Source organism: Petrotoga sp. 9PW.55.5.1, assembly GCF_003265365.1.
GTDB lineage: Bacteria > Thermotogota > Thermotogae > Petrotogales > Petrotogaceae > Petrotoga.
On the sequence record NZ_AUPM01000003.1, the window covers coordinates 57,672 to 115,342 of the forward strand.

The following is a 57,671-nucleotide window of genomic DNA, read 5'->3' on the forward strand; positions in this document are numbered from 1 at the left end:
CTTCATAATCACGAGGTTGCAAATAAAGAAAATCCCTTAAACTGTGAACACCTATCTTATTGAGAAGCAAAGATCTTTTGTTGCCAACGTACTTTATATATTTTATATCTGTGAACAAAGACATTCTTTTTTCAGGTTCTTCGGTTATTTCATCTATCAAATATTTTTCCTTAAGTATTATGAGAGATTTCTTTAATCCATCTAATCTTTGCTGCTTTCTAGATTCTGGTAAAATCTTTAAAGGTTTTATATATGCTAGGATCTTTTTTATATCCTCTAATAACTCTTTATCTTTTATTTCTTTAACGTGAGTTTTGGTAATTTTATAAAAACTTGGGAAGATATCTTCCCAAGTTTTTATTTCCTTTTCTTTAAGTAAAATAACATTTTCAAAAGAATCAATCATTTCTTCAATCATCTATAAAACGCCCACCTATTTAATTTTATCTATTATTATTTTATCACTTTCTTTATAAATTTTATAACCATTAAGCTTTATTTCTTTAATATCGCCATTTTTAATAAACGGCTTAACCTTTATTATTGAAGAGTTTTCAACATAAAACTCTTTAAAACTACCTTCAAGATTTTTTCCATAATATACTACTTTAATATATATGGAAAAAACTATCAAAAACCAACTCAAAGAAAAAAACAAAAGAAAAATCATGACTCTATTCACTAATTAAGTAACCTTCTTGTAAAAAATTCATATTCACTAAAAAAGGTTTCAACACGTGATTCATAATTTAAGTATTTGGGTGAACCGATTTCTTTCATTTCTTTATAGTATTCATAAACTTCCTTGTAATTCTCAACAACGATTTCAGCAAGCTGCTTTTTTAACTCATTGTTCTGCAATAATGAATAAATCTCATTTAATAATTTTAAAGAATTATCAGGTATTCCTCTAAATTTCAAAGCCATGTAGTAATCTGCTTGTCCTTCTTTTTGAGTAATATAATCTATTCTCTTTATAATTTCTTGGAAGGGATAAATGTTCATTAATCTAGCTGTTAAAAGAAGATATTCATGATAAACATCTTCCCACTCTGGAAATCTATTCCATCCACCAGGTAATATATATATAGCTTGTTGTTCCCAATGATGAAAGTTAAGATAAGCATCATTTTGTAATTTTTTGACTTGTTCAATCATGTCTGAAGGAACATAATCTTTGAGTTGCTCGTATAGTATAACAATGTTGTAATAAATTCTTCCTATTAAGCGATAGGCGTTTTTTTCATTGAAAGAAATATAGGCATATTCTAATTGGTTTATTCCATCGTAAAGTGTCTGAATTTTTAGAAGGATCTCTTTTGCATCGTCATTCAAGCTATCAGAATATATTGTTTCTACCGTATCTCTTAAGTATTTATCCGGGAATGGCATTAGATCTATCGCACCTTCGAACTCATCAACCATAAAATTGTATCCATTAATATTTTTATTAAAAATTTTCTCCAAGTCTCCATAATTCAAAGAATTTTGTCTAATATTAGATGTAAGTAATTGTGCCATATAAAATGAGGATTTCCCGAAATTAGGGTTATAATTTAGAGATTTTTCAAAATAATTAAAGGCATTATCATACTTTTGTTTTGCTTGACTAGAATAATCTATTTTGAGATTTTCATATCTATTTATTTCAGATTGTATCTGATCGATTTGTCTACTGATGTTTTGAAAATTTTCACTTCCAGGTGTGTAATTAAAAAGTTGATTTTGAAGAATGTTTTTTTGAGATTCAAGTTGTCTTATTATGTTTGGTATTTGAATATCTGAAGCATTTAACAATGAAACCATGGCATTATATTCACTGTTACCTTTGACAAAAAAAGCTTCTGAACCACTTTCTTTTATTTTGTAAAAAGAGGACCAAATCCCTATGATTATTAAAGGTATAATAATAAAATAACCTTTATTGATTTTAAACTGCTTCACTTTAGGATTAAATTGTTGAGATACAGCGCTCGATAATATGAAAACGCTTAAAATAAGGTTTGGATGCATATGAAATGCAAATTCAGTAAAAGCATGTACAACCATCACAACAGCACTCCATCCAAGTAAGGGAAATAAAATAGTTTTATTATCATCTTTTTCATTTCTTAATGTTCTAAAAAAGATAATTACTAAACTCAAAAGCATTAATATTATCGATAAAAAACCAATTATTCCTGTTTCTCCTAAAGCTTGAAGATAGTCATTATGTGCTCGTTTAAAGTTATTCCAAGCATAAAGAAATCTCTCAGGATTCTTAGCTTGAACTTCTGCTAAATAATGGACCGCATATACAGGATAAGTGTTTATCCCACTTCCGAAGATTAAATGATTCCTATGATTTTCATCTTTAAATTGCTCAACAGCAGATAACCAAGATAAAGTTCTTTCATCCCAAGATGAAACTGACGCCATAGCTGCAAAACGATCGCTAGCCAATACTTCTCCGCCTCTATTGAAAGGGGTTTCAAAATTAAATACTACAAATAAAAAGGTTAGAACCGATAGAACTAATACAAACCATAATTTAAATTCTTTGGTTTTTATGTAAGACTTCAAACTTTCTTTTTTACGAGAAAGTGCAAAACAAATTAAGAAAAATCCCAATCCCAAAAAAGTGGCTAAGTATATCGAGCGCGTTTGGGCTAGTAAAATAACCCAAAACATAATGAAAACATTTGTAAGAGAATAAATTCTTACATAATTATTGGTATTTTTTCTTAAAGTAAAATAAATTGAAATTGGTAACAATTGTGCCAAATAATCTGAAACGAAGTTTGGATTACCAATGGTTGTTCTTAAAGCGATTCTTTGAGAAGGATCTCCATATTTTCCAAAAAATAAATCAAAACCCAGGAATTTATTTAAAAGCCCATCGAAAGCAATAATTGTACCTGTTATCATGAAAACGAAAAGTCCATATTCAATAAATTTGAAATCTCTCCCAAAACGCGTTGTTACAAGATATGAAAAAGTCACTATCAATACTATGTAAAGTGCAACAGATAATGAGGAAGGGAAATAATGCTTATTTTCTATATAAACCGATATTAAAGATAAAAAAGAAGCAATACTAAAAAATGTCAGGAAAATGTGAGACGAAGTATAATTAACAAAGATTGTTTTTTGAGAATACTTGATTAGATAATAAAATAATATTATTACTATAAATAAAGCAAAAACCAGATGTTTTTGAGTAGAATATTCGTAAACAAGGTTTGGAATCATTAAAAAAGGGATTAGAGCAAATAAGGCAAGAAAAATAAATATATCTTTTGGAATTTTTGAATTTGCTTCCACTAATTTTCCTCCTAACGCCTTAGATTATTTTAGATCAAAAAACTCTATAACTGCATTTTTAATAATTTCAGCAAACATATCAACATAACTCTCATCTTTAAACTTTTTAACAACATTAGGATTACTTATAAACTCCATCTCTAATAAAACAGCGGGACTTCTAGTATAGGCTAAAACAGCAAATTCTGCAGTATGTACCCCTCTAAATTTAATACCATTGACATTAAGATGAGTTCCTAAAATATTTGCGAAATTTTCACTTTCGTTCAGACTATTTTCTTTGTCATTAACCCATGTTTCGATTAAGTTCTTATCCTTATTAAAATCCAAATTTTCTCTGTAAGCTATTCTTCTAGCATAAGCACTTTCTGAGAAGTCAAAATAAAATACTTCTGATCCATATACCGTTGAATCAGAAGGGAAATCATTCATATGCAAACTTATGAATAAATCCGCTCCTTTTTCATTAGAAAAAACGGCTCTATCATGTAAATCGATATATCTGTCTTCTGTTCTAGTTAAAAAAACATTTATACTATATGGTTCAAGCAGTTGTTTCGTTCTTTTAGCTACTGCTAAAGTTATGTCTTTTTCAAAAGTACTATTTATACCAACTGCTCCAGGGTCTATTCCACCATGTCCAGGGTCTATAACTAAAACAGGTAAAGTTACTGTATTTTCAAAAGAAAGATCCAAAATTATCCGATTTTCTTCGATAATTTCATTTATATCTGCAGAGTTATTTAATTTTATTTGTATCCACACCTCAGTAGGTGAATAATGATAAGCTTTTATATAATTAATTTTGTTATTATACTCTTCATAATAATAAGAATCAGGGATCTCAGCACCTTTTATTTTAATTAGGTAACCTGATTTATTAACTAGAGGATAGATCCCAACATCTTCCATAGAGGACGAAAGTTCTACCATGATTCGGGCATTTGTTTTTTGGATAATGGTTCTTATTGAGGTAATTTTGGCGAGGGGCAAATTTAAATAAACATTATTATTATTGGAAATTAACTCAAGGTTCAGGAGTTTAGCAATTAGTTCTGGTGTTAAGTAAGCTTCTTTATCGATTATTTTTAAATCATTTGGATTAAAATGAACTGATTCAGAACTATTTATTATTGCTAAACTATTTTCGGGGAAGATAAACAAACTCCATTTATTGCTTTTCACATATATTAATGTTTCGTTATATACATCCAAAGATCTTCCACTTTTTTCAGAAATTATCTTTAAATTTATATACATATTCCCATTTTCTTCAAAATAATAAGATGGGTCTACTTCTCTCCATTGAAAATATAAACCTTTTGAAAAGGTTGTTAAAGAAATGAAAATGAAAAAAAATGTCAAAAAATAATTTGAAAAAATTAGAATAGTTACTTCTCATTTTTCCCCCTCCAATTTGATGAAGACAATATTTCGATAACTTTGTCAGCAATTTCATAATTTGGTAAAATATAATCTGCGTATCCTTCTTGAGCCACAATTTTTGGCATTCCATAAACCACACATGTTTCTTTAGACTCAGAAATCACTTTACCACCGTAATGTTTTACTTTGAAAGCACCTTTGGCTCCATCTCTTCCCATTCCCGTGAGTATAATGGCCAAAGAATTGTTTCTAAAGACTTCAGCTGCCATATCGAAGGTAAAATCAGCCGAAGGCCTAACGTTATTTACTTTTTCACTTTTATCAAGAAAAAGATTCACTTTATGATCATTTTGTTTTAAACCTAAATGAAAATCTCCAGGAGCAATATAAACAGTATTTTCTTGTAAAAATTCTCCGTCCTCCGCTTCTTTTACTTTTAAATTTGAAATTTTATCCAGTCTTAATGCTAAAGAAGTTGTGAAACCTGCGGGCATATGTTGAACAACAATTAATGGAACGTTTATATTTTCAGGTAATTGAGGTATTATTGCATCTAAAGAACGAGGTCCTCCTGTAGAACTAGCTATTAAAACAACCTTTTTTCCAAAAATGTTTGCCTTGGTTTTTTTTCCTGTTTTTCTGAATTCAGCGAAATGAATACTTTTAAGTTTTTCAACTGGGACTATCATGCTGCCTCGTATTTTTTTTAACAAATCATCTTGAACATCTCTTATAGTCCAAGAAGTGCTCCCAGCTGGTTTTTCAATAAAATCAAAAGCACCTTTTTCCAAACATTCTATTGTAATAGAAGCTTCTTTTGATGTTAAACTACTAACCATAATAACTCTTGTTGGAGATTTTGACATTATTTCAGTCAATGCTTGAAGACCATTCTTTTTAGGCATTTCTATATCAAGTGTAATAACGTCAGGTTTTAAAGCAATAGCTTTTTCAACTGCTTCATTACCATCCTTAGCCAAGGCAATAACTTTCATATCCGGTTCTTTGTCTATTATATCTTTTAATACCATTCTCATGAAAGGAGAATCATCTACTACTAAAACTTTTATCAGTTCCAAAAAAGTTACCTCCTCATATTTCAGCCTATTTTCTTTTAAATATAAATCCTGATAAGTTTATAAACAAGAGGAATATAACCCCTAGAATTATACCATACTTTGCAGGCATATTGAAAAAGGCTCTTCCAAAGATGATAGTTCCAATGCTGGCTGCAAAAATTGAAGCTATAAGAACAGCAGCTGCGGAAACGTCTTTTATAATTTTTATCGAAGAACTGTAAAAAGGGTGAAGAAAGTCAATTAATTTTTCTATAACAGTATTTACTGTTTCCATAATTAAAACAGCCATCACAGTTAATACAAGAATTATAAACTCTTGATCTGATAAATTGGCAAATAAAGCAGCTATTAAAACAATTAAACCTATTAAACTTTGTATTCTAAAATTTCGCTGAGTTTTATATATCTCAGCCAGACCTTGGAAAGCGTAAGAAAAGCTTTGCTTTAAAGTTCTATTTTCTTTTTTATTCATAACCTTTTCCTAGCTTTTTGTAAATTTTGGAGCGTTTTAAAGGATAATGTTTTTTGAAAAGAGAGTAACCTATTTTTATAGCTTTTTCGTCAACTTCTTGGTAATTTTTTGCAACGTTTTCTTTTACTATTTCTAACAAATTTTCCAAACTTACTATTTGGGTAACTGAGCATAAAACTCCTAATCCAATCATATTAGCGACATTCAAATTAGAAAGTTCCTCAATTGCTATCTTAGTTGCAGGTACTTTTATAATCTTCTTTGTAATTCTTTCTACGTATTGTGGTATATTATCAACAAGCTTTTCGTCATATAAAAGGATTCCATTTTTCTTTAATTTGCTTATATGATCCAAAGCAACATTATGCATTAAATATAAAATATCAAAATTCTGAGCTTCTGGATAATCGATAGGTTCATTGTCAAAAAGGACATCGCAGTATGAAAGACCACCCCTAACTTGGGCCCCGTAATGTTGAGATTGAATAACCCAATATTGTTCTTTTACCAATGTTTTAGCAAAAACAATTCCCATCAATATATTTCCTTGACCTGCTTCGCCGCTAAATCTAACTGAATATGGTGTAGATAGTAGCACGCTCATTGATTAGTCATCTCCTCTGAAACTAAACTTTTTCTCAACTTTGCGTATTTATCAGCGTAACCTTCCTTTTCTACGTTTAAGAATTCTCCAATTATTATTTTATCTTTCAATTCATTGTCATCCATTTTTTTTGCTTTGTTCTGCATAACAGAATTTTCTTTGAAATATTGTAACATCTGTGTGGGTTTAGGCATTTTATTATATCTTCCGAAATATGTATGACAATTTGTTACTACTTCCACTACTGACATACCCTTATGCTTTATAGCATTTTCAATATATTTAACTGTAAGCATATAATGAAAAACAGTGGATCTGGCGACGTAAGTTGCTCCAGCGGAAATTGCTAATTGTACTGGGTCAAACGTATCTTCTAAATTTCCATATGGTGATGTAGTTGCATAGGTTTTTGAAGGAGTTTCTGGAGAATATTGACCTCCCGTCATGCCATAGATAGAATTATTGAAGATTACAACAGTTAAATCCATGTTTCTTCGACATGCATGAATAAAATGATTCCCTCCAATTGCTAATATATCGCCATCTCCACCCATTACAACTACTTGAAATTCAGGTTTTGCTAGTTTTACTCCTGTGGCAAAAGCAATAGCTCTACCATGTAAAGTGTGCATGGTGTTGAAATCCAGATATCCTGTAACTCTTGAAGAACATCCAATACCAGATACAACAGCCACCTTATTTTTATCCATGTTTAGATTACTAACTGCTTCTAGAAAACTTTTCATAATGATACCATTTCCACAGCCCGGGCACCAAACATGAGTCATTCTATCTTTTCTAAGATACTGAAAATACTTATTTATAGACATACTAACCCGCCTTTCATATCGACTGTATTTTTAATTTCCTATTATTTTCGTTTTTATATTACATGTTTCAAAAAACATTTTAGTTAAACTATCAGGATAACTTTTTGTATAATATACTTCTTTTATTCCAGCATTAATTATTAATCGTGCACATACAGAGCAAGGTTGGTGAGTGACATACATACTTGCATTATCTGTACTAATACCAAATTTAGCTGCTTGCATTAAAGCATTTTGCTCTGCGTGAAGACCATAACAAATTTCTTGGTATTCACCACTTTTTATTTTTAGATCATCTCTTATGCATCCTATCACATCGCAATGAGGAAATCCAGATGGAGGTTGATTATAACCGGTAGCTAATATTCTTTTTTCTTTCACTATTATTGCTCCAACCTGTCTGTGTGAACAAGTAGATCTTTTGCTGACTAAAATAGCTACTTCCATAAAATAATTATCCCAATCTTCTCTTTTAGTGAAAAATTCAGGATTTTTAAAATTTCTAACTCTCAAATAATTTTCAACCTCATTTTTCTTTTCCAAAGAAATTCCTCCTTCAACTATTTGTTTGAGCAATATCTAGAAGATTTTCAAATACAAATCTTGAGAAATCCATTCCTTTTTTTGTTAATTTTATGGATCCATTTAAAGATAAATAATCTGATAAATTATCTTTTAAAGGAGTCAAAACTTTATTTAAAAGTTCGTCAGAAAATCTTTGCTTTAAATAATCGTATTTTAACCCCTCAGAAAGTCTTAATCCCATGAATAAAGTTTCAATTAACTCTTGAAAATCATCGTTTTTATTTGTAAATTCTTGAGGTTGCAATCCTGTTTTTATTTTTTCCAAATATGTTGGAAGTTCAGATGTATTTACAGTTCTTAGATTACCTATATGACTTCCTGCAGACACACCAAAACCGATGTATTCATAGTTTTTCCAATAATATTTATTGTGAATACACTCTTTGCGAGGTAAACTCCAACTTGAAATCTCGTATCTATTATAGCCAAAATTATCTAATTGGTCATAAATTAAGTCGAGAAGTTCGGATATTTGATCTTCTTCTGGGAGGTTAATTTTTTTGGTCTCTAGAAGGAATTTTAGAGGAGTATCGTGCGAGTAATCCAATAAATAATAAGATACGTGAGAAGGTTTCATTATTTTTATAAACTCTAAGTTATTGTTGACTGTCTCTTTGTCTTCAAAAGGTAAACCTAAAATAAAATCAACATTTATATTATCAAAAAAATCTGACAAAATTTTAAACGCTTTTAGGCCTTCGTTATATGTATGTATTCTTCCAACACTTTTAAGAATTTTGTCAGAAGTACTTTGAAATCCCATGGATATTCTATTAACACCTATCATTTTATAAAAATCGGCTTTTTCTTTTGTAATACTTTCAGGATTTACTTCTATGGTAAATTCCTCTAAAAAAGATAAATTAAAATTACTATCGAGAGTTTTAAATATTTGTTCAATGTATACTTCATTCATTAAAGATGGTGTACCGCCTCCAAAGTATATTGTTCTTACTCTCTTATTTTTCATTTTTTTTGAGATCATTTTTATCTCTTCTTTTAAAGAATACAAGTACTCATTCTTCAAAGATTGATCAATAGTCGAAGTATAATCGCAATAAATGCATCTTTTTTTACAGAAAGGTATATGAACATAAACAGCTAAATCATTAGAATTCAAAAAACAAACCTCCTCCTTTTTCATTAAAGGTGAAGATTAAAGGTACTTGTGAATTTTGATTGTATAAGTAAAATTGATAATGAAAATCATTTCCAAACGTTATCCTGCTACCAAAATGTAATTTTTGTTCTAAAATATTAATGGGAAAAGAAAAACCAAGATTTGGATAAATCTTTCCCTCAATAAATGAAACTCCAAAATCAAGTGTATCTACATAATATCTATCTAAACTAACCAAAGGGTAATTTATGTAAAAACCTTGAGAATACCCTAATAAAATAGGAATATTCACGGGTCTATACAAAAGAGAGGTTATTTCAAATATAGATAAATTGGCCATGGATAAAAATTCTAAATTACCTATTGCATAAGAAGGGATATTAAAAGTCGCCATTGTAAAATTATAAAAATTATGAGAATAGTTTTTAGCTTCCATTCTTTGAAAATGATTAATAGATAATACCCCTAAAATGGAGTTTTCAAATCTGTGTTCATAACCTAAACCAAAATCTTCATTGTATAAGGGTAGGGAAAAGAAAACTTTAAAAAAGCTTTCTCCACTTTTAAGCCTTATCGTTCTATTAAATACTTTATTTTCAATGTAAATTGGCTTGTAATCATAATACTCCACTTCTAACCCCACACCTTCTAATGAAGAAGTAAAAATAGAAAATGAAGCACTATTGTTGTCTAGCACGGGTTCAAAGGGAGTATAATTTATATATGAAAAAGAAACGACTGAAAAAATTATTATAAAAAATAAAGATAATAACTTATTCATTTAAAATCGCCCACTTTAATTAATTTTCTAATTCTCGTCTAGCAATTCTTTTATAATCTGATTCGTTTTTTGAGGATTGGCTTTTCCACGAGTTTTTTTCATGACTTCTCCAACAAAGAAACCAAGGAGTTTTTTCTTTCCGTTTTTATACTTTTCAACACTGTCAGGATTGTTATTTAACACTTCTTCTATAATCCTTCTCAAAGTATCCTCATTTTCTATTTGTTCTAAGCCTTTCTTTTTTACTATCTCCTTTGGACTAATTCCAGTTTTATACATTTCTGGGAAAATGTCTTTTACAATTTTAATAGAAATTTTATTGGTATCCAAAAGTTCTTTTAGTTCTCCAAAATATTCAGGTTTTATCTTCACTTTTTCTATACTGTCTTCGTTTTCTTTCATTTCTCTTAGTAATTCAGTCATAATCAAATTGCTTACAAATTTGGCATCTTTAGCTGATTCTACACATTTTTCATAATAATTTGCCAACTCTTTGTCTGAACTTAATATTTCAGCGTCATATTGTGGAATTTTATATTGTTGAACGAACCTACTTGCCTTTTCTTCAGGCATTTCAGGTATAAGTTTTTTAACTTCCTCAATGAATTCATCGTTCAAAATAAGGGGGGGTAAATCCGGCTCAGGGAAGTATCTATAATCCATTTCTTCTTCTTTAGTCCTCATTGGGAAAGTACATCTTTTGTTTGAATCCCAACCCCTTGTTTCCTGAATTAACTCTTGGCCTTTTTTTAGAATTTCTACAATGCGTTCTTCTTCGTATTCCAGTGCCTTTTCAACAAATTTAAATGAATTAATATTTTTCACTTCAACCCTTTTACTTATTTCTTGGGTTTTTTCATCAAGAACAGAAATATTTGCATCACATCTTAATGCCCCATTTTCCATATCGCCTGTTGAAACATCAGCGTACCTTAATAAATTACGAAGTTTTTCCATAAAAAGCCTTGCCTGTTTCGGAGTTTCAATATCTGGTTCTGTAACTATTTCTATAAGAGGTATTCCAGATCTATTGTAATCTATTAAACTATCCTTGGCCGAAGATATTTGATCCCCAGAATGAAGCATCTTTGCGGTGTCTTCTTCTAGATGTATTCTTCTTAATCTTATTTTTTTTCCATCAATTTCTATGTATCCACCACTAATTATAGGATGAAAATATTGGGTTATCTGGTATCCCTTTGGAAGATCAGGATAAAAGTAATTCTTTCTATCGAAACGAGAAACTTTATTTATTTTTCCATTAAGTATGAGACCAGCTTTAATAGCAAGTTTTACAGAATTTTCGTTTAATACTGGTAGTGTACCAGGTTGACCTGTACAAATTGGACAAATATGAACATTTGGTTCAGAGTCGAAATGATTCGTACTGCATGAACAAAAAGCTTTTGTTTCAGTAAGTAGCTGAACATGTATTTCTAATCCTATTATTGTTTTAAACAATCTACTTCAACCCCTTTACTGTTTGCTCATAGAAGCGATTAACTATCGTCAATAACTCTTCATCTTTCATGTATTTGCCAATGAAATGTATTCCAAAAGGTAAGCCATTTATATTTCCAAAAGGTATACTAATTGCAGGGAGTCCGACTAAGTTTGCTGGTATGGTGAATATATCCATAAGATAGTAATCAAGTGGTGTAAGTTTTTCGCCGATTTTTGGTGGTAAAACGGGTGATGTGGGGGTTAATATCAGGTCATAATTGTTTAAAATAGTAGATAGTTTATTTTTTAAAATTCTTCTAACTTTGGTGGCTTTAGAGAAATATTGATCGATGTATAAGGAAGAAAGGTTGAAAGTCCCCATCATTATTCTTCTTTTAACTTCTATGCCAAACCCCTCTTCTCGAGTTGACCTATACATTTTATTCAATCCTGAAGATTCTTTTCTTGTTCCATAACGAACTCCATCAAACCTAGAAAGATTAGATGATGCTTCAGATGGAGCAATAATATAGTAAACAGCAACTGAGTACTCTAATTCTGGAATATCTACTATATCAACTTTTGCACCTTTTTGTTTTAGATAGCTCACGGCTTTTTCAAACTGAACTTTTATTTCTTCATTTAGATTTTTATTATAAACTATTTTAGGTATACATATTCGAACTTGATTCAAATCCATGTCTAAATCTTTTGTTAAATCAATCTTATGATCCATAGTCGTCGGATCTTTTTCATCCTTTCCTTTCATTATTTGCGTAACTGTTCTGACATCTTTTACGTTGTTGGCTAAAACACCAATTTGATCTAAAGAAGATGAAAAAGCTGTTAATCCATATCTTGATATCATACCGTAAGAAGGTTTGTATCCCACTACACCGCAAAATGAAGCCGGTTGTCTAACTGAACCTCCTGTATCAGAACCTAATGCAAATGGAACGTATTCTGCAGCTACAGAGGCAGCAGAGCCTCCACTACTTCCACCTGGTACCCTACTCAAATCTCTAGGATTTTTTACGGGGCCAAAAGCTGAATGTTCATTGGTGTTTCCCATCGCAAACTCATCCATATTTGTTTTTCCTACCACGGAAAAACCTAATTCTAAAAGTTTTTCTACAGCTGTAGCCGTGTATGGAGACTCATAATTCTCAAGTATTTTGGAACCATTTGTAGTTTTGGTACCTTTTATTAAAATATTATCTTTCACTAAAAATGGAATTCCATAATATTTTCCTTTTTTGTTCCCTTCTACTTTTTCAATTCTTAAAACAGAATTAATTTCTTTGTCTCTTTCTTCAATCATATGAATACTTTGACTTATTGTGTTTTTATCTAGTAATTCGTCGATAGTCAAATAAATCACCTCAGGATATTTTATTTTAATTAAAGTCTAGAAAAATAGATAAAACCTAAAATCAAAAATTAAAAGTAAAATAAAACTTATTGCTATTAATCCAAAAGATACATAAGAAATTGATTTCCATATTTGATAACTTCTTTTGGTGAACCTTATAGAAGTAAGCCAACCAAATGTAAAACCCATTGCTAGTCCACCCAAATGTGCGAAATTATTGATATTTGCTCCAGGTAAAAATCCCCAGATTATATTTATTAAAATTATTGGGAGCAAAGCAGTACCTGTTACCGGTCTTAAAATGCTAGGGGTATCATGTCTAAACCCGGCGCCAAAAAGTAAACCAATTAGGCCAAAAATTGCTCCTGAAGCACCTACAGATATAGCTCCTGGCATAAAAAGATGCGTCAAAAGGTTTCCAAAAAGTCCGGTTATCAAATAAATAGAAATAAACCTTTCTTTTCCATATGTTCGTTCAACTAAATTCCCAACATAAAATAAAGCAAACATATTAAAAAATATGTGAAAAAGTCCTCCATGAACAAACATTGAAGTTATCATTCTAAACCATTCACCAGCTTTGATCAAATTTCCCAATTGTGCACCAAAAAGGATATATATACGTGGGTTGGAAAAAGCACTGAATCCACCAAACAAAAACATGAGAATAAAAATCAAACCATTAATTGCAATTAAACTGTTAGTGATATTTCTTTGCATATTTAACTCCTTTCTTATCTTAATTTATTAGTTTTCCCTCAATTTGATTTCTTTATTTTTCAATTGTTCTAAAATGTTTTTTTCTACTTTATTGACCTCTTCTTCTGTAAGTGTTTTAATTTGAGATCTATAAACGATAGAAACAGTAATGCTGATCTTGTTTTTATCAAGATGTTTTCCTTTAAAAACGTCGAAAATCTTAAAACTCTCGATAATATCGCCAGCGTTTTCTATAATATTTTGAATTTCTTTAAATTCTATACCAATAGGAACGACTAAAGAATATTCCCTCTTAATTGATGGAAAGTCTTTTTTTCTGAATTCCCTATTTGATTCCCGTTTGTTGTGGAAGAGCTCATCTAAATTAATTTCACATATATAGACAGGTTCTTTAATTTCATAATTTTCATCAGCAATTTGGGGATCAAGAAGTCCCAAAAATCCTATTAAACGTTCATTTAAAAACAGTTCACTGCTTTGAGCATACATTAATCCTTTTCTATTACTTCTTCTGTAATCTAAATTTATATTAAATTCATTTAATATATTTTCCAAAGCACCTTTTATAGTGTAAAAGCTAACATCGCGTTTATCAGTATAGTCATCTTCGTTTTCTCTACCTATAGCTATAAAGGATAAATTAGTAAGTTCTTTAGCCCCAGTCTCGGAATTTTTATCTTCAAGAAAAACTTTGTCTATTTCAAATAATTTTACGTTTCTTCTTTGATTTCTATAATTAAATGAAGCAGAGTCTAAGAGACCATAAATTAATTTAGGGGACATGTATTCCATTTCATTCGAAATCGGATTTATAATTTTCAAGTTCACTGTTTCTTCTTTTTCCATCCACATTTTACTGATATTGTTTAAAGGAAATGTTTTAGCTTCGTGATAGCCATTTGCTAGCATTAATTCGGAAACTTTTTCTTTAAAATAAACAAAGTCACCCTTAGATCCGAAGAATCCTTTTAATGAAGGGAAATTTGCAGCAATTTTTGAATATCCATAAATCCTTCCAACTTCTTCCACAAGATCTATTTCTTGAGTAATATCTGGTCTTCTTGTTGGGACAGAGACTTCCCATCCAGTATCTTTTGAAGAAAAATTAAATTCTAATCTGCTTAAAATGTCTTCTACTATTTCTCTTGGTAAGTTTTTTCCTAATCTTTCATTAAGATAATTTTCTCTAAGAAAAATAGTTTTGTTTTTTATTGAATTGGGGTACACATCTGTTGTGTATGCTTCTGGTACTCCTCCTGAAAGTTCTTTTATTAGTTTGACTAGTCTTCCCATAACCATTTCAGAATCATTAGGGTCTACGCCTCTTTCGAATCGATAGGAAGATTCGGAAGTTATTTTGTGGTAACTGGAAGTCCTTCTTATATTCACAGGATCAAAATGAGCTACTTCTAATAGTAAATCTGTTGTATTTTCATTAATACCACTCAGCTCTCCCCCCATTATTCCCCCTAATGCTAATATATTTTTTCCGTCAGTTATGAGGGTTTCTTCACCGTTCATTTCATATTCTTTTCCATCTAAAAGAAGAACCTTTTCACCTTTATTTGCCTTTCTAACAACTATTTGATCTCCAATTAGATTTAAATCAAAGGCATGTATGGGATGCCCTGTTTCTAGCATAACTAAATTTGTTATATCAACAACATTGTTAATACTTCTAACTCCTGATCTTCCGAGCTTTTTAACAAGCCAAGTGGGAGATGGGCCAACTTTCACATTCTTTACTACTGAAGCCATATATCGGTTACACTTATCGTATTCTATTTTAACAGGGAAACCATTACCTTTAGTTATTTCAATATATTGAGGAATAGAAAAATCTTCTCCACATCCAATTGTTTTTAACTCTCTAGCTATACCCAAATAAGAAAGTAAATCAGGCCTATTTGGTAAAATTTCTACTTCTAAAATCTCATCGCAAATACCAAAAAAATCTATAAAATTTGTCCCCACCCGTACATCGTCAACTATTCTGTATATTCTATCAGCATCGCTAGAAATACCTAATTCTTTTAAAGAACACATCATTCCTTCCGAGAGAATTCCTTTGAAAATTCTTTCATTAATTTCCACACCTTCTTTTAAGGTAGCTCCTGGTAGAGCAACGGGAACTTTCTCCCCAACTTTTACGGTAAGGTCACCAGTTACAATTGTTTTAATTTCATTTCCCACATCTATTTTACAAATTACTAAATTATCCACATTTTGAAGGGGGAGTATTTCTTTTATTTCTCCAACAACCACATTATTAATTTCGTATCCGCCCTTTTCGACACTTTCGACATCTGTAGAATGAAGTTTGATCTCTTTTACTAATTCTTCAGTTTTTTTTGTAATTTTTATATAATCGTTTAGCCAATTTAATGATACTTTCATTGGTACCTCCTTAGAAGTAGTTTTCAATAGATAAGATTTTAGACTATAAATTTTCAATAAAACTTATATCGTTTTTATAAAATTCTCTGATATCAGGAATATTATTTTTTAGCATAGCTATTCTCTCAATACCCATCCCAAAAGCAAAACCCTGCCATTTTTCTGGATCATAATCAACGCTTTTAAAGACATTTGGATGAACCAATCCTGCTCCTAATATTTCAATCCAACCTGAATTTTTACAAACTTTACAACCTTTTCCACCACAGAATATACAACTTATATCTACTTCAAAGCTTGGTTCTGTGAACGGGAAATAACTTGGCCTTAAAAGAACAGACACCTTATTGCCAAATAATTTTTGAGCGAAAACTTCTAAATACATCTTTAAATGTGAAACAGAAACATTTTTATCAACATACAATCCTTCAACCTGATGAAAAACGGGCGAATGTGTGGCATCTAACTCGTCTTTTCTATAAACTCTTCCAGGTGAAATTATAGCCAAGGGAGGAGAATTTTTTAACATCGTTCTTACTTGAACAGGTGATGTATGAGTTCTAAGAAGCTTACTTTTATCTGTGGATAGATAAAAAGTATCCTGCATTTCTCTTGCAGGATGCCATTGTGGAGTATTTAATGCATCAAAATTATACCAAGAATTTTCTATTTCAGGTCCTTCTGCTACTGAAAAGCCTAATCCTAAAAATATTTTTTCAATTTCTTTTCTTGTATTTGTTATTAGGCTTTCTTTTCCAAGCTTTCTATGTGCTCCAGGAATTGTGACATCGATCCATTTTTCTTTTTCTTTTTCTTCTCTTTCTTTCTCTATTAATTTTGTAAATTTTTCGTTAAAAATTATACCTATTTCGTTTTTTAGTTCATTTACGGATTGTCCATATTCTTTTTTTGAGTTTTCATCTAAGTTTTTCAAGTTATTCATTAAAGATTTAATTTTACCTTTTTTTCCAAGATATTGAGATTTAAGGTTTTGAAATTCTTGCAAATCGTTTATTCTTTCCAATTCTTTTTTTAAATCGTCTATAATCTTTTCTTTGTCAGTTATTAAATCCATGGAAATCCTCCTAAAAATTATTTGGAAAATTAAATCTTAGTTTGTCTGAAAAGATAATGTTTTCCCCCGTGTCATCCATTACCTCATTAACAGTTGCTTTCAAAAGTTCTATAGAATCACTAATAACAAGTATACTGCATTCACTCTTATATGAAGATATAATTTTTGAAATATAAGGTAACTCATCATGATAAACGTTACTTTTTTTTGCTCCTATAAATATTAAATCTCTTCTCTTAGGTTTCTTCTTTAGCAGATTTAATATGGTGTCTTGGCAAATATGAGGTATTACTATATGTGTATAAACCCTTCCGATCCAGTTTATTCCGTTTGCTATTGAACCATTTATCTTAACTTCTTTAGCATATTTTTCAGGCTCAGTTATAAGTTTATAAAAATTCATACTCATTAATTCAGCATGATATGTATATAATCCTAATGATTTTCCTTTTTCTAACTTTATTTCTGGGAATGTAAGTGAAGGCCCTATAATGTCTAGTATCAAAGAGTTTGAAGGTTCTTCATTTATCACTTTGCCCACCTCTACTAAATTTTTTTCGCATTTCTTCTAGTATTGTTCTTGCTTCAAACTTTTTGATTCTAGTTTTATCGACAGTTGAAAAAGTATCTTTCCCTAAGTATATCGCAGGTTGAGAGTTTGCTAAAGATTCGTTGTTCTTATGAACGTATAAAATCTCTCCCACAATAAATTCATGATCCCCAGTTGTAAAAGAATCTTCCAAAGAACACTCCATAGAATAATATCCTTCCTCAATATATGGAGTGCTTATAAATTCAGCATCCTTTAATTTAACCTCACAAATTTTTAATTTATCGCCCTCTCTTCCAGAGATTCTTCCTAATTTAACAGCTAACTCAGCTTGTTCATAAGGCAAAAAAGTTACAGTAAATTCTTTAGATTTCATAAGGATCTCATAAGTAAATCTTTGCTTTCTTATAGCAAAACCCCACAAAGGAGGATTAGATGATAAAGGTGTACTCCAAGCAACGGTCATTGAATTGATGATAGAATCGCTTTTCACTGTAATTAAACAGACCGGCATTGCGATATTATCACTAAAAGGCATATAACTCATTTTAATCCCTCCAATCAAAAATTATACCATAATATAGTATAAAATAAATAGTTTAATTGACAATTTCTTATAAAGTTATATAATATGATATCGAATTACGATATCGAAATTAGATGCAACATCAAAGGAGGATCAGTTATGATTGAATTTAAAAACATTTCAAAAAAATTCAAAGATAAATACATTTTGAATAACTTTAATTTAAAAGTTCCTCAAGGTAGTAAAACGTTATTATATGGAAAATCTGGTATAGGTAAAACTACGATTTTCAGAATTTTGTTAGGGTTTACCCAGCCTGACGAAGGTGAAATCTTTTTTAAAGAAGAAAAAATAAACGCTAAAAATATATGGGATTTGAGAAAAGAAACTGCATATCTTGGGCAAGAATTAGATGTATTAGATGGAACCGTTCAGGATATAATTAACAATATATTGAGTTACAAAGTCAACGAAAATATTTCTTTTGATAAGAATAAAATCATAAAGTTGATGAATTATTTTCAACTAGAAGAAAATGTCTTAGAGAAAGATTATCAAACACTTTCGGGAGGAGAAAAACAAAGAATATTAATAAGTATATTTTCTTTTTTGAACAAGAAAATATATCTCTTAGACGAAATAACATCTTCTTTAGATAAAGATATGAAAAACAAGGTGATAGATTTTTTTTTTGAACAAAAAAGAATGGACTGTAATTTCAATATCTCACGATCACGAATGGTTAAATAAAGATAGTTTGAATATAATAGAAATGGGGGGGAATAACAATGAGCTCAACAACTGATATCTCGCTATTATCTTTATTGACAGCCTTATTTGCTTGCTTTTTGTTGCCAATTATCTACTTAGTTATTTATTTTTTAATTTGAAAAATTTAAACTAAAGTAAAACAATAATATCTACAATTAGAATGACCGTGCAGCTTTTTATAATGTCTATTATACTAGTTTATTTGTTTAGGTTTGATAACAGATGGATAAATATGGGTTGGCTTACATTTATGATCTCTTTTGCTGCTTTTAGGGTCGTAGGTAGTAGTGATTTAAATGTTAGAAGATTTATAAGGCCAATATTTCTATCGTTATTCATCTCTAATTTTTTAGCAATTTTTTATTTTAATTTTGTCATACTGCGATTAGATAATGTTTTTACAGTTAGATACTTTGTAATAATTGGTGGAATGTTGTTGGGAAATGCTTTAAATGGAAATATAATAGGAATAAGGAATTTTTATAAAGATATTCTTAGAAACAAAGAAAGATATCTTTTTGCTCTTGGTAACGGGGCTACGGTGTATGAAGCAACACTCCCATATTTTCGTAATGCATTGATAACTGCTCTCAAACCTACAATCGCTTCTATGGCTACAATAGGTATAGTATCTTTACCTGGAATGATGACTGGACAGATCCTCGGAGGTTCTCCTCCTCAAACAGCCATAAAATATCAGATTGCAATAATGATTGCCATTTTGATGTCGGTTTCTCTTTCAGTTACTCTAACAATATTTTTTACTATGAGAAGTAGCTTTAATGAATACGGTATATTAAAAGAAGATGTCTTTAAATCCTAATATAATATGATTTTGACAAAAGGGGATAAAAAGTGAAAAAAACAGCTATGGGTTTTATACTAGTAATGGGGATTGTTAGTTTGTTTGCAGATATTACCCACGAAGGGGCACGGAGTCTAATAGGTCCATATTTAGGATTATTAGGAGCTAGTGCAACGGTTGTTGGTTTTGTTTCGGGATTGGGGGAGTTTATAGGATACAGTTTAAGATTACTAACCGGATATCTGAGTGATAAAACTAGAAGATATTGGCTTTTCACTTTTCTAGGATATACAATGGATTTATTTGCTGTTCCTTTACTAGCATTAGCAGGAAGATGGGAAGTAGCAGCTATTTTAATAATCATGGAAAGAACAGGAAAAGCGATTAGGAAACCCTCAAAAGACACTCTAATTTCCTATGCGGCAAAAAACGTAGGAACTGGTAAAGGTTTCGCAATAGCAGAGGTTCTAGATCAAATAGGCGCGGTTTCTGGGCCCTTGATTTTGAGTTTAATCTTATTATTTAGACCGGCAGAAGAATTAGGGAATTATAAATTTGCATTTGGTGTGTTATTAATACCTGCTTTGATAACATTAATATTATTAGCTATAAGCAGATTAAATTTCCCACAACCAGAAAAATTTGAGATAAAAGAAGAAAAGGTTTCGACTCAAGGATTAACCAAATCATATTGGTTATATTTAGTAGCTATTTCTTTAATTGCCGCTGGATTTGCTGACTTTCCATTGTTGGCATTTCATTTTCAAAAAATGAATATCTTAAGTTCTTCTGTTATTCCTTTTCTATATGCAATAGCTATGGGAGTAGATGCCATTTCATCTCTAATATTTGGTTTTTTCTATGACAAAGTAGGCATTTTAAGCCTTATACTAGCATCAAGTTTATCCTTATTGTTTTCACCATTTTCCTTCTTATCAAACTCTGTTTTAATAATTACATTAGGAGTCGTTCTATGGGGCATTGGGATGGGCGCGCAAGAGTCAATTTTAAAATCAGTAGTAGCAGATTTGGTTAATAAAGAAAAAAGAGGAACAGCATATGGTTTTTTCAATGCAATATTCGGACTTTTTTGGTTTGTAGGAAGTGCTACAATGGGAATATTATATGACTATTCAGTTGTTAGTTTGGTAGTGTTTTCTATTATATTGGAAGGATCAGCAGTTATCACTCTCCTGATTCTAAAAACAAAATTGCAAAAAGCATAATGAAAGGAGAGGGTAGATATAAGTATGCCAGAAATAAATAAAAAAATACAAAAATATTTAAACAAAATTCTTAACGGTTTAATACAAATACACATACTTCACCATGCCAAACAAGAACCTATCTATGGAAGTTGGATGATAGAAGAATTAAAAAAACATGGTTACAATGTTAGCCCAGGAACGGTTTATCCTTTATTACACAAAATGGAGGCAGAAAAACTATTAACTAAAAAGATTGAATTTATAGAGGGAAAGAGAAGGGTTTATTACGAAACTTCAAAACAGGGAGAAATTTTATTAAGAGAGCTAAAAGATAAAGTTCAAGAACTTTTTCATGAGATATTATAAATATTTTCTTTAATAATTTCAAATCCTTAAAAGTAAAACCACATTAGTTTATATTGTATATGTTTAATTAACTTTTTGAAGGGTTAATATAATAGAATTCTCCTCTTGAGAGTTCAATTGTTTTTTATTCCCCTTTTTGAAGGGGAATTTGGCTTTAATTCCCCTCTTGAGAGGGGTGTCAGACTGAAAGTCTGACGGGGTGTGGTACATATAATTTGCTAAAAGCAAATTNAAGAGAGACTACCCCGTCTGCANCACAAAACGCTGCATCCACCCCTTCAGGGAAGGGGAATAGAACCGACTACCCCGTCTGCAACACAAAACGCTGCATCCACCCCTTCAAGGAAGGGGAATTAAACCGCTAAAACATACATATAATGATGAATCTTGTTTGATTTTTCCTTCTTTAAACAAATATTTCTTCTTACGTCTTTCAAACCTCTTAACAGCAGTAGCTCTTTTACATGAGTTAATTCACAATACTGAATTATCTTCTGACTCTTTTGTTTCTTACTTGATTTTAAATACTTCTCAATCATTCTATTAGTTAGTTTCTCCATATCAAATGCCTCTGATTTTCCTTGTCCCCTTTAAAAAGAGTCAAGGATATGATATTGTTTCAAAGACATCTAATTATGATCTAGCCAATTTTTTTCACGGACATTTAATATGATCTAATCCATCTTCTTGACATTTATAATAAAAAGTATTATAATAAAAGCGAAGTTAGCAATTAATAGTTAAGAGTGATAAAATAAAATATTACGTAAAGATATACGGAGGTGAAATAATGAGATTTAATCCAAATGATTTTACTGAAAAATCTTTAAAGAGTTTCCAAGAAGCTCAAAATGTATTAGGATACTTTGGCGGAAATATATTAAAACCAGAACATTTATTGTTGGCAATTTTAAATATTAAAGACGAGAATATTGAACAATTGTTTGAAAGTTCAAACATTATTACTTTAAAAAACAAATTAGAGGAAGCTTTATCTCAAGAAATGGGAGTTTATTATTCTATGCCATATAGTGGTCAGCAAGGCATCTATTTATCAAATAGTATGGCAAATTGTTTACAAATAGCTAAATCTGAATCAAAAAAGATGGGTTTTAAAAAAGTTCCTTTACTTGCTCTGTTGCTAGGAATTTTGTTAGAAGGAAGTTCTCCAGCATCAAAATTACTGGCTACCTTTACTTCTGAAGCTTTAATAAGAGAACAACTTCAGGAATTAACTGAACAAGGTGATGAAGAAGTCGAAGGAGAAATGGGGAATCCTTTGAAAAAATTCACTATTGATTTAACTAAAGAAGCAAAGAAAGGAAAACTGACTCCAGTCATTGGCAGGGAAAAAGAGATTAATAGAATTATAGAAATATTATCAAGAAAATCAAAAAATAATCCTGTTTTAGTAGGAGATGCAGGCGTGGGTAAAACGGCTGTTGTTGAAGGTTTAGCTCAATTGATAGTTGAAGAAAATCCTCCCGAACATTTAAAAAATAAAACTATTCTTCAATTAGATATGGCTGGACTTTTAGCGGGTTCAAAGTTTAGAGGAGAGTTTGAAGAAAGATTAAAATCTGTGATTGATACTGTAAAGAAAAAAAACGAAGAGATTATTCTATTTATTGATGAATTGCACAACATTATTGGAGCTGGTGTTTCAGAAGGGAACGCAATGGATGCAGCAAACATTTTAAAACCAGCATTAGCCAGAGGAGAAATCAAGGTCATAGGTGCAACAACTTACGAAGAGTTTAAAAAATATATAGAAAAAGACAAGGCATTAGCAAGAAGGTTTCAACCAGTTTACGTTCAAGAGCCTTCAGTTAATGATGCAATAGAGATATTAAAAGGTATAAAAGCTACTTATGAAAAACATCATGGTGTTGAAATACTCGATGAAGCAATAGTGGGTGCTGTTAAACTTTCTCATAGATACATTAACGACAGGTATTTACCAGATAAAGCTATTGATTTAATAGATGAAGCGTGTGCTAGAGTCAAGTTAAGAAATTCTGCTAAACCTGAGAAAATTAGAGAAATAGAAGCAAAAATGGGAATTCTTGAAGAAGAGATTAATAAGCTCACATTAGAAGAAAAATACGAGGAAGCTTCCAAAAAAAAGGCAGAGTATTTTGACCTACAAAAAGAATTAGAAAAAACTCAAAAAGCTGTGCAAAGAGTTCAAAGTGAGATTGGTAATGTTGTTGATGAAGATATTATAGCTTCTTTAATTCAAGAATGGACTGGTATTCCTGTTACAAGAATGGTTGAAGATGAGAAAAAGAAACTTGCTAATCTCGAAAATGAGATACATCAGCGACTTATTGATCAGGAAGAAGCAGTAAAAACTGTTACAGAACACATTAAAAAAGCAAGAGCTGGGTTAAAAGACCCAAAAAAACCTGTAGGTTCTTTCTTATTCTTAGGTCCAACAGGTGTGGGAAAAACAGAATTAGCAAGAACTTTGGCAGAAATCTTATTTGGTACAGAAGATGCTCTTGTTAGGATAGATATGAGTGAATATATGGAAAAGTTCAATGTTTCAAGATTAATTGGTTCGGCACCTGGATACGTTGGTTACGAAGAAGGAGGACAATTAACAGAAATTATTAGAAGAAGACCTTATTCTGTTGTACTTTTCGATGAAATTGAGAAAGCTCATCCAGATGTTTTTAATATTTTACTTCAGATTTTAGATGATGGAAGATTAACAGATTCTCAAGGCAGAACAGTTAATTTTAGTAATACAATAATTATATTAACATCTAACTTAGGTTCTGAATTTATCAACAAGTCCAAAAAAAGTATGGGCTTTGTAGAAGAGAGTGAAGAAGAAACATTTAGAGATATAAAAGAAGAAGTGCTTGGACAAGTAAAAACCCTATTTAGGCCAGAATTTATTAATAGGTTAGATGATATTATTGTATTCAAACCATTAAGCCTTGCTCATGTAAAAGAAATTGTTAATATAATGGTTTCTAGGTTAGAAGAAAGATTAAAAGAAAAAGAAATAAAAATTGAAATTACAGAATCTGCGAAAGAAATTTTAGCCAAAGAAGGATTTGATCCAGTATATGGGGCAAGGCCTTTAAGAAGAGTTATAGAAAGAAAGATTGAATCACCTTTAGCAAACATGATTATAGAAGATACAATTAAAGAAGGAGATACTGTTATAGTAGATTCAAAAGATGGCGAAAATTTAGACATAAGAAAAGCTGCTGGGGAAATAGCAAAAAAGCGGGATTAAGTCCCGCTTTTTTTTAAATTATGTTTCTTAATCATCAAGAAGTTCAAAATCTTCCTTGCCTGCTCCACAAACAGGGCAAGTCCAATCTTCTGGCAAATCTTCAAAAGATGTTCCAGGTTCTATTCCGTTATCTGGATCTCCAGCTTCTGGATCGTAAATATAACCACAAATAGTGCATCTGTATTTTTTCATTTTCTATCAGCTCCTATAATTAATTTGAATTACCTATTTACTCAACTACAATTTTTTTAGTATTTTCCCATAATCCATGAATATTACAGTGAGAAAGAGCTATTAAAGTACCACTTTTTGATAAATTTAACTTTGATTTTATATGAGGCTCACTAACAACTGCCCCAAAGATATATCTTCCAAGATGAACAGTATTTGGATCATCATCATATTGAATAAATAGATCGATCCATTCAATATGGTGTTCTACGGTATTAGGATGTTTTATCTCTTTTCCTACTTGAATATCTACTTCAAATTCTTCATTTGCCTTAACCTTATCTACGCAATCAATAGTAGGAACATGTTTTTCTTCTTTAAAATCCTTAATTTTTATTACATCACCTAGCAAAATAACACCCCCCAGTTGTTTAAAATTTGAACCTTAAAAGATTTAAACACGGTTACTAAAATTCTATAAATTTACTTTTTGGGGCTCCACAAACTGGACATTTTTCTGGAGCTTCTCCCTCTACTGTGTAACCACAAACATCGCATATAAATATCTTACCAACCTCTACATCCTTACCTTGTTCAACAACTTTTTTAGCGTTTTTATACCATTCTGCGTGGATTTTTTCCGCTTCTAATGCGAAGTAAGTTGTTCTTACTGCTTCATTTTCTTCTTGGAAGTTAGCTGCGTTATTATATACCGGATACATCTCTTCTACTTCAAAATTCTCTCCATCAATACATTGTTGCAAATTATCATCTGTTGAGCCAATGTATCCCAATGCTCTATAATGGTTTCTTGCATGTACAAACTCAGCATGGGCTATAGCTTTCCACATTCTAGAAAGATTCTTTAAGCCTTTTTCTTCAGCTTCAGCAGAAAAGATAAGATATTTCATATGAGCTTTTGATTCTCCACAAAATGCATCTTCTAAGAATTGCCTTGTCATCTCTCTTTCAACCACTTTATCTACCTCCTTTTTTAAATTTTGATAATCTTTTTTACGTTTGGATTATTATATAGTCCGATGTAAATTATAGCATAGAAATTTAAAGATAAAATAAAAAACAAATAAATTAAATTTTACTTACTGATTCCTTTGTGAAAATGTGCCCTTTAGATCTGCAATGAAATTTTCAATTTCTACTAAATCTTCAAGTATATCTCTGATATTGTTTACAAAAGTTTTAACTGATGAGGAAATTTCCTCTGCGGTTGCAGAACCTTCTTCGGAAATTGCTAGTAAGTTTTGAGTGTTTTTTGTTAAGTCCTCTAGTTTTGTTCCTTCAGCACTAAGAGCGTTCAAGATGTGTCTAATATCGTTTGTTATTTTTTCAATATTATCAGCGGATTCTCTGTTGTCTTTTGAGCTAACTCTTAAATTGTTTGCTCCTTCTTTCATGGAAGTATATTCTTTTTCTACTGTTTGCGTGAATAAAGTTATTCCTGATGAAATTCTATTTAGTATTTTGTCTATCTGTGAAGCCGCTGTTTTACTTTCTTCAGCTAACGATCTTATTTCATCAGCAACAACAGCAAATCCTCTTCCTGCTTCTCCGGCTCTTGAAGCTTCTATTGCTGCATTAAGAGCCAAAAGATTTGTTTGTTCTGCTATACCTTTTACTGTATCTACTACTTTTAATATTTCCTTGGTATCTTCTTCCAATTTGTCGCTTTCCTTTACTAAACTGCTAAACCGTTCACTCATCTCTTCTATTTCATTTGAAGAGTTTTCAACTTTTATAGAAGAATTGTTAATTTTCTTAACAGCATCTTCTAAGGATTCTACCATGTGAGTTTCTTGATTAATAATATCTTGAATTGTATTAACATTTGTATCTATTACGTTAGAAATAGACTCTGCATCGGTAGCAATTTGCTCTGAACTTATGGCTACTTGTTCTACTAACTCACTAATAGAATCGCTAACATCTCGCATTTCTTTGGCTCTTTCCCCTACTCTTGAAGTGAATGTTTCTATCTCCTCTATATCTCCTGATAATTCAATAAATAAACCGTTTAATTCATTTCTAATTTTATCTATTTCTCTGGTATGTTTTTCCAATAATGATTCTCCTTTAAGTAAAAATGGTTCGTCATAATTCTGATTGGATAGACTTTTTAAACCCTCATTTGAATAATTGAAAATTCTCTTAAAATAGCCGCCCATAAAGAATATGAATAAACCCGACAAGACTCCGGTTAATAAAGAACTGTACCAATTAGTTCCTAAAAGAAAATTAAAAAGCCAAGACAAAACAAAAATTACAACTATAGAATAAAAGGTTAATGAAGTAAAGAAAGACTTTATTACACTAAAACCAATTGCTAAAAGAAAAGTAGTTTTCTTTACTTTAGCGTATGGTTTTTCACTTTTGAGTTTTATTTTTATAAAACTACCTTTTTCAGTGGTTCCTTGATCTAGAATTTCATATTCTATTTTTTCGTCAAAAACTTCAGCGCTACCCTCTAATAGTCCTAAAAAATAATATCTCATATCCCTAAAGGATCGATAAGTTAAAAAAGCAGAATTGCTATCGATAATTTCGAATTCTATTGCTGGAGGTCTAGCCCCTTGAATCCTTCTTGTTAGAGATTTATGAACGTCATTCATAGAAGATAAAAAAGATAAAAGCCCTTTCTTTTTAAAAAAATTAGGATAATATTTTTTAAAAGTATATATATTTTTGTTTCCAAGTTCTTTCATTATCTCATCTTTAGATTTTTTTGATTTTTTTGTCATTAGATCCAATAAACTATTTACTTTTTCTTCTTCTAGATCTTCAAAAGGAGAAAAGTGTTTGTTCCTTGGAATTCCTACATTATCCATCATTTCGTTAACAAAATCATTTCCATAAGTATTTCTCCATGTTTCAAGCCATGTTTCAATTAGCATACCTTTCATAAGAAGTTTCCCCCTTTTAACTAAGACTTTTTCTTAATATTTAATTGTATTGAAATTATACCACAAACATTGCTCTTTGAAATTATATTATAAATGTTATAATATAAGGGATAGTTCAATATTTCAAAAAGGGGAGTGAGATTAAATGTCCCAAAACGAAAAAATTAAAGACGTTAAAGAGTTAGAAATTAGGATTGAGAAATTAGAAGCTGAGAATAGTGAAAATAAAGCAGCCATAAGTGATTTAGAATATCAAAATGCTCAAATGAAAAAAAAGTTAAATAATTTGTGGCATAAATTAAAAGTTTTGTTTTTTTTAAGCTTAGCTTTATTGGTTATGATTGTATTAATGTTTACTACTACTCCCCCAATTGTTGTGGGACTGTGGATAATATTTGGCACGGTGTTTTTAACTATTGCTTTGTTTGTTTTCTTTGCTAGATTTACTTTCACAAAATTTGATTGAGGAGTGATTTTTTTGAATAGGGAAGAAGCTTTAGAACTGTTGAATGAAAATTTAAAAACCGAGAATCTTGTTACACATAGTTTAGCTGTAGGGGCAATAATGAAAGAACTGGCAATTAGATTGAATCAAGATAAAGAAAAATGGGAAATAACAGGGTTGCTCCATGATTTAGATTATGAAATAACAAAAAACGATCCTGAGAATCATGCAGTGAAAACAGTGGAAATGCTTAATGATAAAGTTGATGATGAAACTAAAAACGCAATATTGGCTCACAATGAAAAAAAGGAGCTAGAAACTAATATAGAAATAGCTTTATACGCTGCGGACCAACTTTCTGGGCTTATAGTAGCTGCCGTATTAGTTAGACCAACAAAAGATATAAACGAATTAACTGTAAAATCTTTAAAGAAAAAATTCAAGGACAAGGCTTTTGCAAGGGGAGCAGACAGGGATAAGATAAAAGAAATTTCAAAGTTAAATATAGAGTTGAACGAATTCTTTGAGATAGGCATTAGAGGAATGGCGAATATTAAAGATGAACTTAGATTGGATGGATAACCTAACTAATCCCTATCATCATTATCATCATTATTTTCTTTAGATTTTTTTTCTAATTCTTGTATTCTTAGGTTAGTAAATGTAAAGAAGGAAACTGCTACAACTCCAAAAGTGGCTAAAATCCATATAAATAATAAAAACCAAAAAAACTTAGGAAGGAAAAAATAAAAAATAAGAAGTATAGCTATAGAAATAACAAAATAATACATTAAAAAAAAGACTATTCTTTTTTTATCTTGATCCATAATTTATCCTCCTAGAAAAAAGGTGATTAAAAAATGCAAGCCCTCTTAAGTATTTTACCTCAGCCATTTTACGATAGAATAACAAAATTGTGGGAAGAGTTAGAAAATGAATTTAATATAAAATGGGTAAAAGATAACATACCCTTTCCACATATAACATGGAGTGTGGCAGAGCAATATAAAAATATAGATATAAAAGGTGCGATAAAAAAAGCCACAAAAGAATTAGATTCAATTGCTATAAAAACTGAAGGACTTGCCTTATTTACTGGTAAAAAAATGACTTTATATATTCCAATAAAACCAACCAAGGAACTGCTCGATTTTCACGGGCACCTATGGGATATCGTAAATGTTAACGAAACGAAACTTAATGTATACTATTCTCCAAAAAATTGGTTCCCCCATATTACTTTAGCAGTTGAAGATATTAACAAACAAAACATCGGTAACGTAATAAGTTATCTTTCTGAAAGAAAATTTAAGTACCAGATAAAATTAGAGTCTATCTCAATGGTATATAGAGAAGTCGGTAAAGATGTAAAAATCGATGAAACTTTTGGAATTCCTAAAAAACCGAAAAAGAAAAGAAAAAATTCTAGGTAGATTTATGTCCCAACCGTTCAATAGAAACTATAGTAACAATCCCGACAACACTGAATATAATAAATGGGATAAAACTATCTATTTTTAATAAAGGTGCCCTTAATCCTCCGATCATTAGGCCTATCATAAAAAACATAGTAGGAAGGTAATATTTGTCAAGGACCCATTTTAAGAATCTGCTCATAACTCCTAAACCAACAATTGCTCCAATAATAAATATTAGAAGAACTTGTAAATTCAGTTCATTTACTGCTTTTACTATATAGGAATACTGGTTTAAAATTAAAAGCACAAAAGCTCCAGATATTCCAGGAACTATCATGGCAGAAATTGCTAAAAAACCAGACAAAAAAGTTATTAAAGAAGAATTTTCTAAAAGAAGAAATTTAGCTCCCGAAACATAAAATGCAAGCATGAATCCTAAAATAGTAAAAACAAGGGGAATTATGACATTTCTGCTTTTAGAATTTATAATGAATTTGTTTTTTAAAAGGTCAGAACCAACAAAAAATATACTCCCTATTATCAAACCAAAGAAAAAAGAAAAAACTGCGTTTTGATAATTATTGATAAGGAAATCTATAAATCCCAAAGAAGCGAATATACCAATTAAAACACCTATATAAAGTATTAGTAAAAAGCGTAGTTCTTTGCTTTTTACCAAAATTTTCAAATTAAAGAGATTAGAAAAAACATAAGACCAAGAAGAAATGAAAGTTTCATATATCCCTAATATTAGAGCAATAGTGGCACCTGAAACTCCAGGAATAGAATCAGAAATTCCCATCAAAAAACCATAAACTGGTGTTAGAACTTTCTTATCCTTCATGAATACCTCCTTATTAAAAAAACCCCGCATAAAGCGGGATAACTTGGGGATTTTATTGGGGGTTATTAATTTCTAAAACTATTATAGGTTAAAAAACTTAAAACCGCCTTAAAATATCTAAAAATGGTCTAATTTCTTCTTCTTTTATCTCTATTCCCAATTTTATATCCTTTTTATTATCCCCATGGTAGTCTGATCCCGCTGTAGTCACCAAATCATATTTTTTAGCAAGCTTTTGGTACTTTTCAGTCATTTTTTGAGTATGTTTTGAATAATATGCTTCAATGCCATCTAAACCATAATTTTTTAGTTTTTTCACTAATTCTTCTAATTCTTTTTCGTCTAAGTTAGTTTGATATGGATGAGCTAAAACTACTACCCCACGTGCCTCTTTTATTAAAGAAATTGCATCATTTGGATTAAGCCTTTTTTTATCTAAATAAAGTGGGGCACCTTTTTTTAAATACTTATCGAATGCTTCTTGTTTACTATTTACATAGCGTTTTTTTAACATCAAACTTGCAAAGTGTGGTCTACCTATAAGATCCCCTTTAGCTTCTTCATTTAACTCTTGCAAAGTTATTTGAAATCCTAATCTTTGCATATTTTCAATCATTAGAAAGTTTCTTTTTTTTCGACATTCTTGTAATTGATTTAAAACCGAGTTTAATTTTTCATTCTGTAAGTCAAAACCGTATCCTAATAAATGCAAGGTGCTTGGAAACTCAGCGCTTATTTCTACTCCCACAATAAAATTTATTTCGTTAAAACTTTTGCCTTCTTGGATCATTTTTACTCCGTCTAAAGTATCATGATCGGTTATAGAAAGAAATTTAATTCCTGCATTTAAAGCTAAATGAATTATTTCAAAAGGTGTATTTGTTCCGTCTGATCCTGTTGAGTGTACATGAAAATCAACCTTCAATTTGTCCTCCCTCGTATAATAGTAAATTGCAAAAAAACTAATTAATTAGTTCTTTTCCAAATTGTTTTGTTTTTCCAATCATCATAGATTTCATTAATATCTTCAGGTAAATCCAAATCCTCTGAATTTTTAGAAATAGATTCTTTTATCAAATCTATCGGAAGCGACGTAATAAACCAAAGATCGCTTAAGTAAATTCTATTATTATCTCGTAAAGGCGCTTTAAATATAGCCCCCTCAACAGCCTTTGCAAATATGGATATAGGCACTTCTTTAACAAATCCCTTACCTGAATCTTCGCCATATATATTGTTCATAAAATTAAACACACCTCCTTAAAAAGGTTTTAGGGGCTAAAAGTTTTTCTCTTCTGCATATAACGCAGCAGATGCCGCCCCTAAAATGCCTGCATCTTCAACCAAAGAGGATTGTTCTATAGTGTATGTTCCAACGAAACTACTCATAACGTATTTTTTAGTCATTTCCCTCAAAGGAATAAAAAGGGCGTCTCCCGCTCTACTAAGTCCCCCGCCAATTATGATTTTTTCAGGGTTAAAGGCATGGACATAAGCACCAATAGCTCTTGCGAGGGCATCGATAGAAAAATTAGCAACTATTGTAGCAAGAGGATCATTCTTTTCATAGGCTTGAAATACATGTTTGGATTCTATTTTTTCTTTACTTCCAGCTAATTTTAAGACCAAACTATCAGGATACCTATCCAATAAATTTTGTGCTTCTTTTGCGATATATTTAGCTGAAGAAGTTGCCTCCACACATCCTCTATTACCACAGCCACAAATAGGGCCATTAGGTACTACAACAATATGGCCCAATTCTGGTGCTAATCCATCTTTTCCAGTTAAAAATGTGTTATTACAAACAACCCCTGATCCTATTCCAGTTCCCAAAGTAAGGGCAATAAAATCTTTTAATCCCTTTGCTTTTCCAAAATACCATTCTCCTAAGGCAAAGGCGTTGGCATCATTTTCGACAAAAACATCAAGCTTTGTTTTTTCTTTTATTAATCGAGTAAGTTCAAAATCGCGCCAGTTAGGGAAATTAGGAGAAAATCTAATTATCCCTTTATCTCTATCAATTGACCCAGGAGAACCTATACCAATTGCATCAATTTTAGTATCATTGGATAAAGCTTTAATAACTTTAACGATATTTTCTACTATTCTGTCATTACCTTTCTCAACTTCTGTAGGATTTGACATCTTTTTTATTATACCTTTTTCTTCGTCCACCAATCCCCCTTTTATCTGTGTCCCTCCTAAATCTATACCTACAACTACCATTTTCTCACTCCTTGAACTAACTATTCTATTTATACTAGAAATATGATATTGCCAATATATTATACCAGATGGTACAATTAATAAGATAATAAAAAGTAAAATTACATTTAGAACACATTAAAATCGAACAGTAAATAAAAATCCGGGAGGAAAAAACGTGATTTATGCTATTATTGTTGCAGGTGGAGTGGGTAATAGAGCTGGGTTTAATCTTCCAAAACAATTTGTTAGGTTAAATGGAAAAACAATTTTGAAAATGACTGTTGAAAAATTTCAAAATTCAGAATTAATAGATAAATTTATAATTGTATCTCATAAAGATTTTTTTAAACAAACTGAAGAAGAAGTTAAAAGATTTTCTAAGTTTGAAAAAATTATAGTTGGGGGAGAGAGTAGGCAAAAAAGTGTATTTAACGGCCTTTTGTATTTAGCTAAAAAGAATAAAAAACCTAAAATTGTTTGCATTCATGATGCAGTAAGACCATTCGTAGAAATAAGAAAAATCGATGAATGTATTAATAAGGCAAAAGAAACAGGAGGTGCTATCTTAGCAGAAAAAGCGGAAAACACTGTTTCTCAGGTTAGTAATCAAAATATAGAAAAAATATTTAAAAGGTCACAGATATTTCTACACCACACACCACAATCTTTTGATTTTGAAAAATTATTAGAATCTTATGAAAAAGCAAAAACTCTATTATCAAGTTTCACAGATGATGCATCTATATTTTTATATGCAGGTTTTCAAGTGACAATTGTTGAGGATTATAAAAACAACATAAAACTTACAACAAAAGGTGATTTTGAATGGGCTGAATCGTTTTTAAGACATAAAGGTCTCAAATAGCTCTATTCCTAAATCTATTACCTCATCAGATGGTAGAAATTTGGGGTTATGTATCCCATAGTATTCACCTTTTGAGGTACCTAACCAGCACATTAATGAGGGATATTGTTTTGAAATAAATCCAAAGTCTTCTGCCGTCATTTTTAACCCACAATCAATGAAATTAAATTTACGGGAGATTTTGGGGATATATTTATCAAATAATTCACCGTTATTTATAACTTCCGGATAAAATGACCCTTTATTCAGCAGGTAGTTCACTTCAGTAATAGTTTTAATACCTTGTAAGACATCTTCAATTTTTTGAAAAAACTCTATAACTTTATTTGAGTTATCGCTTCTTATACTTCCTTCCAAATGAGCGTGAGAAGGTAATATGTTTATAGCGTTTCCTGCCATTACTTTTCCGATTCCTATAACAAAGGGATCCATAGGATTTCTAGGGATTTTATCTATAGAATCTAAGAATGTTCTAAGGGCATTTAACGCATTTTTTGATTTATGAGGGAAGGCAAGGTGGGCTGAAACTCCTTCAAAATCAATAAAAATCTCTAAAGAAGAAGCAAAAAGAATGCCTCTGGTAGTAGCTATAGACCCAAGTGGGTATTCATCAGTAACATGCAGGGCAAAAGCACTTTTAATATTATATCTATCAAGAACTTTGCTTTTTAAAATTCTTTCTGCCCCACCTTTAGATTCCTCTGCCGGTTGGAATAAAAAAATGATATTTTCTTTAACCTTATTTTTCACAACGTTAAGCAAAACCCCGTATAAAATAGCTGTATGAACATCATGTCCACAGGCATGCATATAATCGTTTTTTGAGGCAAACTCAACATTTGTTTCTTCTTTTATATTTAATGCGTCTATATCAGCTCTAAAAAGCAAAAAATCTCTATTTAAATTGTTTCCGTTATATTCTACTATTAATCCTGTTTCTAAAGGCTTGATAATCTTTAAATCAAGATCGTACTTTTTTGATATCTCGGATATATTATTTTCTAATAATTTTGTAGTTTCGTACTCTTTTAAAGATAATTCGGGATTTTGATGTATTTTATGTCTCAATTCATAGGGTTCAAGAATCACTTAAAATCATCTCCAATTTCTCTAACATTACTTCAATATCATCATATTTAATGTTTAAAGGAGGGAGTATTCTAATAATCTTGTTTTTTAGAACATTTAATAATATACCCTCATTGAACCCTTTTTCTTTAATAGAAGTATCTTCATCTTTTAATTCAATTCCAATCATTAGACCTTTTCCTCTGATTTCTTTTACTTTGGATAACTTTTTACTACATAAAGATTTTACTATGTAATCGCCTTTTTCTTGAACGTCAGTTAGCAAATCAGGCATATTTTCCAAAACAAATTTTGCCCCAGCTAAAGAAACAGGATTAGGTGCAAAAGTAGACCCATGCTCTCCTTTTTCAAATGCTTGAGAAAGGTTCTCAAGAAATATTGTTGCCCCTAAAGGTAAACCACCGCCAATTGATTTACCTATTGTAATGATATTAGGAGTTAATCCATAATGTTGGTAAGAAAATACTCTTCCTGTTCTTCCCAACCCAGCTTGAATTTCATCACAAACTAAGATGAAATTATATTTCTTTTTATAGTTTTCTAATTCTTTTGCAAAGTTCAAATCTATAGGAAGTACCCCGCCAGATCCAAGAATTGCTTCAACAAAAACAGCTAGAGTTTCCTCGCCGAATAACTCAAAATATTTGTTTAAATCTTCAAAATCATTGAATTTTAATTGAACCGTGTTAGGTAATAACGGATCAAAAGGTTCTCTTAAGTTCTTAAATCCATTTATTGAAAGAGCTCCCAAAGTTCTTCCATGAAATGCATTTTCAAAATAAACAATCTTGTTTCGTTTAGAATTGGCTCTTTTTTTGATCGCTTTTAAAGCAGCCTCAGTTGCCTCTGTTCCTGAATTAGTAAAATAAACCGTTCCATTTTTTCCTGTAAAACTTTCCAATTTTTCAGCAACCCAAATAGCATCATTATCTAAAAAGAAATTAGATAGATGTGTGTATTTTTCCATTTTTTCATGTAGGGTTTTCAATAACGGTTTATAAGAGTGTCCAAAAGACATTACACCAATTCCTGAAAAGGTATCAAAAAATTTTCTCTCAGACTTATCATAAATATAACATCCTTCAGCATGATCAATAGTTATAGGAAATGTTTCGTACATTTTTAATAAACTCATAATTCAAACTCCTTCATTAAGCTGTCAACAGCTATATTTTTGTATTGTGTGGGAACTAAACAGGATATTTTAATTTCAGAAGTAGTAACCAAAAATATAGGAATATCTTTCATAGCTTTAAAAAAGCGTGAAGCTACTCCCCTAGCTTTTCGCATACCTATTCCAACAACGGAAATTTTCACAAGATTATTCCTATATTCTATATTTTTATTATTTTCAAAGATCAAGGTTTCTTTCAAATATTCTTGGAAATTATCAAGTTTACTTTCTATTATACTGAATGAAAGATCTATTTTATCACCTTTCTTTATAATCGAGATCATATCTACATTTAAGTGATTTATAGCGGCAACTTCGAATATTTTGTTTACTGTAAAGCTTGAATCGGGTAATTCTGTTATTGTTACCTGCATCTGTTCTTCGTCCAAACTTAAGCCTGTTACTACAGGTTCTTCCAAATAGTTATTATATTCTCCCACTACGTAACTTCCCTCCTCATCTGAAAAAGATGATGCACAATATATTTGTACATTAAACTTTTTAGCTATTTCAACAGATCTTGAATGAAGAACTTTTGCTCCTAAGGCAGCCATTTCTAGAATTTCGTCATAGGTAACAAACTTCAATTTTTTGGCTTCAGGATAAATATTTGGATCAGTGGTATATATTCCTGCATAATTACTGTAAATCTCACAAGGAATCCTTAAAGATGCTGCTAACGCTACAGCTGAGGTATCGGAACCACCTCTACCCAATGTAGTTATCTCACCTTCTTCTGTAATACCTTGAAAACCTGTTATAACAAGTACTTCGTTGTTTATAAGGTTTTTGTAAATCAACTCTTTATTTATTTTTTTAATCTGTGCGTCATTATAATCGTTTGTGGTTAATAATTGAAGTTGAAAAGCGTTCAAAGATTTAGATTTTATTCCCTTTTCGTTTAAAATCATAGATAACAATGAAGCGCTTATTTGTTCGCCTGTTGATAAGAGCATATCCATCTCACGAGGAGTAGGATCTTTCACAACTTCTTTGGCTAGTTTCAACAATCTGTTTGTTGTATCTCCCATGGCAGATACAACCGCTATTACTTTATACCCCTTTTTTATCTTGTTTTCGATTCTTTTTGCGACATTTCTTAGCCTTTCTGAATCAGATAAAGAACTTCCCCCATATTTTTGCACAACCAATTTCATTATACAGTTCACCCCGGAATAATATTATTAGATAAATAAGAAAATTATTTTAATTTTCTTAAACCTTCTATTAATTGAGTCTTTCCTTTGGTTTTTTCATCAACTTTTTTTATAAATTTACCTGGAACACCTGCAATTACAGAATAAGGTTCAACATCAGAAATTACAACTGATCCAGCTCCTATTATAGAACCTTTACCTATCTTTACACCTTCTAAAATTACCGCATTAGCTCCAACTAAAACATCATCTTCGATTATTACAGGCTGTGCACTTGGTGGTTCTATTACTCCCGCTATAACAGCTCCAGCACCTATATGGCAATTTTTTCCGATTTGTGCCCTTCCTCCTATCACAGCGTTCATGTCAATCATAGTGTTTTCTTTTATACTAGCTCCTATATTTATAACCGCTCCCATCATAATGACACAACCGTCTCCAATTTCAACCATATCTCTAATAGTAGCCCCCGGTTCAATTCTTGCGTTATATTTTGATAAATCAGCTAAGGCAATTGCTGAATTTCTTCTATCTCTTTCAATCCTATAATTTAAAATATTATCTTTATTTCTTTTATAAAATCGAACGAATTCTTCTTCTTCACAAAACAAAATACCAAATTTCTTATTTCCATAAAATTCAAGATTATTAAAATCTATATCTTTTAGTTTGCCTTTAATATAGACCTTTATTGGGTTCTTTTTCTTAGAGTTAGCAATCAAGTTTATTACATCTTGTGTATTCACAAAATATCCTCCTCGTAGAATTTTGGATTTTTATCAAATAATATCAGAAAAAGTATAAAAGCCATTGTCTTTATTCATGACAAATTCTGCTGATTTTAAAACTCCTTCTGCAAAGGCTCTTCTTGATAAAGCCCTGTGAGATATACTTAAAACTTCCCCAAGATTTGACAGGTATATAGTATGATCTCCTGGAACGTTTCCCAATCTTAGTGAACTGATTGGAACGTCTTTTCCGCATCTTTCTTTTAACATCTTAGCTGTTCCTGATGGTTTATCTTTTTTAAATCTATGATGGGTTTCTGTAATTTCAACATCCCAACCATTTGTGCTATCTTTCAAAACATCTATCATTTTAAGAAATAATTGAATTCCTATGGAAAAATTATAACTTTGAACAACTGGAACATTTTTCGCTAAATTTTTTAATGTATATATTTGATTATCTGATAACCCAGTGGTTCCAATGATCAAAGGAACGTTGAATTTTTTTACATAATTAACCGTTTTTTCAAACACCTCTGGTAAAGAGAAATCTATCAATATTTCGGGAACTTCTTTTGAGAACTCTCCATCTTTATCGTATCCCCACACAAGTTGGTTCCCATTTTCTTCAAATAACTGACTAATCTCTTTTCCCATCCTCCCCTTGTAGCCAATTATTCCATATTTCATAATAATTCCAACCTTTCTAATTCTTCTTTTAGAAGATTTTCTGTTTCTTTTGTGGCTTTTACTAAAGGTAACCTTAAAACATTTTCACACAAATTGAGTAAAGACGCCGCACATTTAACAGGAATAGGGTTGACTTCTTTGAATAATAGTTTGTTAAGTTTCATATATTTGTTATTCAGTTCTCTTGCCTTATCATAGTTATTGTTTAGTATTGCATGAGTCATTTCTGAATAAGCTTTAGGTACAACATTAGATGCGACTGATATTACCCCGTTTCCACCCATAGCCATTATTGGTAAAACTTGATCGTCATTTCCAGAAAAAACTTTTAGAGTATCAGGTTTTATAGAAAACAGTTCAGCTATTTGTTGTATATTACCGCTTGCTTCTTTTATTCCTATAACATTTTTACATTCTTCATGTATTTCTACAGCCGTTTCTGGAAGTATATTCATACCAGTTCTTGATGGAACATTGTACATAATTATTGGTAATTCTGTTCTTTCAGAAATATATTTAAAATATTCTACCAATCCTTTTTGAGTGCTTTTGTTATAATATGGAGTTACTATTAATAATCCATCAGCTCCAGATTTTTCCGCCATTTTGTTGAATTTTAAAACATGATTAACGTTGTTGGTTCCAGTTCCAACTATTACCGGTACCCTTTTGTTGTTAACTTCTATTACTGTATCAACAATTTTTTGTCTTTCCTCTTCTTCTATCGCTGGAGCTTCACCGGTAGTTCCTAAAACGACTAAACTATCAACACCGTTTTCAATTTGGTAATCAACAAATGTTTTCAGACTGTTATAATTGACATTTTTATTCTGATCAAATGGTGTTATCATAGCTGTTCCTACACCTTTAAACATATATAGATCCTCCTTTGACTTTATTTAATATTTTAAAAATTTAGAGTTGAAAAGTAATCATCAATTGTTTCAGCACGTCTAATCATCTTAAATTTTCTATCTGAAGTAAAAAGATACTCAGCTGATCTTAATTTTCCATTATAATTAAATCCCATTGAATGTCCATGAGCACCGACATCATGAAAAACTAATATATCTCCTGATTCTAGTTTTGGTAGCGCTCTGTCAACAGCCAACTTATCGTTGTTTTCACACAAAGAACCTACAACATCGTAAGTCTCATTTTCATCTTCAAATTTCTTATTTAGAACGGTTATATGGTGATATGCTTTGTACATGGCAGGTCTTAATAGATTCGCTGAGTTAGCATCTATTCCTACATACTTTTTAAATGAATCCTTTATGTGGAAAACTTTTGTTACTAAATATCCATTAGGTCCACTAATATATCTTCCATGTTCCATATAAATTTTAGGAGGGTTTAAACCGTTATTTATCAATATCTCTTCGTATAGTTTCTTTATCTCTTGAGATATATAATATATATCCAATTCCTCTTCATCCGGCTTATATGGAATACCAAATCCTCCGCCAAGATCTATAAAATCAAGATCAATCCCAAGTTCTTTTTTTATTTCAAAGGCTGTGTTAAAAAGAAATTTTGCTACCATAATAATGTTTCGAGGGTTCAATTCGTTAGAAACAAGCATTGCATGCAATCCAAACTTTTTTACACCATGTTTTTGAAGCAGCTTATATCCCTTTATTAAATCACTTTTTGGAACACCAAATTTTGATTCTTCTAAATTACCTATTATTTCATTTCCAAAGTCTCCGCCGGGATTATATCTAATAGAAACTAATTCTGGAAGATAAAGTCTTTCTTTTAAAATGTTTATATGCCCTATATCGTCTAAATTCAATACGGCGTTTAAAGATAAAGCTTTTTCATACTCGCTTAAAGGGGTGTCGTTTGAAGTAAATAAAATGTCTTCATTTTTAAATCCCGCTTTCTGTGCTAAAACTAACTCTGCCATGGAACTGCAATCAACCCCACAGCCTTCTTCTTTTGTTATTTGTAAGATAAAAGGATTAGGAGTTGCCTTTACAGCAAAGTATTCCTTAAAATTCGCCCAAGAAAAAGCTTCTTTTAATTTTTTAATTCTATTTCTAATACCTGCTTCGTCGTATACATAAAAAGGAGTTCGAGTATTTTCTAAAAAATCAAGAATTTCTTGTTCTGTAAAAGGTAATTCTTTTTTCAAAGTGAGCACCCCTATTTTTTATTTAGTTCTTTGTGTTTTTTTAGTATTCTAATAGCGTTTGTTGCGGCCCCAACCCTTATATTATCAGCAACAACCCACATTAAAAATGTTTTTTCTTGAGGTTTTCTAACTCTTGAAACGAAAGTAGTATCCGTACCTGCAACCTCTAAAGGAGTAAGTTTCTCATCTGTATATTCAACATTAGGTGTAATCTTAATCAGGTTTATTATTTCATCTTTTTCGGCATCAATTTTAGTTTTTACCAATATCGATTCTGAATGCCCATAAAGAACAGGAACCCTCACTGTTGTAGGAAATATTCTTATCTCATTGTTTGAAAAGATCTTTCTGGTTTCTTTTATCATCTTTTCTTCTTCAAAGGTAAAACTATTGTCAAGATCTGATCCTATTATTGGAATTACATTATTTTTTATAACTTTCGGGAAATGATTTACTGAGTTTATTCCTTTTTCTTGATTTAACAGCTCTGTTATGCCTTTATTCCCTGCTCCTGATACTGCTTGATATGTTGAAACAACGATTTCTTCTATACCTAATTTTTGATTTATACCGTTTAATGCCAAAACCATTTGTATAGTTGAACAATTTGGATTAGCGATTATCCCTTTGTAACCTTTCAAAAGGTCTCCATTTATCTCAGGAACAACAAGTGGAACATTATTGTACATTCTAAATTGTGAAGAATTATCTATAACAGTATTGTCAGCATTTTGAGCAAGAGGGGCATATATTTTTGATACATCTGAACCCGCAGAGAAAAACAAGTAATCAAATCTTTCTGTCATGTTTCTTTCTTTGAGCTCTTCAACGATAATTTCATCGCTGCCTACTTTGACCTTTTGACCTTTTGACCTTTCAGAGGCAAATAATCTTAATTCCGTTATTTCATTGAGCATTTTGTATTCTTCAAATAATTTTAAAAATGTTCGGCCAACTTCACCTGTAGCTCCTACAACACCTATTTTCACAAAAGTCACACCTCCAAAAATAAAAAACCTCTCTTAAGTGGAGAGGTTATATAATGGTTGGTATATTAAAATCCATTTTAGCGGCCCTCCACGTTAAGCTACGTGACAGTTATGTAGGTATTCCCCACATACCCAGGAGAAAAAAGTAGAGGGATTCTTTCTATCTCCTTCGGCGACCTCACCTTTCACTCTTCTTTAAACCTCCCTCAGACTTTCAGCGAAGAGTTACTCTTCTTGGCCGCACCTCCGCCATGTATATTATTTTTTATACAATAACATACTAAAATAACATAAAAATTAATTAATAATTAAATTTTAATTTACTAGATTCAGAAACCTTTTTTTAAATCAAATCTATCATATAAGGTTTTAAAAAATGATGTACAATAGATAATATTATTATACTTAAAAAAACAGATAAAAAAGCATTTAAACTAAATCCAAATATACATAAACTCAACGCTGTTCCCGCAGCAGGTGGATGCTCAGTATCAATTACCACCATTATAAATATAGATAAGCCAACTGCTAAAGCGTAAGAAATATTAGAAAACAAAGGACCCGTGTTACTAAAAATTAAAGAAAATAACGAACCACAAATGAATCCAACTGCGTGACCACCGATAATATTCCTAGCTTTAGCAACCATGCTTTTTGGCATAGCAAAAACAATAAAAGTAGTTGCTCCCATCGAACTAACTATTATGGGACGTTCTTGTACATTTAAAATCGTAAAAATAAAAAACACTGTTATTGTGGCTAAAATACTTTGTAACACATAATTTTTCCAATTTGCCTTAAACTTTGAAAGGATCTCAAATATTCTCAATTATCTTAAGCCTTCTTTTAAACAAAAATTAATTTTATCAGAATGTCTGTCCAAAACCAAACCAGAAATGACCATCAAGATCTTTATCCCAACCGTAACCAAAACTAATCTGTCCGAACAATGGAATCGTTGTTCTCAACCCACCGCCAAAAGACAAAAGGCTATTGTCCAAAGTTAGATCAGAAATACTATCTTTAGCACTACCATAATCAAAGAAAGCTAAAGCATCAAGAGGTACATCCCCTCGAACTAATTCATAAGATACTTCAGTGTTGAATTGCAGAACAAAATTACCTATTTGTTTATTGAAATCATAAGTTCTAACAGTGTACATTCCGCCTACCCCAAATTTATAATTGAGGTTAGAATCTTCATTAGAATTATAGACACTTCCAAATCTAAGTTTTACTGCAGGGGTAAACTTATAATAAGTTCTAAATAATTTACCTTGTGTGTCAAAACCAATATAGTAGTTACCTGTATTAGTTGTTTCAATACCACCTAGCCCTCTGAATTGAAAATACTGTCCGTTGTAAGGTCTGTAAGGGCTATCTAAATTGTTGTAAAGATATCCCACAGATCCTGAAAGAACATTCAGTTTATCCTCATTTACTAGAGAATAATTATTGTAAGAAATAGACCCAGTTAGATATGAAAAATCAAATAATTCGTATCTTGGCGATATTCCTAATGATAGGTAATTTTTAGCCGTATTATCAATATTGCTGAAATATTGTCCGTCTGGGTTAATAACATAAGATATATTAGCACCTAAATCTAAGTTAGAACCACCTAATTTGATTACATTGTAATCAAAACCAATTACGTATTTATTTCCGAGTGGATTAAGAGAAGTATTCACAGAAAAAGTCTGACCATACCCAAAAGGATTTAACCATTGTACTTCTAATTCACCACTAAATCCTTTATACCATTCTTCTCCATCAGGCATTGTCCAAGTAACTCCACCCATTAATTTTCCAATTTTATCGCTTTCTATAGGAGTAATTCTGAATCCTATAACGTCTTCTTCTTCAGGAAAAGGTTGAATCCAAACATCTTTAAAGAAACCTGTACCAACAAAAGATACATAAGTATCTTGTAGTTTTTTCTGATTCACCGGTTCTCCAGAATTAATTTTCACCAAAGAATCTAATATATATTTTTGGGTCTTTGCTGTGGCTTCTGGTGTTATTTCTACGCTACCAACTTTTGACTCTCTTATTTCGAATATTAATTCTTCATTTTCATATTTTGGAATAATATTTGTGTAAATATAACCTTCTTTAAAATATGTTTGAAGAACGCTATCGTAAGCATACAAAAGATCTAAATTGTACGCTTGTTCACTAGGAACTATATATGTTTGAACAGCATCATTTAATCTAAAATCTTCGATACTTTCATTACCAACAAAATTAATCTTGGATACTGTAACAGGTTCATCTTCAACAATTTTTCTTAAACTGCCTTCTAAAACTAAAATTAGCTCTCCACCTTTATTCTCCGGTATATCAATAATTTCAAAACGCACATTGGTATCAGCAGAGAAAAACGGTATCTGATTCAAAGAATTTAAAATGTTTTGAATCTTTTGAAAACTTGGATATGTCTCTTTTGCACTTGGTCTGAATAAGAAAAACTTACTGTTCCAATCTTTTCTGAAATTAAAACCAAGCCTTTCTTTTATTTCATCAACGTTAAGTTGCGCTAACTCTCCTCTTAATTCCAAATCCCAAAGTGTGTATTCTTTTACTATAAATAGAAGGGTATCGGAATCATATGTTTTATCGTTTATTTCTGTTGCTTCTATGCTTATGCCTTCTCCAGTTATTTGTAGGTTAGTAGAAACATCGACAAACTGATAACCATTTTTTATATATAAATCTTGAATATTTTTCATTGAACTTTGTATTTTATTAAGATTCACTGGTATATTACTTTCTAAGCTAATTACTGATTCGATATTTTTCTTTTCTATTAATTTGTCACCTAAAATGACTACCTCATATTTCGAAACAATGGGATTAGGTGTGAATACTAATTCTAAACTACCAGTTGCCTCATCTAGATTATATGAAACAGATGTAAAATAGCCGGTTTTAAGGATATCTTGTAAGGCCAACCTAACGTCAATATCTCCAACGTAAGATCCTTCTTCAATTCCAAAGTTTGTTAATGCTCTTTCTACATCCGTTGCTGCATAAGATATATCTGTATTGTAAGTAATATCTTTTAAAAGAGTAATAGCAAAAGAAAAACTTGTTATCAAGAATAATGTAACTAATAATGAGTACTTTTTCACTTTAAAACCTCCTAAATTTTTAAAAATCATTTTGTAAAAGGTCCCCCTTATACTGGTACTTTATGTATGCTTCATATGTCCAAGGACAAGTTTCTCTGAAAAAAAACATTAGTGCCTTTGCATATTCCTGTATTTCTAATTGTGCATGACTACTCAACCTTAAATCTATAAAATGCATCAAAGCCCTCAAATTTGTAGTCAAATAGAATTCGGTATACTCACCAACAGGTAAAATAATGCGAGCTAACTCTCGCGCGACTCCCATCTCTAATAACTCTTCGTAAGCTTCATAAATTCTATTATACGTTTCTTCAATAATTTTAAGGGATTTTTCTTTTAGTAAAGGCTCATCAATTATTTTGCTACTTTGCTTATCTTTTTTATCTTGAACTCTAATTTCTGAAGGTAAATAAAACTCATCAGCTTTTTTTGAAGTGTATCTTCTACTCATTTCATTTGGAGACATACCAATCCTATGGCGGAACCACTGTCTTGTAACGAAAATAGGGGCTTTTACATGAAATGTGTATGTAATATGTTCGAATGGAGATAAATGTCCATGTTCCATCAAATAATTTATTAATTTTTTATCTTTTTCATCAGTTGAAAGGTCTTTGCCATGAGAGACTCTTGCGGCTCTTACAGCGGCTCTATCGTCACCCATAACATCTATTAAAGTTACGAATCCTTTGTCCAGTACCTTAATCGTCTTGGTTTCTATTTCCATTTTCTGATTTATTCTCCCCTCCAAATTTATATACAACAAAAAATATTCCTAAAAGTACGATGAAAAACGGCAAATGTATTGATAAAAAATAATTTCTTTTTAATTTCCTATCGATAACTTTTAAAGCTTCTTGAATAGAATGATTATCAGGGTTGTTGACAAGAGCTCGAGCCAAATACATTCTAGAAATCTCCAAATTGTCTTTTTCATTTTCTTGATATAAAGATGTTGCAAGTTTTGCTAAAGCATCAGAATTTTCAGGATCTATTTCTGCGGACATTTTGTAATAATTATTTTTTTGAGTTAAAGTGTTAGAAATATCCCCTAAAAGTTCATAACTTTTAGAAAGCACTGTTTTTTTGGTAGAATTTTGAATTATCCATTCAATCTGACTACGTGCTTCTTTTATCTTATCCAAATGAAAATAAGATGAAGCAATTAAAAATATTATTCTTTCATCTTTGTTGGAAATACTAATATAGCTATTTGCTAATTGAGTAACTTTTTCAAACTTTTCTAATTCAAAAGCCTGAACAATCAACAACTCTTGTATTTTTCTATTTGATGGATAATCCCAATACATATTTTCAAGGTTTTCTAACAAAGCATCTTTTTTTTCAGAGTCAGATGCTTCCCATTCTAATATCGATTCGTAATAGACAGTAAAAGGTGTGTCTCCAATACTTTCTTTTATTATATCAATTGAACTTAAAATTTTCTTAAATGATTGAGCATCTTTTGTTTTTTCCCATTTTATAAAATCAAAATAAATTCTAATAGCATTTGCAATTACAGAATCAGGATAATTGCTTACAACAATATCCAGCTTTCTTATTGCCTCTTCTTCATTTCCAGGTGTATATTCAGATAAAACATTTAAAACCGCTGAATCATCTGGCTTTAATTGTGAATATAAATAAGATCTTGTTTGGTTAGCAGTGATTTTGTACTCCTCTTTGCCTTCTTCAATATATTTTAAATACAAACCTAAAACATTCAACTCAAGTTCAGAAGAATTCAATAATTCATCCGTATCAAATGTGTAAACAAAATTGTCCAAGATTCCTCCAAAACAGACAAAGTAGATTACGAAAAAGAAGAAAGAAAAAGAAAAAATTCTTTTAATCTGACTCATAAAAAATCTCCTCAATAATTTTAGTAAAAAATAATTTAATTTTTAACATCTACGTTAGATTGATAGTTATGGGGCACTATTTCATTATTTTCCAATTTAAAAACAACTTTTGTAATAGGTTTAGTTGGAGCAAATTTTCTCTTGTGAATGATAATTTCAGTACCAGGATAAACAATATTTCTTGAAATAATAAAAGCAGAACTCTGTGAGGCTTCAATTAATTTTTTTAGCTTTTCTAAAGATTCTTTATTATTTTTAAGTTCTGAAGTAAGGATCTTGAAAGTTTTTAGCGATTTTTTGAAATATTCTATCTGCTTACTATTGAGTTTATTCTTATCTTGTATGTTTTTTAAACCCTTTATGATTGTAGAAGTTTTTCTCAAATTTTCGCTATCTACTGCTATTTTATGTTCCAGCTCAATTAATTTCTCATTCAAATCTGGTAAAATACCAACTTCACATATTGTTTTAACTCCCATTTCACTGCCTAATATATCAGCTTCTATTAGGTTTGTTGCTAAAATACTTCCTCCAGATATTCTTCCCTTATTGCCTTCAACAATAACGTGTTTCCCTGCTTTAATATATGAGTTAACTATAGATGTTTTAACCACCAAACCTTCTGTAACTTCAACTGTTGCATTTTCTATATAATTACAAGTTAGATTCTTAGATTTAACTAAGCTTTTACCAGATCCTTTAATACCGAATATTTTCGCATCCCCTTCGCAAATAGTAGTTGCGGATTCAACTATCCCTTTAATTTCTAAATAAAGAGTAGCTTCAACTACGAAGCCTGGTTTTACATCACCGTTAATTATTAATTTTCCTGGGAACCGGACGTTACCTGTAGAATAGTCTATGTTTCCTTCAATCTTATGTTCATCAGTTACATCAATAATAATTTCTCCGTTGGAATCTTTTTTGGTAATGAATTTTCCATCGATTTTAGATATTATTGTATTATCTACTATCAATGTGTTTTCCCCAGTTTTTATTTTTGCTTCCTTTCCTTCCAAGCCTTCTATAACCTCTCCCGTTACAATCTTTCCAGGTTCACCTTTTGTTGGAGGTTCAATCCTTGCTAACTCAAACCCTCTTTTAACTATAATCAATTCGCTTCTTTCTTTCAAATCCATATAATTATTTGCGCTATTGGTATCTTTTTCCATAAATTTTTGAAAGATTATCTTTCCATCTTTTCCTGTTTTTGGAGGTATACCAGTTGCTATAACATATTCTTTATCATAATTTGGATTAGATATAATCTCTTCTATTGTTTCAGCTTTTATCCCTACAGCAACGTTTTTTTCTTTTAAAATAGATTGAATACCCCCAATAGTTGGAGGTTTACCATCATCTACCAATTTTATTGTTGCAAGCATCCCATCTTCGGAAAGTCTTACTTCATATTTGGCCATTTTATAACCTCCGTTACCAAATTATAGCTTTTCCTTTCCATCTGCCTACTTTAAATCTTGAATTATTTAAAATACCAATATCTTTAGCAATATCTTTTTTTATCAAAACGATTTGGGGTTTCAGATATTGTAAAATTTTAAGATCAGTTTTTTCTATTAAGTAAGCTGGAATATCTTCTGGAATACGTAACAAATCTGTTTTATAAAACTTAAACCAAATTTTGGCTGTGCTTTCACCTAGCAAATTACTTAAATTTTTCAAATTATTTTCTTTAGATATTTCTTCATATTTTTGAGATTCATTTAACGAGAAAGAACATCCACAATATTTTTGACGGTAAATATTGTATGTTTTACATATGTTGGCACCTATTTTTATTCCGTTATTTGAACGAAAGTTTATATATTTAAAAGTTAGGTCATTTTCTTCTAATTTTTTTGCTATACTTTGTATATCATAATGAGATTTTCTGGGAGAAGATAAAAGGGTTGTTGAAAATATCTCGAAATTTCTTTTTTTGGCTTCAATTTTTGTCTTTTCTAATCTTAATTTCATACATTCATAACATCTTTTTGATTTCTCATTTTTCACCGCTTCGATCTTATCTAGAAAATCATTGGGATCATAATTTTCTTCAATCAACTCAAGTTGCCATATTTCACTTAACTTTTTAACCTCATTCAATCTTTTCACATATTCATCTGTAGGATAAATATTAGGGTTATAAAAGTATAAAACGGGATCCAACCCGTTGGCAATTAATTTTTCATATGATACGGCTAAATCAGGAGCACAACAAACATGTAAAAATACTCTCAAAAGGTAATCATCCCTTCAATTTTCTTAATTGTAGAGGTGGGTATGCCTAACTTTTTTAAATCTTCTGTATCAGAAATTTTTTTTACTGATCTATAATCAATTATTTTCTGAGCAGATATTTTTCCAATACCAGGAAGGGTTTTTAAATCTTCCAAACTAGCTGTATTCAAATTGATTTTTCCCTCATGAATTTTGTAAGTTACTTCAGAAATATAAATATAAGATTTGATATTTGAAAAAGTTTTTTCTCCAATACCAGAAACTTTCATTATATCTTCTATAGAATTGAAGCCTTTTTCCTCTCTAAATTTTATGATAGCTTGAGCTTTAGCAGGGCCTATACCTGGTAACACTAACAAGTCTTCGACATTGGCGGTTAATAGATCCACTTTGACAGGTTCTTCTTGAAATTCATAGTTCAGATTATTCATAGCTTCATCATTTAAATTGATAAACCCTATTAAAAAAACCGTTAAAATTAATACCAGAACAACAATTAAATTTTTCTTCATTATTTAGCTGTTCCTTGAAAATATAGCTCATCTTTGACGAACCTATCTTTTATATCAAAACCAGTTAAATCTGAAATCATCTTTACGTCCATACTTTGTAGATATCTTTGGGCCTCGTTTTTATCTTCAAAAAATCCTATGAGTATAGACCAATAATCTTCTTTACTCTGAGGATATTTCCCGTTATAGACAAAGGCAGGTATATTGGCTTGTCTTAATAATATAGTAGGAAAAACCACAGGAGCAGGGGAATTATATAGACGAATTTGAATAGATAACATATTTTGCAAATCTTGCCCAACTTGCAGATCATAATCAGCACGATACAAATAATACTTATTTTCATTTTCAAATATGAAGTAAGGAATTTCATTTTCTAATGCAAACAACGCCTCTTCATAGGCTTGCCTTTGGTTGTAAAAAATTCTTACACTTCCAGGGTTGTATGGTTTTAATAAGGAAACTGAGTTATTTAATAGTATATGAAAATCAAGCTCTTGAATATTATAACTTACTTCAGCTTTGGTACTTCCTATTTCAATTTCAGGCAATTTCAATTCTTCTATTGGATTGGTTGTAGGAGCTTGATTCTCTAGGCTTGAATAATTATTATAAAACTCTAACTCCTCGATCTTTAGGGTTAGTTGATTCATTTGGCTTTTTAAATAAATTGTATAGCCTGTAAGAATAAAAGTAACCATGGGTAATATAAATGTAATTATTAAAATAAGTCTAAACCAAACAGCATTCTTATTTTGCATTACACACCTCTCAACAAACCATTGAATTCTGGTATATAATCTTTTATTTCACCAAAATTCAAAATAGCACTCTCGAATCCATCTTCAGTAATTAATACTTCCCTAATCGGTATATTTTTTATAGTTGACTTGATACTTTTTATTTTTACAGACTTTAGATTATTAAATCCAGTAATATTCTCAAAAATATTTACAAAATTTTTTTCTTTAATATAATTGAATTTATAACTTAAAAACACAAGAAAAGCAAAAGACAACGCCTCATTCTTAATGAAATCAGGACTATTAGTAGTATCTATAAGATATTTCATCAATTTTGTCCCTGGGAAAGGGAAATCATTAGAATACAATGATAAAGCAAATTTTACAGATGAATAAAGGTATTCTTCAAGATCTAAACGAATAAAATTTTTTGAGTATTTCAACGATAAAGTTGCGAAGTTCTTATCGAATAAAAGACCCAAAATATAACCTAAGAAAAAATGGTTTTTCATATCATGTTTTTCTAAAAACTTACAAAAATAAGGGTCAACATACACAAAATCAGGATATCCTGACACTTTTAAGAAATTTTTCGTGTAGTTTAAATCTAGGTAAAATTCGCCTGAAACTGGTAAATATATCATTGAAGACAACGTTGTTGGCACGATAGTAAATGTGCCTTTTGGAAAATCTAAAGTGTGAAAAACGTAACCAGCCAAATCAATTAAAGATCCTCCACCTACCACTATCAAGTTGTTGTAATTTTCAGACATCATTATTTTGCATAATTCTAAATACCTATCAAAATATTTTGCTTCACTTCCACCTTTTTCAAAGATGATGTTTGAACGGTCTTCAAAATATAAATTTCTTTTTAACTTTTCGTCAATAATAAGCAGTGTTCCATATTTTGAAGTATATTTTTTTAAAAAACTTTCATAGTAGCCGACATTTATGTTTATTGTAATGTCTTTTTCAATCCCTTTTGAAAAACTAAGGCTTTTCATTATATTTCATCCTTTTATTAAATTCTCTCTATTTTTTCAACCCGGGTTTTGTGTCTCCCGCCTTCAAACTCCGTTGATAAAAACTTATCAACCGTCCAAATTGCTAAGTCTGGCCCCATAAGTCTTCCTGCTAAAACTAATACATTTGCATCGTTATGTTTACGCGCATATTCTGCCATAGAAGGATAAAGACACAATGCACCACGAATACCTTTAACTTTATTTACAGATATGGACATACCAATGCCAGTTCCACACAACCCAATACCGAAATCAACTTCTTTTTTAGCAACTTTTTCTCCTAATATTTTTGCATAATCAGGATAATCTACGCTCTCTTCAGAATCAGTTCCTAAATCTATAAAATCTATATTTTTACTTTTCAAATACTTTTTAATAGCTTCCTTCATTTTATATGCTGCATGATCAGAAGCAATCGCTATTTTCACACTCAATTCACTCCTTATAAAAAGCAACAATAGTTATATAAATTTACATGAATCTGATTAAACCAACCATTTTACCTTGTATCTTTAATCTGTTGGCTTTAATTTTTATCTCTTTCATTTGCTTGTTTTCCGGAATTAGCAGAATTTCTTCTTCATTCAATCTTTTAAATTTTTTTAAGGTGGCATTCCTGTCATCTATTAATGCCACTACTATATCCCCATCATTAGCGTACTCTTGTCTTCTAATTATAACAAAATCTCCACTCCTAATCTGTGCATCTATCATAGAGTTTCCTTCAACTTTCAACGAAAAATACTCATAAGATTTTGGGAAGAAATTTGTTGGTATTGGTACATAATCTACTACCGATTGTATTGCTTCTATAGCATCACCAGCAGCTATCTTTCCTGAAATAGGGGCTAAAGTTTCTGATGCGAAAATTTCACCAGACTTAGGAGTAATCCTGATTCCTCTTGAAACATTTTTTCTTTCAATGTAGCCTTTTTTTTCTAAAATTATTAGGTGTTTGTGAGCAGCTCTCGGACTTTTGAATCCAAAATGCTTCATTATATCTCTTATACTTGGTGCAAATCCGTTTTTTCCCATATAAGATTTTAGGAATTCTAAGATTTGGGCTTGCCTTTTTGTTAAATCTTCCATTTTCGTATCCCCTTTCTTAATTTTTACAGGTATATTCGTTTAAACAAAATTTCACTCGGTTTCTTGAACCTCTATTGTTCCCACTACTGAATCATTTTCATCTAACCTAACAACAATAACTCCTTGGGTAATTCTGCCTAAAACGTTTATATTATCAACGTTAACTCTAATTGCTTTGCCTTTTTTAGTAAAAACAAGAATATCTTTTCCGTCTTGTACACTCATAGCGCATATAATAGAACCGATCTTCAAAACATCTCTTACTGTTTTTAAACCTACGCCTCCACGATTCTGAACCCTGTAGGAATCAAATAAAGCTCTTTTTCCATAACCTTTTTCGGTTATTAATAGTAATTTTTTATCTTTTTCCTCTCTTACGACATTCACCACTTCATCATCTTTCCTTAACTTAATAGAGTTAACTCCCATGGCGTTTCTCCCCATCTTTCTTACATCGGATGAATGGAATTTAAGCGCCATACCTTTTTTTGTAATTACCAATATATTTTCATCTTTGCTATTTAATAGGATTGCATCCACTACCATATCGTTATCTGATAAATTTATGGCCCTAATACCGTTGTTTCTTGCATTTCTAAATTCTCTTAGCGAAGTTCTTTTTACCTTTCCTAATTTTGTAAAGATCATAATATCTTTATCATAATCTCCGTCTAAGGAAATTGGAGCGATAGTTTTTATATCTTCTGCCTCACTCAAACTAATAAAATTAGCGATATGTTTACCTTTTGATCCTTTGAAACTTGTTTCTATCTCATAAGCGTTAATTTGATAAGCTTTTCCCGCAGAACTTATCAACATAAGCTTAGATAATCTGTTAGTATTGATTATTTCTTTAACGTTATCATCTTCAGATATTTTTAACCCTTTTACACCTTTTCCGCCTCTTCCCTGGACCTTATATTCATTTGAAGGAATGGCTTTTATATATCCCCATTTTGTTAGTACAATAACGACATCTTCATCTTGAACCATTTCAACTTCTTCAGAAAAATTTGATTCGTTGTACAGAATTTCAGTTCTTCTATCATCACCGAATTTTTCACGTACTTCATCAAGTTCTTCCTTAATTACATTCATCAATTTATCTTTATTATTCAAAATTTCGATATCTTTTTCTATCTGGGTATATAAGCCTTTTAACTCTTCTTTTAGATTGTTGGATTCCAATCTTGAAAGACTTATTAATCGCATATCTGCTATAGCTTTTGCTTGTTCTTGGGTTACACCTATTGTTTCCTGCAAATTTTTTAAAGCCATTTCTGGATTCTCAGAATTTCTAATAATTTCCACAACCGTGTCTATTCCTTGAACAGCTTTTATTAACCCTTCCACGATATGAGCTCTTTTTTTAGCCTTTTCTAATTCATATTTTACTCTTCGGGTTATTACTTCAACCCTGTGATCTAAAAAGCTTTGCAATAACATTTTTAAATTCATCAAAGAAGGTTTATCTTTATCAATGACATTCATCTGAACGTAAAAATATGATTGAAGATTTGTGTGTTTAAACAATTCATTGATCAATCTTTTTATATTCGCATTTCTTTTTAATTCTATAACTAGCCTAATTCCCTCTTTATCGCTTTCGTCTCTTACATCTTTAATTCCAGAATCCTTTTTTTGTTCTTTTAATCTGACTGCATATTTAACTATTTGTTGAATTATATCAGATTTAGAGACGTTGTAAGGAATTTCATCAAAAACAATGGAAGTTCCCTTATCATTCTCTTCAATTCTATATTTCCCTCTAATAGTTATTTTGCCTCTTCCATTCTCATATAGCTCAGCTAGATTTTCTCCATCAACTACCAAACCACCTGTTGGAAAATCAGGGCCTTTAATATGTTTTAGTAAGTCTTTTACCTCACAATCGGGATTTTCAATCATTAATTTTAAGGCATTCACCAGTTCTTTTAAATTATGTGGTGGAATATTTGTAGTCATTCCAACAGCAATTCCACTAGAACCATTCATTAAAAGATTAGGTAATCTCGTAGGTAAAACTATAGGTTCCTTTAAAGAGCCATCGAAGTTATCCCTGAAATCAACAGTGTCTTTATCTATATCTTTGAGCATATACTCGCCTAATTCAGGCATCCTTGCCTCAGTATACCTCATTGCGGCAGGCGGATCGCCATCTATCGAACCAAAGTTTCCTTGAGCTTCAACTAATGGGTATCTCAAAGTGAAAGATTGACCCATTCTAACCAGGGCATCATAAATAGCAGCATCCCCATGGGGATGATACTTACCCATAACTTCTCCAACAATACGGGCATTTTTTTTGAATGAAGAATTATGTTTTAACCCCAACTCACTCATAGAATATAATATTCTTCTTTGAACGGGTTTCAATCCATCCCTTACATCTGGGATAGCTCTACTAACAATAACGCTCATAGAGTATAATAAATATGAAGTTCTAAGTTCATCGGTAAAATCTTTAATTATTATCTGGTTTTGATCTTCCATTTTTTACATTTACCTCCATTATGAAATCTTTGCGCCGGCTTCTACGTCTTTTTCTACTGTTAATACACTTAAATTTCCATTAGAATCTTTTGCTGCCAATAGCATTCCTTCTGATGTTTCACCCATCAATTTAGCGGGTTTTAAGTTTGAAATTATAATTATTTTTTTATTCTCTAAATCTTCCGGTGAATAAAAATTCTTAATTCCTGCAATAATCTGTCTGGTTCCTAAGGGGCCAACATCTAGTTGTAAACGTAGTAATTTGTTAGATTTTTCTATATTTTCTGCTTTGATTACTTGGGCAACTCTAAGATCAACTTTCTTGAAATCATCTATCTCAATAATATTTTGTATATTAGTATTTTCTTCTGACATAACTTTTTCTGCCTCCTCTGTTTCTGTTGTTTTTATTATTCTTTTCCAGGTTTTGGTATCTATTCTTTCAAAAACCGGAGAGCCTTTATCTATTTTTATCCCGTATTCTAATACCCCTTTCCTAAAATTTTTAGGGCTTAAATGATTTAAATCGTAACCGAACTTTTGTAGTATTATTTTTGAGGTATCTGGCATCACAGGGCTTATTAGAACTGCTATTATTCTAATACTATCAAGCAAATTATATATGACCGTTGCCAGTCTATCTTTTCTTTCGGGGTCTTTACCTAAAATCCAAGGTTCCGTCAAATCGATATATTTATTAGAAAATCTTATTAATTCCCAAAGATTCTCTAAAGCCTGTGTAAATTGATAAGAATCCATACATTTTAAATACTCTTTTGTTTTGTTTTCAAGAATATCGTATAGTTCTTCATCTATTATATCTTTTTCTTGAGGTTTTGGGATAACCCCATTGAAATATTTCTCCGCCATAGTAAGTGTTCTGTATACTAAATTGCTCAAATCATTAACCAAATCCGCATTGTACCTTGTTATAAGATTTTCTTCTGAAAAATCCCCATCTCTTCCAAAATTTATATCTCTTAGCAAGTAATATCTAACAGCATCTTTGCCATATGCATCCATTAAAATTCTAGGATCAACCGCATTTCCCAGAGATTTAGATATTTTTTGGCCATTTACAGTCAACCACCCATGAGCGAAAACTTTTTTAGGAAGAGGCAGATCAGCAGACATCAGCATTGCAGGCCATATAATTGAATGAAACCTGTTAATCTCTTTACCTATTAAATGAAGATCCGCGGGCCAGTATTTATCGAACTTCTCTTTATCATCAAAGTAACCAATAGAACTAACATAATTTATTAAAGCATCCACCCAAACATAGACAACATGTTTTGGATCGGATTCTAAAGGTATACCCCAATCGAAAGTTGTTCGGGTAATACTTAAATCGTTCAAACCACTCTTTAAAATTTGAAGCATCTCATTTTTTCTAAAAGACGGCTCAACAAAATCAGGATGTTTTTCATAATGGTCTAAAAGAGGTTGGGTATATTTTGAAAGTTTGAAAAAATAATTCTCTTCCTCTACCCATTTTAATTCTCTATTACACTCAGGACATAATTTTGTGTTCTCTTTTATTATTATCTCTTTTTCATCCCAAAACGATTCATCGTGTATACAATACCAACCGGTATATTTTCCCTTGTATATATCCCCTTTTTCGATCATTTTATTTATCATTATCTGAACGGTTTTCATATGATAATCATCAGTTGTTCTTACAAAATGGTCGTAACTTATCCCAAGTTCGTCCCACAATTTTTTGAATTTTGATGAAAGATTATCCACATATTCTTGTGGAGACATATTTCTTTCTTTGGCAGCTTGTAAAACCTTTTGACCGTGTTCATCTGTCCCCGTTAAGAAGAAAACATCGTACCCCAACATCCTTTTAAATCTAGCAATTATGTCAGCAACGATGGTAGTATATGCAGAACCTATATGAGGTTCACTATTGACATAATATATTGGGGTAGTCACATAAAACGTATCCATGAAAGCACCTCCGGATTCATTGCAAAATTAATTTTTATTCCTTCTATTAACCTAAATTATTATATCATAAAAAATCATTTGGTATTCTTATTTATTCTGAAAATTATTTTAAAGTTGAGTATTTTCAAAAAATAAAACTATGGTATAATTCAAAAGAATTGTTACGTTGAAAGAATATTAAAAATATTATAGAAACCGGAGGGATAGAGTTGAGGTTTTCTGATTTTTATGCTCCTACTTTAAAAGAAGCTCCATCAGATTCTGACATCAAAAGTTATGAATTATTGATAAGAGGTGGATTTATAAGAAAGATATCTTCAGGTGTTTATAGTTATTTACCGCTTGGATGGAAAGTAATAAGAAAGATAGAAAGTATTGTAAGAGAAGAAATGGAAAATATAGGTTCTCAAGAAATTATGCTGCCGATAATTCATCCTGCGGAACTTTGGAAGATGACTGGAAGATGGGACGATTATGGTCCTGAACTTATGAAACTAAAGGATAGGCACGACAGAGAGTTCACCTTAGGCCCAACTCACGAAGAAATAGTAACTTTCTTGATGAAAAACGAACTAAGATCATACAAACAATTGCCTCTCAATGTCTTTCAAATAGCTACAAAATTCAGGGATGAAATAAGGCCTAGATTCGGAGTATTAAGAGCCAGAGAGTTCATAATGAAAGACGCCTATACATTCCACACTAATTATGATTCTTTAAGAGATTATTATATGAAATTTTACCAAGCCTATGAGAACATTTTAAAAAGGATTGGAGCAAAATACGTCGTTGTTGAAGCCGATACTGGAGCGATAGGTGGATCTTTTTCTCATGAATTTCACGTATTAGCCAAAAATGGTGAAGGAAGAATCTTTTACTGTGAAGAATGTGGTTATGCAGCTAGTGATGAAAAAGCAAAATCCAAAGAAAAGTTTATACCTGATGAATCAGAACCAATAAAAGAAATCCAGAAAGTAGATACCAAAGAAGCAAAAACAATAGAAGAAGTTTCTAAATTTCTAGAAATTTCTAAAGACAAACTTATAAAATCAATCTTATTGAAATCAAACAACGGATGGGTAATGGCTTTAATAAGGGGAGATTATGAGATTAATGTGGCTAAAC

At 30.9% G+C, this 57,671-nt stretch carries 59 protein-coding genes and 1 riboswitch (2 of these 60 cut by a window edge); of the genes, 10 read left to right on the top strand and 49 right to left on the bottom strand.

Going from position 1 to position 57,671, the window contains the following annotated elements; translation table 11 throughout:
* The 18 genes from recG to PW5551_RS00840 all read right to left on the bottom strand — a co-directional run.
* Positions 1 to 418: the 5' portion of an ATP-dependent DNA helicase RecG gene (gene recG / locus PW5551_RS00755; protein WP_113073552.1), read on the bottom strand. Its footprint begins 1,928 nt before the window's first position; the window shows 418 of its 2,346 coding nt (coding positions 1-418); its start codon is at positions 416 to 418; its stop codon lies off the left edge, out of view.
* 15 nt (positions 419 to 433) lie between these two features.
* Positions 434 to 682, bottom strand: a complete 249-nt coding sequence (locus PW5551_RS00760; RefSeq protein WP_113073554.1) for a hypothetical protein — start codon at positions 680 to 682, stop codon at positions 434 to 436.
* Positions 682 to 3,303 (bottom strand): O-antigen ligase, encoded by a 2,622-nt coding sequence (locus tag PW5551_RS00765; RefSeq protein WP_113073557.1) that lies wholly within the window; start codon positions 3,301 to 3,303, stop codon positions 682 to 684. Before PW5551_RS00765 ends, PW5551_RS00760 begins: the two co-directional genes overlap by 1 nt.
* Before the next feature lie 24 nt (positions 3,304 to 3,327).
* Positions 3,328 to 4,668, bottom strand: a complete 1,341-nt coding sequence (locus PW5551_RS00770) for an N-acetylmuramoyl-L-alanine amidase (protein WP_113073559.1) — start codon at positions 4,666 to 4,668, stop codon at positions 3,328 to 3,330.
* Positions 4,669 to 4,694: 26 nt separating this feature from the next.
* On the bottom strand, positions 4,695 to 5,726 hold the full coding sequence (locus PW5551_RS00775) for a chemotaxis response regulator protein-glutamate methylesterase (protein ID WP_370445886.1): 1,032 nt from the start codon (positions 5,724 to 5,726) through the stop codon (positions 4,695 to 4,697).
* A 67-nt stretch (positions 5,727 to 5,793) separates the two neighbouring features.
* Positions 5,794 to 6,240, bottom strand: coding sequence for a diacylglycerol kinase family protein (locus PW5551_RS00780; protein WP_113073564.1), 447 nt, complete (start codon positions 6,238 to 6,240; stop codon positions 5,794 to 5,796).
* Positions 6,233 to 6,844 carry a 2-oxoacid:acceptor oxidoreductase family protein gene (locus tag PW5551_RS00785; RefSeq protein WP_113073566.1) on the bottom strand — a complete coding sequence of 204 codons (612 nt, stop codon included), beginning with the start codon at positions 6,842 to 6,844 and terminating at the stop codon, positions 6,233 to 6,235. Before PW5551_RS00785 ends, PW5551_RS00780 begins: the two co-directional genes overlap by 8 nt.
* Positions 6,841 to 7,674 (bottom strand): 2-oxoacid:ferredoxin oxidoreductase subunit beta, encoded by an 834-nt coding sequence (locus PW5551_RS00790; RefSeq protein ID WP_113073568.1) that lies wholly within the window; start codon positions 7,672 to 7,674, stop codon positions 6,841 to 6,843. Before PW5551_RS00790 ends, PW5551_RS00785 begins: the two co-directional genes overlap by 4 nt.
* A 30-nt stretch (positions 7,675 to 7,704) precedes the next feature.
* On the bottom strand, positions 7,705 to 8,217 hold the full coding sequence (locus PW5551_RS00795; RefSeq protein WP_113073570.1) for a dCMP deaminase family protein: 513 nt from the start codon (positions 8,215 to 8,217) through the stop codon (positions 7,705 to 7,707).
* 13 nt (positions 8,218 to 8,230) lie between these two features.
* Positions 8,231 to 9,379 carry a radical SAM family heme chaperone HemW gene (hemW, locus tag PW5551_RS00800; RefSeq protein ID WP_158526097.1) on the bottom strand — a complete coding sequence of 383 codons (1,149 nt, stop codon included), beginning with the start codon at positions 9,377 to 9,379 and terminating at the stop codon, positions 8,231 to 8,233.
* Positions 9,369 to 10,160: a hypothetical protein gene (locus PW5551_RS00805; protein WP_113073574.1), complete on the bottom strand. Its 792-nt coding sequence runs from the start codon at positions 10,158 to 10,160 to the stop codon at positions 9,369 to 9,371. Before PW5551_RS00805 ends, hemW begins: the two co-directional genes overlap by 11 nt.
* 27 nt (positions 10,161 to 10,187) lie before the next feature.
* Positions 10,188 to 11,621, bottom strand: coding sequence for an Asp-tRNA(Asn)/Glu-tRNA(Gln) amidotransferase subunit GatB (gene gatB, locus PW5551_RS00810; protein ID WP_113073576.1), 1,434 nt, complete (start codon positions 11,619 to 11,621; stop codon positions 10,188 to 10,190).
* A gap of 1 nt (position 11,622) precedes the next feature.
* Entirely contained in the window at positions 11,623 to 12,984 is a 1,362-nt protein-coding gene (gene gatA, locus PW5551_RS00815; RefSeq protein ID WP_233488382.1) for an Asp-tRNA(Asn)/Glu-tRNA(Gln) amidotransferase subunit GatA, read from the bottom strand.
* Between the two features lie 27 nt (positions 12,985 to 13,011).
* Positions 13,012 to 13,695, bottom strand: coding sequence for a rhomboid family intramembrane serine protease (locus tag PW5551_RS00820; protein WP_113073580.1), 684 nt, complete (start codon positions 13,693 to 13,695; stop codon positions 13,012 to 13,014).
* 27 nt (positions 13,696 to 13,722) lie between these two features.
* Positions 13,723 to 16,092 (bottom strand): phenylalanine--tRNA ligase subunit beta, encoded by a 2,370-nt coding sequence (gene pheT, locus PW5551_RS00825; protein WP_113073582.1) that lies wholly within the window; start codon positions 16,090 to 16,092, stop codon positions 13,723 to 13,725.
* 43 nt (positions 16,093 to 16,135) lie between these two features.
* Complete coding sequence (gene pheS, locus PW5551_RS00830) at positions 16,136 to 17,167, bottom strand: phenylalanine--tRNA ligase subunit alpha (RefSeq protein WP_113073584.1); 1,032 nt, start codon at positions 17,165 to 17,167, stop codon at positions 16,136 to 16,138.
* Positions 17,168 to 17,177: 10 nt separating this feature from the next.
* Entirely contained in the window at positions 17,178 to 17,699 is a 522-nt protein-coding gene (locus tag PW5551_RS00835) for a hypothetical protein (RefSeq protein ID WP_113073585.1), read from the bottom strand.
* Complete coding sequence (locus PW5551_RS00840; RefSeq protein ID WP_113073587.1) at positions 17,689 to 18,264, bottom strand: flavin reductase family protein; 576 nt, start codon at positions 18,262 to 18,264, stop codon at positions 17,689 to 17,691. Before PW5551_RS00840 ends, PW5551_RS00835 begins: the two co-directional genes overlap by 11 nt.
* A gap of 138 nt (positions 18,265 to 18,402) precedes the next feature.
* Between PW5551_RS00840 and PW5551_RS00845 the strand changes: the two genes are divergently transcribed.
* From PW5551_RS00845 to PW5551_RS00860, 4 genes are all read left to right on the top strand, one after another.
* On the top strand, positions 18,403 to 18,993 hold the full coding sequence (locus PW5551_RS00845) for an ATP-binding cassette domain-containing protein (RefSeq protein WP_158526098.1): 591 nt from the start codon (positions 18,403 to 18,405) through the stop codon (positions 18,991 to 18,993).
* A 166-nt stretch (positions 18,994 to 19,159) separates the two neighbouring features.
* Positions 19,160 to 19,837, top strand: a complete 678-nt coding sequence (locus PW5551_RS00850) for an ABC transporter permease (protein WP_255420100.1) — start codon at positions 19,160 to 19,162, stop codon at positions 19,835 to 19,837.
* A 65-nt stretch (positions 19,838 to 19,902) separates the two neighbouring features.
* Complete coding sequence (locus PW5551_RS00855) at positions 19,903 to 21,045, top strand: MFS transporter (protein ID WP_113073675.1); 1,143 nt, start codon at positions 19,903 to 19,905, stop codon at positions 21,043 to 21,045.
* 24 nt (positions 21,046 to 21,069) lie between these two features.
* Entirely contained in the window at positions 21,070 to 21,393 is a 324-nt protein-coding gene (locus PW5551_RS00860; protein ID WP_113073593.1) for a PadR family transcriptional regulator, read from the top strand.
* A 353-nt stretch (positions 21,394 to 21,746) separates the two neighbouring features.
* Here PW5551_RS00860 and PW5551_RS00865 read toward each other — a convergent pair whose 3' ends face one another.
* Positions 21,747 to 21,953: a hypothetical protein gene (locus PW5551_RS00865; RefSeq protein WP_113073594.1), complete on the bottom strand. Its 207-nt coding sequence runs from the start codon at positions 21,951 to 21,953 to the stop codon at positions 21,747 to 21,749.
* A 230-nt stretch (positions 21,954 to 22,183) separates the two neighbouring features.
* On the opposite strand from PW5551_RS00865, the gene PW5551_RS00870 reads away from it, so the two are divergent.
* Entirely contained in the window at positions 22,184 to 24,646 is a 2,463-nt protein-coding gene (locus PW5551_RS00870) for an ATP-dependent Clp protease ATP-binding subunit (RefSeq protein WP_233488385.1), read from the top strand.
* Between the two features lie 27 nt (positions 24,647 to 24,673).
* Here PW5551_RS00870 and rd read toward each other — a convergent pair whose 3' ends face one another.
* From rd to PW5551_RS10720, 4 genes are all read right to left on the bottom strand, one after another.
* Positions 24,674 to 24,838 carry a rubredoxin gene (gene rd, locus PW5551_RS00875; RefSeq protein WP_113073598.1) on the bottom strand — a complete coding sequence of 55 codons (165 nt, stop codon included), beginning with the start codon at positions 24,836 to 24,838 and terminating at the stop codon, positions 24,674 to 24,676.
* A 37-nt stretch (positions 24,839 to 24,875) separates the two neighbouring features.
* On the bottom strand, positions 24,876 to 25,229 hold the full coding sequence (locus tag PW5551_RS00880; protein ID WP_113073600.1) for a class II SORL domain-containing protein: 354 nt from the start codon (positions 25,227 to 25,229) through the stop codon (positions 24,876 to 24,878).
* Between the two features lie 55 nt (positions 25,230 to 25,284).
* The gene (locus tag PW5551_RS10395; RefSeq protein ID WP_113073677.1) at positions 25,285 to 25,779 is read right to left on the bottom strand and encodes a rubrerythrin family protein; all 495 of its coding nucleotides are present in this window, start codon (positions 25,777 to 25,779) and stop codon (positions 25,285 to 25,287) included.
* A 138-nt stretch (positions 25,780 to 25,917) separates the two neighbouring features.
* Positions 25,918 to 27,735: a heme NO-binding domain-containing protein gene (locus PW5551_RS10720; protein ID WP_113073602.1), complete on the bottom strand. Its 1,818-nt coding sequence runs from the start codon at positions 27,733 to 27,735 to the stop codon at positions 25,918 to 25,920.
* A 145-nt stretch (positions 27,736 to 27,880) separates the two neighbouring features.
* Here PW5551_RS10720 and PW5551_RS00895 point away from each other — a divergent pair, with 145 nt between their 5' ends.
* Positions 27,881 to 28,201, top strand: coding sequence for a bZIP transcription factor (locus PW5551_RS00895; RefSeq protein WP_113073604.1), 321 nt, complete (start codon positions 27,881 to 27,883; stop codon positions 28,199 to 28,201).
* Between the two features lie 12 nt (positions 28,202 to 28,213).
* Positions 28,214 to 28,762 (top strand): HD domain-containing protein, encoded by a 549-nt coding sequence (locus tag PW5551_RS00900; RefSeq protein ID WP_113073606.1) that lies wholly within the window; start codon positions 28,214 to 28,216, stop codon positions 28,760 to 28,762.
* A 5-nt stretch (positions 28,763 to 28,767) separates the two neighbouring features.
* On the opposite strand, the gene PW5551_RS00905 is transcribed toward PW5551_RS00900, so the two are convergent.
* Positions 28,768 to 29,007, bottom strand: coding sequence for a hypothetical protein (locus tag PW5551_RS00905; protein ID WP_113073608.1), 240 nt, complete (start codon positions 29,005 to 29,007; stop codon positions 28,768 to 28,770).
* 33 nt (positions 29,008 to 29,040) lie between these two features.
* Between PW5551_RS00905 and PW5551_RS00910 the strand changes: the two genes are divergently transcribed.
* Entirely contained in the window at positions 29,041 to 29,613 is a 573-nt protein-coding gene (locus PW5551_RS00910) for a 2'-5' RNA ligase family protein (RefSeq protein ID WP_113073610.1), read from the top strand.
* On the opposite strand, the gene PW5551_RS00915 is transcribed toward PW5551_RS00910, so the two are convergent.
* From PW5551_RS00915 to PW5551_RS00930, 4 genes are all read right to left on the bottom strand, one after another.
* Positions 29,606 to 30,442, bottom strand: coding sequence for a DUF368 domain-containing protein (locus PW5551_RS00915; protein ID WP_158526100.1), 837 nt, complete (start codon positions 30,440 to 30,442; stop codon positions 29,606 to 29,608). The genes PW5551_RS00910 and PW5551_RS00915 overlap by 8 nt on opposite strands.
* A 97-nt stretch (positions 30,443 to 30,539) precedes the next feature.
* Positions 30,540 to 31,367, bottom strand: a complete 828-nt coding sequence (locus tag PW5551_RS00920; RefSeq protein WP_113073613.1) for a PHP domain-containing protein — start codon at positions 31,365 to 31,367, stop codon at positions 30,540 to 30,542.
* 41 nt (positions 31,368 to 31,408) lie between these two features.
* Positions 31,409 to 31,684, bottom strand: coding sequence for a hypothetical protein (locus tag PW5551_RS00925; RefSeq protein WP_113073615.1), 276 nt, complete (start codon positions 31,682 to 31,684; stop codon positions 31,409 to 31,411).
* A 36-nt stretch (positions 31,685 to 31,720) separates the two neighbouring features.
* On the bottom strand, positions 31,721 to 32,671 hold the full coding sequence (locus PW5551_RS00930) for an ROK family protein (RefSeq protein WP_113073617.1): 951 nt from the start codon (positions 32,669 to 32,671) through the stop codon (positions 31,721 to 31,723).
* A gap of 157 nt (positions 32,672 to 32,828) precedes the next feature.
* Here PW5551_RS00930 and ispD point away from each other — a divergent pair, with 157 nt between their 5' ends.
* Positions 32,829 to 33,518, top strand: coding sequence for a 2-C-methyl-D-erythritol 4-phosphate cytidylyltransferase (gene ispD / locus PW5551_RS00935; protein WP_113073619.1), 690 nt, complete (start codon positions 32,829 to 32,831; stop codon positions 33,516 to 33,518).
* Here ispD and PW5551_RS00940 read toward each other — a convergent pair.
* From PW5551_RS00940 to metG, 21 genes are all read right to left on the bottom strand, one after another.
* A complete protein-coding gene (locus PW5551_RS00940; protein WP_113073621.1) occupies positions 33,495 to 34,607 on the bottom strand; it encodes an amidohydrolase in 1,113 nt (370 codons plus the stop codon). The two genes, ispD and PW5551_RS00940, sit on opposite strands and share 24 nt — an antisense overlap.
* Positions 34,597 to 35,742 (bottom strand): aspartate aminotransferase family protein, encoded by a 1,146-nt coding sequence (locus PW5551_RS00945; RefSeq protein ID WP_113073623.1) that lies wholly within the window; start codon positions 35,740 to 35,742, stop codon positions 34,597 to 34,599. Before PW5551_RS00945 ends, PW5551_RS00940 begins: the two co-directional genes overlap by 11 nt.
* On the bottom strand, positions 35,739 to 36,938 hold the full coding sequence (locus PW5551_RS00950) for an aspartate kinase (RefSeq protein ID WP_113073625.1): 1,200 nt from the start codon (positions 36,936 to 36,938) through the stop codon (positions 35,739 to 35,741). Before PW5551_RS00950 ends, PW5551_RS00945 begins: the two co-directional genes overlap by 4 nt.
* 44 nt (positions 36,939 to 36,982) lie before the next feature.
* On the bottom strand, positions 36,983 to 37,684 hold the full coding sequence (gene dapD / locus PW5551_RS00955; protein ID WP_113073627.1) for a 2,3,4,5-tetrahydropyridine-2,6-dicarboxylate N-acetyltransferase: 702 nt from the start codon (positions 37,682 to 37,684) through the stop codon (positions 36,983 to 36,985).
* Between the two features lie 33 nt (positions 37,685 to 37,717).
* Positions 37,718 to 38,356, bottom strand: a complete 639-nt coding sequence (locus PW5551_RS00960) for a 4-hydroxy-tetrahydrodipicolinate reductase (protein ID WP_113073629.1) — start codon at positions 38,354 to 38,356, stop codon at positions 37,718 to 37,720.
* Positions 38,353 to 39,231, bottom strand: coding sequence for a 4-hydroxy-tetrahydrodipicolinate synthase (gene dapA, locus PW5551_RS00965; RefSeq protein ID WP_113073631.1), 879 nt, complete (start codon positions 39,229 to 39,231; stop codon positions 38,353 to 38,355). The genes PW5551_RS00960 and dapA overlap by 4 nt, the downstream gene beginning before the upstream one ends.
* A gap of 32 nt (positions 39,232 to 39,263) precedes the next feature.
* The gene (gene lysA / locus PW5551_RS00970) at positions 39,264 to 40,505 is read right to left on the bottom strand and encodes a diaminopimelate decarboxylase (RefSeq protein ID WP_113073633.1); all 1,242 of its coding nucleotides are present in this window, start codon (positions 40,503 to 40,505) and stop codon (positions 39,264 to 39,266) included.
* Between the two features lie 2 nt (positions 40,506 to 40,507).
* On the bottom strand, positions 40,508 to 41,485 hold the full coding sequence (locus PW5551_RS00975) for an aspartate-semialdehyde dehydrogenase (RefSeq protein WP_113073635.1): 978 nt from the start codon (positions 41,483 to 41,485) through the stop codon (positions 40,508 to 40,510).
* A gap of 73 nt (positions 41,486 to 41,558) precedes the next feature.
* A riboswitch (Lysine riboswitch) is annotated at positions 41,559 to 41,742 on the bottom strand.
* A gap of 86 nt (positions 41,743 to 41,828) precedes the next feature.
* A complete protein-coding gene (locus PW5551_RS00980) occupies positions 41,829 to 42,314 on the bottom strand; it encodes an HPP family protein (RefSeq protein WP_113073638.1) in 486 nt (161 codons plus the stop codon).
* A gap of 37 nt (positions 42,315 to 42,351) precedes the next feature.
* On the bottom strand, positions 42,352 to 44,619 hold the full coding sequence (locus PW5551_RS00985; protein ID WP_146738310.1) for a POTRA domain-containing protein: 2,268 nt from the start codon (positions 44,617 to 44,619) through the stop codon (positions 42,352 to 42,354).
* 19 nt (positions 44,620 to 44,638) lie between these two features.
* Positions 44,639 to 45,346 carry an FAD-dependent thymidylate synthase gene (thyX, locus tag PW5551_RS00990; RefSeq protein ID WP_113073642.1) on the bottom strand — a complete coding sequence of 236 codons (708 nt, stop codon included), beginning with the start codon at positions 45,344 to 45,346 and terminating at the stop codon, positions 44,639 to 44,641.
* Positions 45,321 to 46,406 carry a lipopolysaccharide assembly protein LapB gene (locus tag PW5551_RS00995; protein ID WP_146738311.1) on the bottom strand — a complete coding sequence of 362 codons (1,086 nt, stop codon included), beginning with the start codon at positions 46,404 to 46,406 and terminating at the stop codon, positions 45,321 to 45,323. Before PW5551_RS00995 ends, thyX begins: the two co-directional genes overlap by 26 nt.
* Before the next feature lie 110 nt (positions 46,407 to 46,516).
* The gene (locus tag PW5551_RS01000) at positions 46,517 to 47,902 is read right to left on the bottom strand and encodes a DUF342 domain-containing protein (RefSeq protein WP_113073646.1); all 1,386 of its coding nucleotides are present in this window, start codon (positions 47,900 to 47,902) and stop codon (positions 46,517 to 46,519) included.
* A 13-nt stretch (positions 47,903 to 47,915) separates the two neighbouring features.
* Complete coding sequence (locus PW5551_RS01005) at positions 47,916 to 48,722, bottom strand: epoxyqueuosine reductase QueH (RefSeq protein WP_113073649.1); 807 nt, start codon at positions 48,720 to 48,722, stop codon at positions 47,916 to 47,918.
* Positions 48,719 to 49,234, bottom strand: coding sequence for a helix-hairpin-helix domain-containing protein (locus tag PW5551_RS01010; RefSeq protein ID WP_113073651.1), 516 nt, complete (start codon positions 49,232 to 49,234; stop codon positions 48,719 to 48,721). The genes PW5551_RS01005 and PW5551_RS01010 overlap by 4 nt, the downstream gene beginning before the upstream one ends.
* Entirely contained in the window at positions 49,234 to 49,995 is a 762-nt protein-coding gene (locus tag PW5551_RS01015; protein ID WP_113073653.1) for a hypothetical protein, read from the bottom strand. The genes PW5551_RS01010 and PW5551_RS01015 overlap by 1 nt, the downstream gene beginning before the upstream one ends.
* Positions 49,995 to 50,984, bottom strand: a complete 990-nt coding sequence (locus PW5551_RS01020; protein WP_113073655.1) for a hypothetical protein — start codon at positions 50,982 to 50,984, stop codon at positions 49,995 to 49,997. Before PW5551_RS01020 ends, PW5551_RS01015 begins: the two co-directional genes overlap by 1 nt.
* Positions 50,985 to 51,001: 17 nt before the next feature.
* The gene (rpiB, locus tag PW5551_RS01025) at positions 51,002 to 51,433 is read right to left on the bottom strand and encodes a ribose 5-phosphate isomerase B (RefSeq protein WP_113073657.1); all 432 of its coding nucleotides are present in this window, start codon (positions 51,431 to 51,433) and stop codon (positions 51,002 to 51,004) included.
* A 43-nt stretch (positions 51,434 to 51,476) separates the two neighbouring features.
* Positions 51,477 to 52,094: a transcriptional repressor LexA gene (gene lexA, locus PW5551_RS01030; RefSeq protein WP_113073659.1), complete on the bottom strand. Its 618-nt coding sequence runs from the start codon at positions 52,092 to 52,094 to the stop codon at positions 51,477 to 51,479.
* Between the two features lie 51 nt (positions 52,095 to 52,145).
* Positions 52,146 to 54,587, bottom strand: coding sequence for a DNA gyrase subunit A (gene gyrA, locus PW5551_RS01035; RefSeq protein ID WP_113073661.1), 2,442 nt, complete (start codon positions 54,585 to 54,587; stop codon positions 52,146 to 52,148).
* Between the two features lie 18 nt (positions 54,588 to 54,605).
* On the bottom strand, positions 54,606 to 56,546 hold the full coding sequence (gene metG, locus PW5551_RS01040) for a methionine--tRNA ligase (protein WP_113073663.1): 1,941 nt from the start codon (positions 56,544 to 56,546) through the stop codon (positions 54,606 to 54,608).
* A 209-nt stretch (positions 56,547 to 56,755) separates the two neighbouring features.
* On the opposite strand from metG, the gene PW5551_RS01045 reads away from it, so the two are divergent.
* A protein-coding gene (locus tag PW5551_RS01045) for a proline--tRNA ligase (RefSeq protein ID WP_113073665.1) crosses the window boundary here: on the top strand, positions 56,756 to 57,671 show its 5' portion. Its footprint extends 839 nt past the window's final position; the window shows 916 of its 1,755 coding nt (coding positions 1-916); its start codon is at positions 56,756 to 56,758; its stop codon lies off the right edge, out of view.

What these genes read in the sequence shown, in the direction of transcription:
- PW5551_RS10395 (WP_113073677.1), bottom strand. Translation starts at nt 25,779, where the DNA reads ATGACAAGGCAATTCTTAGAAGATGCATTTTGTGGAGAATCAAAAGCT.
- PW5551_RS00945 (WP_113073623.1), bottom strand. Translation starts at nt 35,742, where the DNA reads ATGAGTTTATTAAAAATGTACGAAACATTTCCTATAACTATTGATCAT.
- rd (WP_113073598.1), bottom strand. Translation starts at nt 24,838, where the DNA reads ATGAAAAAATACAGATGCACTATTTGTGGTTATATTTACGATCCAGAA.
- PW5551_RS01000 (WP_113073646.1), bottom strand. Translation starts at nt 47,902, where the DNA reads ATGGCCAAATATGAAGTAAGACTTTCCGAAGATGGGATGCTTGCAACA.
- PW5551_RS00950 (WP_113073625.1), bottom strand. Translation starts at nt 36,938, where the DNA reads ATGAAATTGGTTGTGCAAAAATATGGGGGAAGTTCTTTATCTGATTCA.
- PW5551_RS00960 (WP_113073629.1), bottom strand. Translation starts at nt 38,356, where the DNA reads ATGAAATATGGAATAATTGGCTACAAGGGGAGGATGGGAAAAGAGATT.
- PW5551_RS00865 (WP_113073594.1), bottom strand. Translation starts at nt 21,953, where the DNA reads ATGGAGAAACTAACTAATAGAATGATTGAGAAGTATTTAAAATCAAGT.
- PW5551_RS00845 (WP_158526098.1), top strand. Translation starts at nt 18,403, where the DNA reads ATGATTGAATTTAAAAACATTTCAAAAAAATTCAAAGATAAATACATT.
- dapA (WP_113073631.1), bottom strand. Translation starts at nt 39,231, where the DNA reads ATGTTTAAAGGTGTAGGAACAGCTATGATAACACCATTTGATCAGAAT.
- gyrA (WP_113073661.1), bottom strand. Translation starts at nt 54,587, where the DNA reads ATGGAAGATCAAAACCAGATAATAATTAAAGATTTTACCGATGAACTT.
- PW5551_RS00855 (WP_113073675.1), top strand. Translation starts at nt 19,903, where the DNA reads ATGGGGATTGTTAGTTTGTTTGCAGATATTACCCACGAAGGGGCACGG.
- PW5551_RS00840 (WP_113073587.1), bottom strand. Translation starts at nt 18,264, where the DNA reads ATGAGTTATATGCCTTTTAGTGATAATATCGCAATGCCGGTCTGTTTA.
- PW5551_RS00930 (WP_113073617.1), bottom strand. Translation starts at nt 32,671, where the DNA reads ATGGTAGTTGTAGGTATAGATTTAGGAGGGACACAGATAAAAGGGGGA.
- thyX (WP_113073642.1), bottom strand. Translation starts at nt 45,346, where the DNA reads ATGGAAATAGAAACCAAGACGATTAAGGTACTGGACAAAGGATTCGTA.
- PW5551_RS00870 (WP_233488385.1), top strand. Translation starts at nt 22,184, where the DNA reads ATGAGATTTAATCCAAATGATTTTACTGAAAAATCTTTAAAGAGTTTC.
- pheT (WP_113073582.1), bottom strand. Translation starts at nt 16,092, where the DNA reads ATGAAAGTATCATTAAATTGGCTAAACGATTATATAAAAATTACAAAA.
- lexA (WP_113073659.1), bottom strand. Translation starts at nt 52,094, where the DNA reads ATGGAAGATTTAACAAAAAGGCAAGCCCAAATCTTAGAATTCCTAAAA.
- PW5551_RS00915 (WP_158526100.1), bottom strand. Translation starts at nt 30,442, where the DNA reads ATGAAGGATAAGAAAGTTCTAACACCAGTTTATGGTTTTTTGATGGGA.
- PW5551_RS00905 (WP_113073608.1), bottom strand. Translation starts at nt 29,007, where the DNA reads ATGGATCAAGATAAAAAAAGAATAGTCTTTTTTTTAATGTATTATTTT.
- PW5551_RS01015 (WP_113073653.1), bottom strand. Translation starts at nt 49,995, where the DNA reads ATGCAAAATAAGAATGCTGTTTGGTTTAGACTTATTTTAATAATTACA.
- PW5551_RS00785 (WP_113073566.1), bottom strand. Translation starts at nt 6,844, where the DNA reads ATGAGCGTGCTACTATCTACACCATATTCAGTTAGATTTAGCGGCGAA.
- PW5551_RS10720 (WP_113073602.1), bottom strand. Translation starts at nt 27,735, where the DNA reads ATGAAAGGTATGCTAATTGAAACATGGCTTGAAACATGGAGAAATACT.
- PW5551_RS00805 (WP_113073574.1), bottom strand. Translation starts at nt 10,160, where the DNA reads ATGAATAAGTTATTATCTTTATTTTTTATAATAATTTTTTCAGTCGTT.
- metG (WP_113073663.1), bottom strand. Translation starts at nt 56,546, where the DNA reads ATGGATACGTTTTATGTGACTACCCCAATATATTATGTCAATAGTGAA.
- PW5551_RS00895 (WP_113073604.1), top strand. Translation starts at nt 27,881, where the DNA reads ATGTCCCAAAACGAAAAAATTAAAGACGTTAAAGAGTTAGAAATTAGG.
- PW5551_RS01010 (WP_113073651.1), bottom strand. Translation starts at nt 49,234, where the DNA reads ATGAAGAAAAATTTAATTGTTGTTCTGGTATTAATTTTAACGGTTTTT.
- PW5551_RS00775 (WP_370445886.1), bottom strand. Translation starts at nt 5,726, where the DNA reads ATGAGAATGGTATTAAAAGATATAATAGACAAAGAACCGGATATGAAA.
- PW5551_RS00925 (WP_113073615.1), bottom strand. Translation starts at nt 31,684, where the DNA reads ATGAACAATATATATGGCGAAGATTCAGGTAAGGGATTTGTTAAAGAA.
- pheS (WP_113073584.1), bottom strand. Translation starts at nt 17,167, where the DNA reads ATGGATTTAATAACTGACAAAGAAAAGATTATAGACGATTTAAAAAAA.
- PW5551_RS00910 (WP_113073610.1), top strand. Translation starts at nt 29,041, where the DNA reads ATGCAAGCCCTCTTAAGTATTTTACCTCAGCCATTTTACGATAGAATA.
- PW5551_RS00780 (WP_113073564.1), bottom strand. Translation starts at nt 6,240, where the DNA reads ATGAATAAAAAAGAAAATAGAACTTTAAAGCAAAGCTTTTCTTACGCT.
- PW5551_RS00790 (WP_113073568.1), bottom strand. Translation starts at nt 7,674, where the DNA reads ATGTCTATAAATAAGTATTTTCAGTATCTTAGAAAAGATAGAATGACT.
- PW5551_RS00860 (WP_113073593.1), top strand. Translation starts at nt 21,070, where the DNA reads ATGCCAGAAATAAATAAAAAAATACAAAAATATTTAAACAAAATTCTT.
- PW5551_RS01020 (WP_113073655.1), bottom strand. Translation starts at nt 50,984, where the DNA reads ATGAAAAGCCTTAGTTTTTCAAAAGGGATTGAAAAAGACATTACAATA.
- PW5551_RS00820 (WP_113073580.1), bottom strand. Translation starts at nt 13,695, where the DNA reads ATGCAAAGAAATATCACTAACAGTTTAATTGCAATTAATGGTTTGATT.